Annotated in this window: 55 protein-coding genes (2 of these 55 cut by a window edge); 28 read left to right on the top strand and 27 right to left on the bottom strand. The window is 45.1% G+C overall.

Annotation, left to right across the window (positions count from 1 at the left end; all coding sequences use genetic code 11):
• Both H6F52_RS12490 and H6F52_RS12485 read right to left on the bottom strand, forming a co-directional pair.
• A protein-coding gene (locus tag H6F52_RS12490) for a DUF937 domain-containing protein (protein ID WP_190535041.1) crosses the window boundary here: on the bottom strand, positions 1-343 show its 5' portion. 179 nt of this gene lie to the left of the window's left edge; only the first 343 of its 522 coding nucleotides appear in the window; it begins with the start codon at positions 341-343; its stop codon lies beyond the left edge, outside the window.
• A 66-nt stretch (positions 344-409) separates the two neighbouring features.
• On the bottom strand, positions 410-2206 hold the full coding sequence (locus H6F52_RS12485; RefSeq protein WP_190535038.1) for an ATP-binding protein: 1797 nt from the start codon (positions 2204-2206) through the stop codon (positions 410-412).
• Positions 2207-2426: 220 nt separating this feature from the next.
• Between H6F52_RS12485 and H6F52_RS12480 the strand changes: the two genes are divergently transcribed.
• Together H6F52_RS12480 and H6F52_RS26120 are read left to right on the top strand one after the other, a co-directional pair.
• A complete protein-coding gene (locus tag H6F52_RS12480) occupies positions 2427-3980 on the top strand; it encodes a GTP-binding protein (RefSeq protein ID WP_190535035.1) in 1554 nt (517 codons plus the stop codon).
• A gap of 201 nt (positions 3981-4181) precedes the next feature.
• Positions 4182-4310 (top strand): hypothetical protein, encoded by a 129-nt coding sequence (locus H6F52_RS26120; protein WP_277877468.1) that lies wholly within the window; start codon positions 4182-4184, stop codon positions 4308-4310.
• A 423-nt stretch (positions 4311-4733) separates the two neighbouring features.
• On the opposite strand, the gene H6F52_RS12475 is transcribed toward H6F52_RS26120, so the two are convergent.
• From H6F52_RS12475 to H6F52_RS12465, 3 genes are all read right to left on the bottom strand, one after another.
• A complete protein-coding gene (locus H6F52_RS12475) occupies positions 4734-5291 on the bottom strand; it encodes a 2OG-Fe(II) oxygenase (RefSeq protein WP_190431592.1) in 558 nt (185 codons plus the stop codon).
• A gap of 79 nt (positions 5292-5370) precedes the next feature.
• Positions 5371-6312: a putative 2-dehydropantoate 2-reductase gene (locus H6F52_RS12470; protein WP_190535033.1), complete on the bottom strand. Its 942-nt coding sequence runs from the start codon at positions 6310-6312 to the stop codon at positions 5371-5373.
• Positions 6313-6318: 6 nt separating this feature from the next.
• The gene (locus tag H6F52_RS12465) at positions 6319-6495 is read right to left on the bottom strand and encodes a hypothetical protein (protein ID WP_190530435.1); all 177 of its coding nucleotides are present in this window, start codon (positions 6493-6495) and stop codon (positions 6319-6321) included.
• A 110-nt stretch (positions 6496-6605) separates the two neighbouring features.
• Here H6F52_RS12465 and H6F52_RS12460 point away from each other — a divergent pair, with 110 nt between their 5' ends.
• Together H6F52_RS12460 and H6F52_RS12455 are read left to right on the top strand one after the other, a co-directional pair.
• Positions 6606-7586 carry an ABC transporter ATP-binding protein gene (locus H6F52_RS12460; RefSeq protein ID WP_190535030.1) on the top strand — a complete coding sequence of 327 codons (981 nt, stop codon included), beginning with the start codon at positions 6606-6608 and terminating at the stop codon, positions 7584-7586.
• A 190-nt stretch (positions 7587-7776) separates the two neighbouring features.
• Positions 7777-8193, top strand: a complete 417-nt coding sequence (locus tag H6F52_RS12455; RefSeq protein ID WP_190410504.1) for a fasciclin domain-containing protein — start codon at positions 7777-7779, stop codon at positions 8191-8193.
• Between the two features lie 316 nt (positions 8194-8509).
• On the opposite strand, the gene H6F52_RS12450 is transcribed toward H6F52_RS12455, so the two are convergent.
• Together H6F52_RS12450 and H6F52_RS12445 are read right to left on the bottom strand one after the other, a co-directional pair.
• The gene (locus tag H6F52_RS12450; protein WP_190535027.1) at positions 8510-9970 is read right to left on the bottom strand and encodes a glycoside hydrolase family 13 protein; all 1461 of its coding nucleotides are present in this window, start codon (positions 9968-9970) and stop codon (positions 8510-8512) included.
• A gap of 141 nt (positions 9971-10111) precedes the next feature.
• Positions 10112-10507 carry a CU044_2847 family protein gene (locus H6F52_RS12445; RefSeq protein ID WP_190430805.1) on the bottom strand — a complete coding sequence of 132 codons (396 nt, stop codon included), beginning with the start codon at positions 10505-10507 and terminating at the stop codon, positions 10112-10114.
• Between the two features lie 143 nt (positions 10508-10650).
• Between H6F52_RS12445 and H6F52_RS12440 the strand changes: the two genes are divergently transcribed.
• The gene (locus H6F52_RS12440; RefSeq protein WP_190535024.1) at positions 10651-15150 is read left to right on the top strand and encodes a caspase family protein; all 4500 of its coding nucleotides are present in this window, start codon (positions 10651-10653) and stop codon (positions 15148-15150) included.
• Positions 15151-15186: 36 nt separating this feature from the next.
• On the opposite strand, the gene H6F52_RS12435 is transcribed toward H6F52_RS12440, so the two are convergent.
• Positions 15187-15768, bottom strand: a complete 582-nt coding sequence (locus tag H6F52_RS12435; RefSeq protein WP_190535021.1) for a hypothetical protein — start codon at positions 15766-15768, stop codon at positions 15187-15189.
• 680 nt (positions 15769-16448) lie between these two features.
• Here H6F52_RS12435 and H6F52_RS12430 point away from each other — a divergent pair.
• Positions 16449-16847 (top strand): response regulator transcription factor, encoded by a 399-nt coding sequence (locus tag H6F52_RS12430; RefSeq protein ID WP_190535018.1) that lies wholly within the window; start codon positions 16449-16451, stop codon positions 16845-16847.
• 75 nt (positions 16848-16922) lie between these two features.
• On the opposite strand, the gene H6F52_RS12425 is transcribed toward H6F52_RS12430, so the two are convergent.
• Positions 16923-17105, bottom strand: coding sequence for a hypothetical protein (locus tag H6F52_RS12425; RefSeq protein ID WP_190410508.1), 183 nt, complete (start codon positions 17103-17105; stop codon positions 16923-16925).
• 42 nt (positions 17106-17147) lie between these two features.
• Positions 17148-17408: a hypothetical protein gene (locus tag H6F52_RS12420; protein ID WP_190428356.1), complete on the bottom strand. Its 261-nt coding sequence runs from the start codon at positions 17406-17408 to the stop codon at positions 17148-17150.
• Positions 17409-17708: 300 nt separating this feature from the next.
• Between H6F52_RS12420 and H6F52_RS12415 the strand changes: the two genes are divergently transcribed.
• Positions 17709-18254 (top strand): DUF2854 domain-containing protein, encoded by a 546-nt coding sequence (locus H6F52_RS12415; RefSeq protein WP_190410510.1) that lies wholly within the window; start codon positions 17709-17711, stop codon positions 18252-18254.
• A gap of 25 nt (positions 18255-18279) precedes the next feature.
• On the opposite strand, the gene H6F52_RS12410 is transcribed toward H6F52_RS12415, so the two are convergent.
• Together H6F52_RS12410 and H6F52_RS12405 are read right to left on the bottom strand one after the other, a co-directional pair.
• Entirely contained in the window at positions 18280-18537 is a 258-nt protein-coding gene (locus H6F52_RS12410) for a chlororespiratory reduction protein 7 (RefSeq protein ID WP_190410511.1), read from the bottom strand.
• Positions 18538-18813: 276 nt separating this feature from the next.
• Positions 18814-19326 (bottom strand): Hsp20/alpha crystallin family protein, encoded by a 513-nt coding sequence (locus H6F52_RS12405; protein WP_190535015.1) that lies wholly within the window; start codon positions 19324-19326, stop codon positions 18814-18816.
• A 31-nt stretch (positions 19327-19357) separates the two neighbouring features.
• Here H6F52_RS12405 and H6F52_RS12400 point away from each other — a divergent pair, with 31 nt between their 5' ends.
• Entirely contained in the window at positions 19358-19531 is a 174-nt protein-coding gene (locus tag H6F52_RS12400; RefSeq protein WP_190535014.1) for a hypothetical protein, read from the top strand.
• A gap of 53 nt (positions 19532-19584) precedes the next feature.
• On the opposite strand, the gene H6F52_RS12395 is transcribed toward H6F52_RS12400, so the two are convergent.
• A complete protein-coding gene (locus H6F52_RS12395; RefSeq protein WP_190535012.1) occupies positions 19585-20118 on the bottom strand; it encodes an Hsp20/alpha crystallin family protein in 534 nt (177 codons plus the stop codon).
• Positions 20119-20422: 304 nt separating this feature from the next.
• Between H6F52_RS12395 and psaC the strand changes: the two genes are divergently transcribed.
• Together psaC and glmS are read left to right on the top strand one after the other, a co-directional pair.
• Positions 20423-20671 (top strand): photosystem I iron-sulfur center protein PsaC, encoded by a 249-nt coding sequence (gene psaC / locus H6F52_RS12390; RefSeq protein WP_089128523.1) that lies wholly within the window; start codon positions 20423-20425, stop codon positions 20669-20671.
• A gap of 183 nt (positions 20672-20854) precedes the next feature.
• Positions 20855-23008: a glutamine--fructose-6-phosphate transaminase (isomerizing) gene (glmS, locus tag H6F52_RS12380; RefSeq protein WP_242033931.1), complete on the top strand. Its 2154-nt coding sequence runs from the start codon at positions 20855-20857 to the stop codon at positions 23006-23008.
• 88 nt (positions 23009-23096) lie between these two features.
• Here glmS and H6F52_RS12375 read toward each other — a convergent pair whose 3' ends face one another.
• Positions 23097-25703 carry a type I restriction enzyme HsdR N-terminal domain-containing protein gene (locus tag H6F52_RS12375; protein WP_190535010.1) on the bottom strand — a complete coding sequence of 869 codons (2607 nt, stop codon included), beginning with the start codon at positions 25701-25703 and terminating at the stop codon, positions 23097-23099.
• A gap of 95 nt (positions 25704-25798) precedes the next feature.
• Between H6F52_RS12375 and H6F52_RS12370 the strand changes: the two genes are divergently transcribed.
• Complete coding sequence (locus tag H6F52_RS12370; protein ID WP_190535007.1) at positions 25799-26608, top strand: methyltransferase domain-containing protein; 810 nt, start codon at positions 25799-25801, stop codon at positions 26606-26608.
• A gap of 35 nt (positions 26609-26643) precedes the next feature.
• Here H6F52_RS12370 and dxr read toward each other — a convergent pair whose 3' ends face one another.
• Positions 26644-27840: a 1-deoxy-D-xylulose-5-phosphate reductoisomerase gene (dxr, locus tag H6F52_RS12365; RefSeq protein WP_190535312.1), complete on the bottom strand. Its 1197-nt coding sequence runs from the start codon at positions 27838-27840 to the stop codon at positions 26644-26646.
• A gap of 176 nt (positions 27841-28016) precedes the next feature.
• Between dxr and H6F52_RS12360 the strand changes: the two genes are divergently transcribed.
• The 4 genes from H6F52_RS12360 to H6F52_RS12345 all read left to right on the top strand — a co-directional run bounded on the left by H6F52_RS12360 (position 28017) and on the right by H6F52_RS12345 (position 32874).
• Complete coding sequence (locus H6F52_RS12360) at positions 28017-29306, top strand: mannosyltransferase family protein (RefSeq protein ID WP_199300530.1); 1290 nt, start codon at positions 28017-28019, stop codon at positions 29304-29306.
• 338 nt (positions 29307-29644) lie between these two features.
• Entirely contained in the window at positions 29645-30625 is a 981-nt protein-coding gene (locus tag H6F52_RS12355) for a methyltransferase domain-containing protein (RefSeq protein ID WP_190535004.1), read from the top strand.
• A gap of 134 nt (positions 30626-30759) precedes the next feature.
• On the top strand, positions 30760-32163 hold the full coding sequence (locus H6F52_RS12350; RefSeq protein ID WP_242033930.1) for a DUF2079 domain-containing protein: 1404 nt from the start codon (positions 30760-30762) through the stop codon (positions 32161-32163).
• Between the two features lie 30 nt (positions 32164-32193).
• Positions 32194-32874, top strand: coding sequence for an acetoacetate decarboxylase family protein (locus H6F52_RS12345; RefSeq protein WP_190535001.1), 681 nt, complete (start codon positions 32194-32196; stop codon positions 32872-32874).
• Between the two features lie 269 nt (positions 32875-33143).
• On the opposite strand, the gene H6F52_RS12340 is transcribed toward H6F52_RS12345, so the two are convergent.
• The gene (locus tag H6F52_RS12340) at positions 33144-33623 is read right to left on the bottom strand and encodes an orange carotenoid protein N-terminal domain-containing protein (protein WP_190410531.1); all 480 of its coding nucleotides are present in this window, start codon (positions 33621-33623) and stop codon (positions 33144-33146) included.
• 236 nt (positions 33624-33859) lie between these two features.
• On the opposite strand from H6F52_RS12340, the gene H6F52_RS12335 reads away from it, so the two are divergent.
• Entirely contained in the window at positions 33860-34051 is a 192-nt protein-coding gene (locus H6F52_RS12335; protein ID WP_190429010.1) for a hypothetical protein, read from the top strand.
• Positions 34052-34063: 12 nt separating this feature from the next.
• Here the strand turns inward: H6F52_RS12335 and H6F52_RS12330 are convergent, their stop codons facing one another.
• Positions 34064-35503: a 1-acyl-sn-glycerol-3-phosphate acyltransferase gene (locus H6F52_RS12330; protein WP_190534998.1), complete on the bottom strand. Its 1440-nt coding sequence runs from the start codon at positions 35501-35503 to the stop codon at positions 34064-34066.
• A gap of 78 nt (positions 35504-35581) precedes the next feature.
• On the opposite strand from H6F52_RS12330, the gene H6F52_RS12325 reads away from it, so the two are divergent.
• The 3 genes from H6F52_RS12325 (at position 35582) to H6F52_RS12315 (ending at position 39121) form a co-directional block, all read left to right on the top strand.
• Entirely contained in the window at positions 35582-37390 is a 1809-nt protein-coding gene (locus tag H6F52_RS12325; protein ID WP_190534996.1) for a proline--tRNA ligase, read from the top strand.
• Between the two features lie 184 nt (positions 37391-37574).
• Positions 37575-38393: a DUF2993 domain-containing protein gene (locus H6F52_RS12320; protein WP_190534994.1), complete on the top strand. Its 819-nt coding sequence runs from the start codon at positions 37575-37577 to the stop codon at positions 38391-38393.
• 89 nt (positions 38394-38482) lie between these two features.
• A complete protein-coding gene (locus tag H6F52_RS12315; protein WP_190534993.1) occupies positions 38483-39121 on the top strand; it encodes a GerMN domain-containing protein in 639 nt (212 codons plus the stop codon).
• Between the two features lie 8 nt (positions 39122-39129).
• On the opposite strand, the gene H6F52_RS12310 is transcribed toward H6F52_RS12315, so the two are convergent.
• The 3 genes from H6F52_RS12310 to efp form a co-directional block, all read right to left on the bottom strand.
• Positions 39130-39483, bottom strand: coding sequence for a metalloregulator ArsR/SmtB family transcription factor (locus H6F52_RS12310; RefSeq protein ID WP_190410537.1), 354 nt, complete (start codon positions 39481-39483; stop codon positions 39130-39132).
• 327 nt (positions 39484-39810) lie between these two features.
• Complete coding sequence (accB, locus tag H6F52_RS12305) at positions 39811-40329, bottom strand: acetyl-CoA carboxylase biotin carboxyl carrier protein (RefSeq protein WP_190534991.1); 519 nt, start codon at positions 40327-40329, stop codon at positions 39811-39813.
• A 145-nt stretch (positions 40330-40474) separates the two neighbouring features.
• Entirely contained in the window at positions 40475-41032 is a 558-nt protein-coding gene (gene efp, locus H6F52_RS12300; RefSeq protein ID WP_190410539.1) for an elongation factor P, read from the bottom strand.
• Between the two features lie 195 nt (positions 41033-41227).
• Between efp and H6F52_RS12295 the strand changes: the two genes are divergently transcribed.
• Complete coding sequence (locus H6F52_RS12295) at positions 41228-42364, top strand: peptidylprolyl isomerase (RefSeq protein WP_190534987.1); 1137 nt, start codon at positions 41228-41230, stop codon at positions 42362-42364.
• Positions 42365-42463: 99 nt separating this feature from the next.
• On the top strand, positions 42464-42775 hold the full coding sequence (locus H6F52_RS12290) for a hypothetical protein (RefSeq protein WP_190534983.1): 312 nt from the start codon (positions 42464-42466) through the stop codon (positions 42773-42775).
• 352 nt (positions 42776-43127) lie between these two features.
• Here H6F52_RS12290 and H6F52_RS12285 read toward each other — a convergent pair whose 3' ends face one another.
• The 4 genes from H6F52_RS12285 to tyrS form a co-directional block, all read right to left on the bottom strand.
• Positions 43128-43982: an exosortase-dependent surface protein XDP2 gene (locus H6F52_RS12285; protein ID WP_190534980.1), complete on the bottom strand. Its 855-nt coding sequence runs from the start codon at positions 43980-43982 to the stop codon at positions 43128-43130.
• A gap of 604 nt (positions 43983-44586) precedes the next feature.
• Positions 44587-45210, bottom strand: a complete 624-nt coding sequence (locus tag H6F52_RS12280) for a hypothetical protein (RefSeq protein ID WP_199300529.1) — start codon at positions 45208-45210, stop codon at positions 44587-44589.
• Positions 45207-45959 (bottom strand): orotidine-5'-phosphate decarboxylase, encoded by a 753-nt coding sequence (gene pyrF, locus H6F52_RS12275; RefSeq protein WP_190534977.1) that lies wholly within the window; start codon positions 45957-45959, stop codon positions 45207-45209. Before pyrF ends, H6F52_RS12280 begins: the two co-directional genes overlap by 4 nt.
• A 67-nt stretch (positions 45960-46026) precedes the next feature.
• A complete protein-coding gene (gene tyrS, locus H6F52_RS12270) occupies positions 46027-47235 on the bottom strand; it encodes a tyrosine--tRNA ligase (protein ID WP_190534975.1) in 1209 nt (402 codons plus the stop codon).
• A gap of 324 nt (positions 47236-47559) precedes the next feature.
• Between tyrS and H6F52_RS12265 the strand changes: the two genes are divergently transcribed.
• Positions 47560-49479 carry a PBP1A family penicillin-binding protein gene (locus tag H6F52_RS12265; protein ID WP_190436664.1) on the top strand — a complete coding sequence of 640 codons (1920 nt, stop codon included), beginning with the start codon at positions 47560-47562 and terminating at the stop codon, positions 49477-49479.
• Between the two features lie 43 nt (positions 49480-49522).
• On the opposite strand, the gene H6F52_RS12260 is transcribed toward H6F52_RS12265, so the two are convergent.
• On the bottom strand, positions 49523-49846 hold the full coding sequence (locus H6F52_RS12260; RefSeq protein ID WP_190410546.1) for a DUF1825 family protein: 324 nt from the start codon (positions 49844-49846) through the stop codon (positions 49523-49525).
• Positions 49847-49953: 107 nt separating this feature from the next.
• Complete coding sequence (locus H6F52_RS12255; RefSeq protein WP_190534971.1) at positions 49954-50250, bottom strand: hypothetical protein; 297 nt, start codon at positions 50248-50250, stop codon at positions 49954-49956.
• 276 nt (positions 50251-50526) lie between these two features.
• Between H6F52_RS12255 and H6F52_RS12250 the strand changes: the two genes are divergently transcribed.
• Together H6F52_RS12250 and H6F52_RS12245 are read left to right on the top strand one after the other, a co-directional pair.
• The gene (locus H6F52_RS12250; protein ID WP_190534968.1) at positions 50527-50910 is read left to right on the top strand and encodes an NINE protein; all 384 of its coding nucleotides are present in this window, start codon (positions 50527-50529) and stop codon (positions 50908-50910) included.
• Between the two features lie 31 nt (positions 50911-50941).
• Positions 50942-51490: a ComEA family DNA-binding protein gene (locus H6F52_RS12245; RefSeq protein ID WP_190410547.1), complete on the top strand. Its 549-nt coding sequence runs from the start codon at positions 50942-50944 to the stop codon at positions 51488-51490.
• A 76-nt stretch (positions 51491-51566) separates the two neighbouring features.
• On the opposite strand, the gene lepB is transcribed toward H6F52_RS12245, so the two are convergent.
• A complete protein-coding gene (gene lepB / locus H6F52_RS12240) occupies positions 51567-52091 on the bottom strand; it encodes a signal peptidase I (RefSeq protein ID WP_347275843.1) in 525 nt (174 codons plus the stop codon).
• 589 nt (positions 52092-52680) lie between these two features.
• On the opposite strand from lepB, the gene H6F52_RS12235 reads away from it, so the two are divergent.
• The 4 genes from H6F52_RS12235 to H6F52_RS12220 form a co-directional block, all read left to right on the top strand.
• Positions 52681-53580, top strand: coding sequence for an XDD3 family exosortase-dependent surface protein (locus H6F52_RS12235; RefSeq protein ID WP_199300528.1), 900 nt, complete (start codon positions 52681-52683; stop codon positions 53578-53580).
• 99 nt (positions 53581-53679) lie between these two features.
• Positions 53680-55149, top strand: a complete 1470-nt coding sequence (locus tag H6F52_RS12230) for an S-layer homology domain-containing protein (protein ID WP_190534966.1) — start codon at positions 53680-53682, stop codon at positions 55147-55149.
• Positions 55150-55461: 312 nt separating this feature from the next.
• Positions 55462-56508: an SGNH/GDSL hydrolase family protein gene (locus H6F52_RS12225; protein ID WP_190534963.1), complete on the top strand. Its 1047-nt coding sequence runs from the start codon at positions 55462-55464 to the stop codon at positions 56506-56508.
• A gap of 808 nt (positions 56509-57316) precedes the next feature.
• On the top strand, positions 57317-57671 hold the 5' portion of the coding sequence (locus tag H6F52_RS12220) for an SGNH/GDSL hydrolase family protein (protein ID WP_190534960.1). The gene runs 770 nt beyond the window's last position; only the first 355 of its 1125 coding nucleotides appear in the window; it begins with the start codon at positions 57317-57319; its stop codon lies beyond the right edge, outside the window.

Below are 57671 nucleotides of genomic sequence, written 5' to 3'. Positions count from 1 at the left end.
TCATCGCCGGATTCAAGCCGGTTCTTTGAGCAATGACTTGCACGATTTGTGGCACTTGAGAAAAACCAAAAAGCGCATCAACGGCTTGAGGATTGGGAGAAGTGCCGCCATATTGATTGACAAGGGCTTGCGCTTGTTGAGGGCCTTCGGTAGCTTGCTTCTGTTGTAGAGCAGAGCGCACGTAGTTACCTACAAGGGACATTGTAGATTGCACTGCTGACGGGTCGGCACCATAATTATTGCCTACCTGCTGCACGGTGCCAAAAATATTATCCATCTGTCCGGGAGTCGCTTCCCGATCTGGACTGTCTAAGGCATTGATAATTTGGTCAAAAAGCCCCATAACTCTTTCTACTCCGATAACTTGAACAAAATGTCTCACTTTTGGACTGTAGTTCGCCTCTAGCTATTAGCAGAGAATTTTTGTTGATATTGATGCGACACCGACTTGATGTTTGATCGGTAAAGCGATCGCTAACTCTGTCCCTTTACCAACTTCTGATTTGCAGCTAAAATTACCGCCATGTTTCTCTACGATAATCTGATGGCTGATTGATAGACCCAAGCCCGTACCAATGCCTCTCGGCTTCGTGGTAAAAAAGGCATCAAATATTTTCTCTTGATGTTCTGGTGAAATGCCAGAACCATTGTCAGCAATCCGCACCCCAACGGTATCCTTGTTTAGGCGTTCTGTAGAAATCACGATTTCTCCAGGCTCTTTTGCCTCTTCTAGAGCATCAATCGCATTGCTGAGTAAATTCATAAATACCTGATAAAGCAAGCCGGTGTAACCTTCAATAGCTGGGATATCGCCGTAGTTTTGAATAATATTGATATTATTTTTAATCCGATTGTTCAAAATCAGCAGGGTACTATCAAGACAGGCGTGCAAATCTACAGAATTCGGTTGTGGATCATCGAGGCGAGAGAAATCTTTTAAACTTAGAACAATTTGTCGAACTCGGTCAGAACCGACTTTCATCGATTGCAGAACTTTAGGCAGGTCTTGTTTAAGAAAATCGATATCAATTTCCTCTGCTTGAGTTTGAATCGTTTCAGGCGGATTGGGAATTTCAGCTTGATAAGTTTCTAGTAATGCGAGAAGTTCTTTAACGTAGTCACCAGCATAAGCCAAGTTGCCATAGATGAAGTTGACCGGATTATTGATTTCATGGGCGACTCCGGCAAGCATTCGCCCCAAGCTAGACATTTTCTCACTTTGAATTAGCCGCAACTCGCTGTCTGCTTTTTGTTCTTGCAAAAGATGCCCCACCTGGAGGATGAGCTGATTGAGGGAGGTTGCCAACATTCCCACTTCATCTTCAGTTGTAATCGGCACTTGCAAGCCAAAATTAGATTCTTGAGTTGCCCGCTGTGCTACATCAGTTGCAGCTTTCAGGGGACGGACGATGGCGCGAGAAGTGTAGATGGCTAAAAGGATAGCGATCGCAATTGACAATAAAATACTTGCAACAATAATTTTAAATCGGATTGTTTCCGCAGCAATCAAAGCCAGTTCTGCCTGCTTAACATCCTGGTAAGATCCCTGAATAACTCCAGTTAAGTCGTCTGAGAGACCATCAAAATTTAGCGCTACAGAACCATTCGTAAAATTTAAAAGTAGTTTTTGTGCTTCCTGAATTTTATCTGGCTTTAAATGAGACAGCTCAATTTGCTGTACTAATTCATCAACCTGATGAAAATAGATTTCTGGTACGTTTTCGTAAGTTTTTAGAAAACTGGGTATTCCATCAGCGTGTACATGAGCCGCTGCCTCGCGTTGATAAACGGCGCTGTTTGTATAAGATTTGATTTGAGACAATATCCGCTTAATTTCAGCAGTATGTTCCAGAAAATGAGAGTATTCGTCCCAAAACAATTCCGGATTTTCTGCTAGCGGAATCAATTGTTGTTGGTGCGTACGTGCCTGTAGTACGCCATTTTGCAAGCGATGGAGAAGGTTGAGTTCTTGGTTGCTATATTCATGCAACTTCGTAGCTCGTTGCTGATAGTAATCTCCAATCATAAATCCGGCAGCCGTTCCCAAAACGGCAATGCCTAGGGTTAGCCCATATCCATAACTAATTTTTTGGCTAACGCTGAAACGATCAGTGACCCGGCTGAGCCAGCCTGTGATACTGACTGGGTGAGGGAACGCACTGCCTAAGCGTATCTGAGGCTTCCTGACGTTTGGCTCAGAGATCATCGATCTATCCGGTGGAGGATAATTTTAAAAGCTAGTTTGTATTATAATTTACTGTTTTTTAAAATTACTCAGAAAGACGCTTTGTTTTAATTATCTAGCCGAGAAAAAATCACGGCAACAGGCTCTACTTTATTCGTGGAAGCATCTCTTGCCTGTTGCTGATAGCAGACAATGATAGGGAGATTAAGATTAGAAGCATCTCCTTACCACAATCCCGTTCATGCCCCTGTCGCGCTTATTAACGCTGATCGTTGGCCTCAGTGTAATTCTGGGGCTGATGCTGTGGCTGATTAATTCTCTCTATCGGCTGTATATTCAGATTTCTTTTACGGCACCTTTACTGGGAAATCTGCTGCTTTTGTTGCTGATTGTCCTACTGGGGGTGCTAATCGGTGGATTTATCTACTATGTGATGATTCTTCAGGGGACTGCAAAAGGTTCGCGGCAACGCCGCAGATTGCCGAAAGTCCCGGAAGCGAAGACAGAGGCGGCTTCAGAAACCCTCAAAGCAGTGCGGCAGCAAGTGGCACAGATTCAGGATGAGGTGTCGCGGCAGGCATTACTTGAGCGATCGCGCGAAATCGAAGCAAATTTAGCGCGTGGGGAACTGTTAGTCGTCGTATTTGGCACGGGTTCCGCTGGTAAGACTTCTCTGGTGAATGCCCTGATTGGGCGCATGGTAGGACGGGTAGACGCGCCAATGGGAACGACGGAGGTAGGGGAAACTTACGTTCTCAAGTTGAAAGGATTAAATCGGCAAATTTTGATTACCGATACGCCCGGAATTTTAGAAGCAGGGGTAGCAGGAACCCAGCGAGAACAACTAGCACGGCAATTGGCAACTGAAGCAGATTTGTTGTTATTTGTCGTAGATAATGACTTGCGGCAGTCCGAGTATAACCCGTTGCGAACCTTGGCAGAGATTGGCAAGCGATCGCTGCTGATCCTCAACAAAACCGATCTTTATACAGACACCGATAAGGAAACAATTCTGGCGCGTCTGCGGGAACGAGTGAGGGGATTTATCGCTACCGCCGATGTGGTTGCGATCGCTGCCAATCCCCAGCTTGCCGAATTGGAGAGTGGCGAAACCTTCCAACCCGAACCCGATGTGATGCCGTTAATTCGCCGCATGGCAGTGGTTCTCAGAGCCGAAGGGGAAGACTTAGTGGCTGACAACATCCTACTGCAATCTCAGAGACTGGGAGACGAAGCTCGACGCCTGCTGGATGCTCAGCGCAGACGCCAAGCGGAGAAGGTGGTAGAACGTTTTCAGTGGATTGGGGCGGGTGTCATCACCGTGACACCCCTACCAGTGGTGGATTTGCTAGCAACCGCCGCTGTAAATGCCCAAATGGTTGTAGAAATTGGCAGAATTTACGGTTGTGAACTGAATATGGATCGAGGGCGCGAATTAGCGCTTTCTTTAGGGAAAACTCTCGCGAGTTTGGGAATTGTCCAAGGAGCAATTGAGTTGCTTTCTAGAGTCCTCCAACTGAGTGTCGCCGCCTATCCTATTGGTAAGGTGATTCAAGGCGTTACCGCCGCTTATTTGACTCGAATTGCTGGGAAGAGTTTTATTGAATACTTCCGTCACGATCAAGATTGGGGCGATGGCGGAATCACAGAAGTTGTGCAGCGACAGTTTCAGCTAAATCGCCGGGATGAGTTTATCAAGACATTTGTGCAAGAAGCGATCGCGCGAGTCGTCAAACCTTTAGCAGAAGCGAAAGAACCGCAAGAGGAACGCCAATCAGATCCGCCTCAACAATAGTAGCGTTCGCGAAGCGATATTCCTTCATTGGTAACACCCAGAAATATACCAGTTCTGGGTTACAGATTAAGGGTGCGCTTGCAAATTCTCTTGATCTACAAATAAATTTTATCTGCCAACCTGAAATTTATCCGGATATAGCAATTCTTGAGTTGATTAATAAGGTTAACAAGACAGCTTGCTTAACTTGGAGAAATTTCTATGGAATTAACGATTGCCGCAATTGCCTTCACCTGGATATTTTTCGCCTTTAGCGGAAGAACCTTATCCGACAAAAAAGGATCTGACAAAAAACCCGAATATATCGCCAAAATCTACAAAAATGACTAAAGAAAGAGAAGCTCACTTTTTCACTTTCTTTCATGGCTCATAAAATGACGATTTTTCAGATGCTCAACAAATTTTAAATTGCTGTTTTAAATTCATCGTCATAGCAATTGGAGACTGGGAACACAAAACTTCCCAATCTCCTTTTTTATTTCTTATCGTCCAAGCTAAACAATGCAAATTCTAAAAGCTTCCTACTGGGTGAATTAAAGATACGAGATATGCAGACTTTTTTTCAATTGTTTTTCTGAGGAAAACCCAGTACAGGGTTAGCAAAGACAATAACATAAAAAGTTACACATGGGGTATAAATAAATGGGGGAATAGCAGTTTTATCTTACAACTATTTACCAGAAGAATAAAGAATAATTAAATGAAATTGTGTAGAGCGATCGCCCTTTTTTAAAAGTCAACTTCCCCCGATTTTTATTGGCTCGCATACGTGTACATCACGTCTGAACGCAGTACATACTTTCGACCTTGGATTACGGGTGCGCCTTCATGTTTTATTTCGTGGATAAAGAACAGCGCCATACCGATTTGAGGAACTATAGAGACGTTGGGTGAAAAAAACAGAGTTTCGCCTCCCTCAAAGTCTTCGCTCAGATAAATCATAAAAGTTAAACGGCTATGGTCGCCGTTTGTTCGCCAATAACTACCATCGTGATGTGGTGCGAAGCGCTGACCCGGATCGTATCGGTAGAACCGCAAGCGCTCATTAAGTCCCATTGCACACCAGTTACCGATTCTGGGGACATAAGTTTCCACACGATGCCATAAATTTGCTGCAAGTTCTTCATCATCCAAAATCACCCGATCGTTATTTCGGATTGATGGAGCCATTATGTATTCATCCTGTCCTACGGTGAGACCAGCCGGAGTATAGCCTATGTTTTCGGTTAAGGCGATATACTCGGCACACTCTGCTTTTGATAGAACGTTTGGGACGGTAAAAATCGGATTTTCTAAAGGCGCTTTTTTCATGACTAATTATTATTTAAGGTTTTTTTTCAGGGTGTCAGGTATATTTAAGTCATGAAAAATCGGATGCCAAAAGAACATACTATTTGTGGCGATTTCTAGCGTCCAAAAATTTTAGCTGCTGGTAAAGCATCGCAATTTTCGGCAAATCAACACCTGCTGCTTGTGCAGTTTGTAGCGGATTGCCGAACATTGTTTCTACTTCTAGAGGACGCCCTTCGTCATAGTCTATTTTCATGCTGGTGCGGTACGGCTTCATCTTTGCCGTGTGATCGAGCATCTTTTCGACAAAGCTATCAGGAATCCTCCGACCAAAGGCAGATGCACCTGCCAGCACTTCACCCATTAACTGCTCGACTAATAATCGCGTGTGAAGATCGCTCATCAGCTCATCTGTTGTGGCGTCAAGAACCACAGAAAGCCCGTTATATGGGATATTCCACACCAATTTCTGCCAACGAGCAAACAGCAAGTCTTCAGCAAGTTGGATAGGGATGTCAGCACTTTCAAAGTCGCTGGCAATCTGACGCATTCGCTCGGTAATCCCGGCGGGTTGGTAATCGGGGGTATATTCGCCGAGTGTAATCGCCTTATAGTCTAGGTGGCGGATGTGTCCTGGCCCCACTTTATTAGAGCAGAGAAAGCACAAGCCTCCCATCACCCGTTCCGAACCAACAATTTTGGCGACTTTCTCTTCAACGCCTAGACCATTTTGCAGTACCAAGACGACGCCACCATCCTTGATCGCAAATGGCAGCATTTCTGGTAGCAGGTGGTTTTGCGTCGTTTTCAGCGCCACAACCACCACATCGCAAGGTGGCATTTTGTTAGCGTCAGGGTAGGCGTTAACGTGGGGGAGGGTAAAATCCCCGTCTGGGGACTCAATGACTAAACCCTGTTGACAGACTTGTTCGTAGTCGCTGTGCAACAGGAAGTGGACATTCAGCCCCGCTCGTTGTAGTTTAGCTCCGTAGTAGCCCCCCAGCGCTCCTGTTCCGAGGATGGCGTAACTCCGATTAGACATTGCTCTCTATAAAAGCTGAATCGCGGATATTTGGGCAACTTGCACTACTGGCGGCAGTTGACTTGTGGGCGCGGGTATCATTTCACCCCGGAAGTCTAGTAACTGAACCAGCAGCAGATAGGCGATCGCTAAAATTATAGAAATTGCCCCAGTGATAATTGCAACTATTTTTGAGCGTTCCATCAGTTTCCTCGTAACATTACTATTCCATTTTCTATCTTGAACTGACACGAAAGTCCGCAAAATAGGGAATCAATAATATTGTAGAGAATGCGATCGCTTGCCGAACTAATATGAATTCTGTTGAAGATAAGTCAGGGGAACCGATTACAGTTTACCGTCAGTCGGTAGTGCAGACTTTTGAACTGCGAAAGGTTTATCGAACCGGATTTTGGCTGAACAAAAAAATCGAATCTCTCAAAAGCTGTACCCTGTCAGTGTTTCAGGGGGAAACGTTTGGCTTGTTAGGGCCGAATGGTGCTGGAAAAACGACGCTATTAAAGACGCTCTTGGGGATTGTCCGTCCTACAGGTGGACGAGGGGTACTTCTGGGAAAACCCTTGGGCGATCGCGAAGTTAAACAACGCATCGGTTATCTGCCGGAAAACGCCTATTTCTATGACTTTCTCACCGGCTGGGAGTTCTTGCAATTTACTGCTGGATTATTTCAAATCCCGAAATCAGTGCAGCGTCAACGCATTCCCCAATTACTGGAATTAGTCGGATTGGCTCAATCTGCTGCCCGTAAAAAGCAGATGCGTCAGTATTCTAAAGGGATGCTGCAACGGGTGGGCATGGCTCAAGCGCTGATTAACGATCCAGAACTGGTATTTCTGGATGAGCCGATGTCAGGTCTTGACCCAATGGGGCGTTACCAGATGCGAGAGATTATTCTATCGCTCAAAAAGCAGGGAAAGACCATTTTCTTTAATAGCCATATTTTGGCGGAAGTGGAGCAGATATGCGATCGCGTCGCTATCCTCGCCCAAGGTGAGCTGATTTGCGTCGGCTCCCTCGATGAACTCCTTGGCATCGCCGAATCCTACCATGTCAGAGGTAAAGGCGGAAACCTGGAGGTTCTCAAACGATGGATACCCAATTTAGCATTTGAGCATAATGGCTGGCACGGACACTTACAAGGCGAACCCCAAGAGTTTCTGGCTAGTCTCCGTCTGATGGATGCCCATTTGACGACAATGAACCTATCCCGTCCTTCTCTAGAAGACTTTTTTATTCAGCAGCTACAACAACGTGGGATTCGTTCCAGTAGTTGAGTTATGTAACGGGGTTGGGGTATCTGATGAGTGGCTGCACGCTAGCGAAATGAGATAAAATGGGTAGCGGTGCTAACCTAATAGCGATCGCGCCTTCAATACTTTTGCCTTCAATACTTTTGAAGGATGCACTGCAAGTCTTATAGCGAGTATCTCTAAACAGGACACTCACTTAAAATCATCAAAACACATGGCTGACCTTTTAGAAACTGCCACTAATGAAGGATCTTTCAAAACTCTGGTTAATGCTCTTGAGGCTGCTGGTCTGTTTGAGATTCTCAAGAGTCCAGGACCCTATACTGTCTTTGCTCCAACTGACGAAGCATTTGCCAAAATTCCAGAGGATACACTGGCTTCTTGGATGGACAACATCCCCAAGCTGAAGCAAATTTTAATGTATCACGTCCTGTTTGGGGATGTTAGAACTGATAACTTCGTCGAGATAGATTCCGCTGAGACAGTTGAGGGCGGCATTCTGGGGATTGATAGCACCGACGACGGTTTTAAAGTGAATGATGCGAAGGTGCTAAAAACAGATATCCTTACCGATAACGGCGTCATCCATGTCATTGATTCAGTACTTACACCGACGATAATGTCTAAATAGGCACTAATTTCTGCTGCTGACTTCTGTCTTCAGACAGAATTTATTGACCAAAAACTGGGTAATGGTAAGACAAAAGCAAATTTGGAGTCAGTGCGATCTAAACGACATCGTAAAAATTTAAAATTCGATTTGCTGACATAAAAAAGGAGGCACCTTTGCAAAGGTGCCTCCTTTTGATTTGGGCGATCGCCAAGGAATGTGGATTAAATAATTGGTCAAATTCACATTCTGTAAGGACATGGCACAAACACACCCCTACGCAGGCAATTAAAGGTTAATCAATCCACCCTTCTTCGCAAACATTCGCGAAATTCGTTTAACCCAGGATGCATCCACTACGCGCTGGCAAATGCAAGGACAGATGGTTGGATTCTCCCTCACCGCTCCATGACACCTCGGCAGTGCCATACAATTGCTGATTAGGCTTGGATTGTAGCCCCGTCACCTCAAAACTCACATGATCTGCCGGTGCCGTCCCCACGTTAATGGCAACAATCAGTTCCTCATCTCCCAATTTCCGAGCAAAGACGTAAACGGTTCCTTCCGCAAACAGAACGTGGTAAGAACCTGTACGCAAGGCAGGATATTGGTGACGCAGGGCGATGAGTTGCTTGTGATAATCTAGAACATCACGCTCCCAGTGAGCTTCTATCGGAAAACCCCGACGCGAATCCGGATCGAGTTTTCCCGGTAATCCCACTTCATCACCATAGTAGATGCTAGGCGCACCGGGATAAGTCAATAGCAGCAATGTTGCTAGTTGAACACTCTCCTTATCACCGCCTGCAATAGAAATCAGTCGCGCCGTATCGTGGCTAGCTAGCAAATTCAACTGAGTCAGTTGAATATCCCACGGATAAAATTCCAACAATTGCTGGATTTTTTCGGCATACTCTGGTGCAAAGAGGGGCGGGTAGGGATGGTAAGAGCGATCTTTCACTTGGTCAATGTCTACGCGATCGCCTGCGGCAAAAGCAATCGTCGGCGCAGCAAATAAATAGTTCATCACCCCGTCAAACTGAGTTCCATCCAGCCACTCGCGGGAATCTCCCCAGACTTCCCCCACAATATAAGCTTCTGAGTTGAGGGCTTTCACGCGATCGCGAAATTCCTGCCAAAATCCTTGAGCCTTAATCTCAAACGGCACATCCAAGCGCCAGCCATCAATGCCGAATTTAATCCAATATTCGGCAATCTCCATAATATATTCCCGCACTTCCGGATTTTCATGGTTGAACACTGGCAGCGCCCGATTTCCGTCCCAGCCCTCATAATTCGCCGGAAAATCGCCGTTATACGCCGATAAAGGCCAGCCTTCAATCTTGAACCAATCCACCCAAGGCGAATGGGGGCCATTTTCCAGAACATCGTGGAAAAAGAAAAATCCCCGACTAGAGTGATTAAACACTCCATCCAGCACAACCTTAATATCCCGTTCGTGGGCAGCTTCCAGCAACTCCCGAAAAGCGCCATTTCCCCCCAGCATCGGATCGACCTGATAATAGTCGTGAGTGTGATAACGGTGATTACTAGCCGATTGAAAGATGGGGGTAAAGTAAATCGCATTAATCCCTACATCCTGCAAGTAATCCAGCTGTTCCATCACCCCCCACAAATCACCGCCCTTGTACCCTTGAAGCGTCGGTATTTCGTGCCAATCTTCCCATCGGGTATCCTTCAAAAGCCGCTTGTGAGAATGCTTCGTTTTAGCGAAGCGATCCGGAAAAATCTGGTAAAAAACCGCGTGCTTAACCCAATCCGGTGTCTGTATCTGCATGAATAACTCCCTCTCCACAACCAACACGGTACAAAGGCTGGCAGCTTTCGGGTTCTACCCTCTGGGTGAAACTCAGGGATGATTTAGCCCAGATTGGAAGTTTTCAAGAAAAGTGAGGTTTTTGTTTTCAATCGTTGTGCTTTAGGATACTGAATTTTGCGGCGGCGAACCCGGTTTTGATTTATCGGGAAACTTACACTTGACTTCGATTTCTAAGTTGCTCTCAGCCTTCCCTTCAGTAATATAAGGGATACCTGCTGAACCACCCAGTTTCATGCCAAATTTCAGTGTCACTTCCTCAATCTCAGCGGCACCGAAGTCTTTAAAAGCACTGATGGCATAAGTTGCGTAGCCCCGAATCATTTGCCGCGCTTGCTGCATTTTGATGACAGCGTCTTCTCGGAAGCCCATTGATTGGTTGGGATCGTAATCTTCGGGTGCTGTTGCAGGGGGCATGATGGGACTAGATTTTGTCTCAACGTATATTTCGTATTTTTGACCATCCTCTTCTATAAGCAGACGTTGCACTTCTGACATGGGCTGTCTCTTTGTAAGTTTTCGTGTGTTTTTTGTAAAGTTAAAGCCAGTTTCGGTCTTGCTAAGCTATCCTGGTGTCTCAATTAACATCGTCTTTCAGGGTGCCTGTCAACTAATTCAATATTTTGAAACCAGGTTGCTAAATGGCTCGATACGCCCTTGTTATTGGAATTTCTGAATATCAAAGCTCAAACTTATCACGCCTCCCCAAGACAGTAACCGATGCAGAGGCTGTAGGACAGCTACTCAAGCAATACGGCGACTTCCAGATTGTCAAACGACTGCCTGAGCGTTGGAATCAACAGCAGAATGACTATGAGATCGGGACAAAGGCGGTAACTGGTAACGAACTGGGGCAAGCTTTAAGAACGTTTCTGCTGGAGCAGGCATATAGAAGCGATGCGCTAATCTACTTCAGCGGACACGGGATTACAGTATCGGATAATCTGGGGCAAACCAAAGGGTATTTGGCAACTTCAGATTGCGTGCTGGAGACGGATGGGAAGCGTATTGTTGGGCAACAACATGGAATTGCCTTAGATAGTCTCAATGAGCTGATTCGAGCTGCCGAACTCAGTAGTTTAGTTTTGCTACTCGATTGCTGTCATGGTGGCTATTTTCTGGAACGCCAGCTAGTAGAACAAACGCTTACTGCATTTAGCTCCCAAAAAGATTACTACATAATTACAGCCTGTAGAACCTTCGAGCAAGCGTGGGCGATGCACGATGAAAAGCACGATGTCTTTACAGGAGCCGTTCTCGACGGGTTGGCGTTAGAGAATGCCGGAAAAGATGGAAGTGTCAGTGGCGATCGCTTGTTCGATCGCATCAGCACACAACTCAAAGGTAAAAGGCAGGAACCGATCCGCATGGGCTGGGGTAAGTCAATTACGATAGTAAATTATCCCCTAACTGAAAATACTCCATCTGCTACTTTTACTTTTAATCGAGAAAATCCATATCAGGGACTACAAGCTTTTGAGCTAGGGAAAGAAAAATATTTTTTCGGGCGTGAACTAGCTATCCGCGCACTGGTAGACAGACTCAATAATGGTAGATTTCTCTCGGTTATCGGTCGATCGGGTTGTGGCAAGTCCTCTGTAGTGAAAGCGGGATTGTTGCCGAAACTCCAAAGCAATTACCTCCCCGGTAGCAGTCAGTGGGAAATCGAGATTTTTACTCCTGGCATCGATCCTCTGGGAAAACTGACAGAAATCCTGGTGCGGCGACATCAGAAAATCAAGCCGTTTGTCCTCTTTATCGACCAATTTGAAGAGGTATTTACCCTCTGCAATGACGAAGCAGAGCGACAATCTTTCATGCGGTTAATGGCGGATGAAGCAACGGCTTCCGACCGAATCACCAAGGTGATTGTCGCAATTCGGGGAGATTTTCTCGACCGATGCGCTGCCTATCCAGAAGCAGCAAATTTAATTAATCGCACTCAACCAACAACTTACGTTGTTGAGCCTCTGTCTCGTTCAGAAATAGAGGAGACAATTGAAAAACCCGCAGAGCTTCATGGTGTCGAATTTGAGCCTGGATTAGTATCGCAAATTGCAGAAGATGTGGAAAATCAACCAGGAGCATTACCCTTGTTGCAATATGCGCTTTCTGAGTTGTGGCGAAAATTTTGCGAACCGGATTCTCCCTCTGGACAACCGCTTTTGGCTTGGAAAGACTATGAGGAGATTGGCGGAGTCAAAGGCGCATTGGATAACCGAGCAACTATTCTATACCGGAGTTTTATTCCAGAAAATCAAGCTTTTGTGCGTCGCCTATTCATGACATTGGTGAAGTTAGGTGACAGCAACGAGGTAACGCGCCGTCGTGCCACTTGGGAAGAATTGAGCGCGATCGCAGATTCCCCCGAACAACTGAAACAAGTAGTACGACTGCTAGCCGACCAACAGCAACGTCTAATTATCACTGATGAAAACACCATAGAAGTTGCCCATGAAGCCCTATTATCGGAGTGGAAGTTACTACGCAGTTGGATTGAAGAAGACCGCGACAATATTCGCCTCAAGCAAAGTTTAGAAGATGATTGCCGCGAATGGCTTGAAAGGTTTAATAAATCTGATAATGCGCTGCTAACAGGTGCACGTCTGGCAGCAATTGAAGAGTGGGTGAACAATACTCAGCATAGACTCCCTCACCTAGAGGCAGCGTTTTTGAAGAAGAGCGTGGAAAAGCGCGAACAAGAAATACAAGAATTACGAAGAAGAACTAAAGAATTAAAAACAAAAGCACTTGCCTTAGCAATTTCTCTAGGATTCACAGTTATTTCCTTAGCAGGCATAATCACTGCATTTTTCACTGCTGAACAAGAACGCCAACTCACCGATGCTAGAAGGCTGAAAGGTTTAGCAGAGAATACCTTAGACAAAGACCCTATGCAATCACTTCTGCTATCCCTTGAAATTGCTGGTAGAGGATTCAAAACCGAGGCAAGTTCTGTTTTATGGAAATCCCTGATTACTGCAAAGGAAGAAAAAATAATTTCAGTGCCCAGCACGGTTCTGTACGAAGGAATCTTTTTAGAAGATGGACAACAAGTTGTTACGGTAGGTTCAGACAAATTACCAAAAATTTGGAATTTAGATAAACCATCAAACCCAATAGTTCTAAAAGGTCATAACGAGCAGTTAATAGGTGTTAGCTATTCCAGAAAAAGCAAAAAGTTACTCACAATTAGTCAAGAAGATAAAGCTATAGTTTGGAACTTAACAAATATTTCTAACTTCATTAAATTACCTATTGCCTCTGGAAAGCTTTGGCACGGTGCTTTATCAGATGATGGAACTAAAGTCATAACGGTGGGGCGGGATGGCATGGCAATAGTTTGGAAGTTTTCTAGAAATAAATACGAACCTATATGGAAACTTGAGCAACTACACCAAGATAATCCTAATGAACCGAATTCTAAATTTATTGTATATAGCGGCTTTTTTCCAAACAATAATAATAAAATTTTTTTGATTACTGCGGATGGTAAATTACGTTTTATAGATTTAATCAATCAAAATAAAATTCAAGTTTTCCCGGAGAAAGTAACAAAATTCAGTTTTCATCATAAAAACACTAATAGAATAGTTACAGTAACTAAAGATAGAGTAGTTACTGTATGGGATATTAATCCTAATAAACTAATAACAAGATTTACAGCGCATAAAGCAGAAATATCAGATGTTCAGTTTGATCTTTATAATCCTAATCGTATTCTTACAGCAAGTTGGGATGGAACAGCTCAAGTATGGAATATTGCTCATCTCGAAAATCCTATAATACTTAGAGGTAATGGAGCAAAAGTTTTGTCAGCTAGGTTTGATTATAATAATCCTAATCGATTAATTACAGTTGGACAAGATGGCACTGCTCGGATCTGGAATATAGAACCACTTGAGAATCCTAAAATTTGGGATGCACACAAAGAGTATATATCCTCTGCAAGCTTTGATCCTTACCAAAGTCAAAGTAGCCGATTCTTAACTTCGAGTCATGATAAAACGGCGAAAGTTTATAATATAAATGAACCAGATAAGTTTATTACTTTGCCACATAATAGTAAGGTATTAAGCGCTAAGTTTGTTCCATACAACAGGAACCTTATAATAACAACAAGTGAAGATGGAAAAGCAAGAATTTGGAAAATCCAAGAATGGAATAGCAAGCCTGAGGTTTTATACACGCTAGAACACAAAGATGGAAATGCAATCAGGTTCGCCATTTTTGCACCTGACGGAAAAAAGTTTATTACAGTTAGTACTGAAAAAATTGCTCAGCTATGGACGTTTGATTCTTTAGGAAAACCCACAGAGCTAGGAAAACCTCTTCAACATGATGGCTCAGTTATTTATGCAGAATTTTCAAAAGATAGCTCTTTAGTTTTAACAGCTAATGTTGATAAAAACTTACGAGTTTGGGATTTAAAAAAATTTCCAAGACAACTTACTACTTTTCCTCATTATGACATAGTAGGCTATGGAGAATTTGACCCAAATGACTCAGACAAAATTTTAACATCTAGCAATGATGGTATTGCAAGATTATGGAGCATTAAGTCTCCAAATAAACCAATTCGTGAATACAAAGAACATTCAGGTCCAATTATACAGAGTAAATTTAATAAAAATTCTAAACAAATCCTAACAGTCAGTTCTGATGGTACAGCTATAGTTTGGGATAGGCATTCTAAAAACTATATTAAGCTGAAGGGTCATGAATCAACTGTTCAGTACGGAGCTTTTGCTCCGAACAATAATAACCAAGTACTTACTACTAGTGAAGATGGGACAGCACGTCTTTGGGATCTTAATGATCCTGCTCATCCTATTATTCTTTCAGGTCATAATAAAGCTGTTTGGTATGGTGACTTTGGTTTTATGAATCAAAAAATGCAAATATTAACATCCGGTGAAGATGGAAAAGTAATAGTATACCTGGTTGAACCTTGGGATAAAATTGTAATTTCAGCTTTAAGAAAAGCCAGCAGATGTTTATCTAATCAAGAAAAAAATAAATTTTTAATTACTCAAACAGAAGCTGTTCCTATTACCTCACTGCGTAAGCTTTTACCAAATTTAAAACTTGATACAAGTTATCCGCTTTATAAGCAACCGGAATGTTTATCTACTAAATAAAAAATTACAGTTTTTCGATGAATCTCAAATCATTACCTAATTCGGCGATGAGCCACTCGGTCTAGTTCCTGGAGGGGAAGGAATTGAGCTATATGGTAAAATCTTATCTATAGTTTTTACTGTTAATTCTAAACTACTCTCATTTGATAAAGCTGCTAAAGAGCTTCCATCTAGAAGAGAGTTTTGGACAATAAAAGATAAGGGAAATCTAACAAATGTTGGCTGATAGATAGCTTGATCTGATATTGAGGATTGAATTTGAGGATTAACGATTTGCAAGACACCAGGGAAATCTGTCTCAAATTCTACAAGAGATTGATAAAATTTCTTTTGAGCAAGTTGAAAATTTTTTCTAATATATTTTAGTTGTTCATCAATACTATTGGATAACTCAGATTGTTCCGAAGCAAGGCTTAGCCTAAATGCTATTTCCCAAATCTGATTCTGTGCAAAGTGAGCAGTCTTAATTATCTGCAAGCCTTTATCTTGAAAAATTTTTTCTCGCTTGGGATATTGTAAAAAAAGTCGTTTAATTGCACTAACAGCATCTTCTGCCGACCAGTATAATGCTGTTAGTCGTCTATCTAACTCTACGTTTATTTCGGTTTGGCTAGACATACTGATCGCTTACTTGTTAAACAAAAGTTTTGAATAGTTCACTCACATGTAGATAATAATTTAATTATTTAATAGTGTCATTGTAAGTTTAATAAAATTAACAAAATAAATTTATGTAAGGATTTAGAACACAATTACGCATAAGTAAGCTTAAGTTAATAACTTAAAATCCTGTATTGTTTATATTAACCTTAAAAAAATATGCTGTGGTTCCTCTCAACCTTTTGTAAATTGACGGTACAGTTTCGATATTAGACTTGAGATTTAACTTGAAGTTAGATTTTTTGAAAAGATACTTAAACCATTATCTTTGCTAAACACTCCCATCCTTATATGCTAACAAAGCTATGCCGTTGGCAAGCGCGATCGCTCTTTTAGTCTATCCCTCTGGGTGGAGAGGACAGCCTGAAAAGGTATTGGTATACTTGGGGGTGAATGGCTGAAACTCAAGAGCGATCGCGTTAGAAAGTCAAACGCGAAATTGGTGGCTGTTCAATTGGTTTAAACATATAAAAACTAAACTTCCAGATTTCTTTATAAATATTTAAACTTTAGAAAATTATCTACTTTAGTTTGGAGGTAAAATGAGTATTTCTTGCAGTAGTTCGCTCGGATGGTAGAGGGACATTTGTATCCTATGCCCCTAAACTAGAACCGTCAGATGATATAGTTATCCTCTTATGTTGTCCTGTCAGCACCCCCTTCTTCGTGTTCTTGTTGTTGATGACCACGAGCTGACTCGTTTTAGCCTGAAATTAGCATTCCAGAGTCAGGCGAATATCGAGTTAGTTGGATTGGCTACTAACGGTCAAGAAGCCATTGAGATGGTCGAGCGTCACCACCCTGATGTGATTATTCTCGATCTACAAATGCCAGTTTTAGACGGTTTGAGCGCATCTACCCAGATCAAGCACATCGATCCGCACGCTCAGATTATTGCCTATTCCTCAGTCGAAGACCCGCAGATTGAGGTGATGAGCCAAACCGCCAGAATTGATGCTTTCTGTAAAAAAGATACCGCTACTCAAGAGCTGATTGCTCTAGTCAAGCAGCTTGGGCAGCGGGCAGTCAGTCATTAGAAAGGGGCGCAAGTAGCGATTGGTGTCCTTGCCGTAGCCTCTTGGCTAGAGTTCAGCTCGGCAAGGCGTTAGTTTCTAGTTGGCATCTGCCTCTGGGAAGGTGCGCCGAAATTCATCAATCAGGTCGTCAATTTCTTCGAGCGCCTGATTTACATCAATTCGTAGAGTTCCCAGGTTTGGTTCCTCCAGAAGCCTTACCAGTGACTCACGCTTGAGTTCAATCTGGCTAATCCATTGCTTGAGTGTTTGTGGGTCCATTGTTTGCTTCCTCGCTTGATTCTTTATTTACAATAATTAATCCTAGCGAAGGAAAGGAGGACGTTTCGGATCGGTAGGCTTATTTTTAATCACTTCAGAAATAAACCGCTTCAGCGCCTTCTCCCGATTTTTCATAAAAGCCGACCAAAATCCTGGTTGAAACTCATCCATTGTTTTGGCTAAAGCCCAAACATCTACAGCCAAGATGTTATAAAGCGTTTCATCTTCCTGCTTCAGCGTTTTGAGTTGATCCAGGATGGCTTTACTCTTTTTTGTAGCCCCGGAATTGTCTTCTTGAATCATTTTATTATCTCAGTTATGAATTGATGGCGGCGGACAACAGCGACTTATTTTGATAATAGGGGTTCCTTTTGTAAACGCCCTGAGTTCTGAATTACCGTTGGTTGATGGGCTACTTTACAGACTCTGCACTCATTCGTCAAGGGCTATCAAATTAGCGAGACTTCTTCAGCTTCGTGCTTCCCAATCGCGACCCAAAGCAAGGCACATAGTTTTAACAAAAACCTCACCCATACTAGAGATGTTACCCAGTGCCAAGGATAATAAAGCTGAAGAGATTGTCAATTGGGTATCCTAATTAAAATGTTACGTCAAACTTCTTTGGGAACGTTGGGTTTAAGTGTCGGTGGCGTTTTATTTCTGGCGGGACTGGTTGCTTACGTTACCGACAACCCGACGCTGAATCTAGCCGGATTCTTCTATGGGGTTCCCCTGTTGCTGGGAGGGCTTGCCCTCAAAGCCTCAGAACTTACGCCCGTACCATTCACCAAACCTACTTCCAAGGACATACTGGCACTCCGAGAACAGCAAGCAACCGCAACTCAAAACCAAATTCGTCTAGATGTCACCCGCTATCGCTACGGTCAAGATGCTCATCTCGATAGCTCTTTGAGCAGCTTGGGGCTGAGTCCAACCGATGAAGAAAGACCTGTGCTAACAGGATTACACGAAACTGCGATCGATGGGGCTTACGCTTTAGTGTTGGAATTTGAGTCGCCGCTCTTCCCTCTAGAGGTTTGGCAACAGAAGCGGGAGAAAATAGAAGGGTTTTTTGGCCCTGGTGTGCGCGTAACCGTGACTCAACCAGCTGAACAACGTGTTGATGTGGCGCTAATTGCTACACCCTAAACGTAGGGGCGGAGGAACTCCGCTCTTATTTTTCTAAACGCACGACATACCACTGTAAAAATTGTCCTGGCCCCATATCTAATTCGCAGGACGTTTCTAGCAGGTATTCAGCTTGAGCTTCTACTGAAGGAAATTTTTGCAAATCTGGCGGTAGGTTATCTTGACGAGTTGCCAAAATTGCCTTCAGTTTTTCTAACATTTCTGCGGGAGTGAGGAATTGCTCTGGTTGGTTGGGTTCCAGAACAACGAAGGCATCTTGCCGATACATCAAGGAATCTGGCATTTTAAGTTTTTTCCCAAAGAAGGCATCTTGCACAAGTGTATCGTCCTTGACGATAGCTAAAAAGATGACATTGTCCAATTAGGAGATGGTTTTTTCTAGAGGCAACTTACTGAGGGATTGTCTCTAAAATAAATAGTTTTTCAAGGTGCAACGCCAAAAAAATAGCCGCTGAGTGGAGGGTAGGATTCTACTGAAGACCACTCAGCGGTTAGATAACTAAATTAGGCTATTGTTTCTTACCCAGCCTCAAGACCCTTCAGGAGGGCAAGGGCAAGATTAGTTCACGCTAGCGTGGTTGGCTTCAGGCGTTGACTGACTGGTCAATTCTGGAGTCGTATTGGTGCTACCTAAATTCAGTTTGACGACGGTACGCCGCGCTTCTGTGACTTTCGGCAGGGTTAATGTCAGGATGCCATTCTGGAAGTCAGCCTTGGCTTGGTCGTTCTGAATGAGCACTGGTAGAGGAATCACCCGCTGGAAGCTACCATAGCGGAACTCGGAGCGGAAGAAGCCTTTTTCTTCGTTCTTCTTCTCAAAGCGATGTTCGCCGCTAATGGCGATCGCTTCACGAGTGATTTGGACATCAATGTCCTTGCCTTCTACGCCTGGAATTTCAGCCCGCAGGATCAGATGGTCTTCAGTGTCTTGGAGTTCAATGGCAGGCTTCCAAGTTGTGCTGTACTGGCGAGAAGCTACGCGATCGCTTCCGGCAAGTTCATCAAACATTTGATCCATTTGACGACGTAGAGTTTCCATTTCTTGGAAGGGTTGCCAACGAATCAGTGCCATAAAACAGTTACCTCCAATTTGCAGTGACTAAATGCTTGAATTGAAATTTGTTCAATGGGATGAAGCTTTTAGTTCCCACGTTTTTATAATGTCAAAACAGTCTGGTTACGTCAGTGAGGAAAACCGAATTGCCTTTTGGGGGATTTTCCCGACTTCTGGAAGAAGGCGAAAAATAACCGCTGAGTTGCTGATGCTCAGCGGTTGAGTGGTTAAACTAAGAAGTTTTCGCGGCTACGGATTAACCGAAAATTATCTGGATTAATCCCAGACGCTAGCCGGTTCAGCACTCTCAGTTGCTTCGGGCTTCTTCACATCAGAAACGGGTGCGTCAGTGACTTCTGGAGCCGCACTGGTGCTATCTGCTAGATTGAGCTTGACTACGCGATCGCGAACTGACGTTACTTTGGGCAGCGTCAGCATCAAGACGCCATCCTTAAATACAGACTGGACGCGATCGTTGTGAATCGCAACAGGCAGAGAAATTACTCGCTGAAAGTTTCCGTAGCGGAACTCAGAACGGAGGTAACCGCCTTCTTGTTCTTTCTTTTCGTAGCGGCGTTCGCCTGTAATCACAACCGCTTCACGAGAAATGCGGATATCGAGGTCTTTAGCTTCGATGCCAGGAATTTGTGCCCGCAGGATTAGGCTGTCCTCTGTATCTTGCAGCTCAATCGCAGGCTTCCAGGTGATTGGAGCATCCCGATTAACGCTTGCCAGTTCGTCAAACATTCGATCCATTTGACGGCGCAGGGTTTCCATTTCTTGAAAAGGTTGCCAACGAATCAGTGTCATAGTCGATTCCCAAGGGTTAAAACTTCTCTGTGTCGAACGCTGGAATTGAATTTTGTTCAACTGAGTTAAGCCTTTCGTTCACACTTCTTTATGATGTCGGAGGCACCCCAGCTTTGCCGGTGAGGCAAACCGCCTTGAGACAGAGGGATTTCCCCGCCTCTGTCGGAAAGTCGCAATTAGGGGCAATCTATTACAGAGTTTGAAGTTCTGTGGCCTTTTGCAGAGGCGTCTATGCGCCTGCGGTAAACTAAGCCTTGATTCTAGTGTCATTAGTAGAGAACACTCAGAAAGGAGCCGTTTTTCGATGTCTCATACCGTTAAAATCTATGACACCTGCATTGGATGCACCCAATGCGTTCGCGCTTGCCCAACGGACGTCCTAGAGATGGTTCCCTGGGATGGCTGTAAAGCCCAACAGATTGCCTCATCTCCTCGGACTGAAGATTGTGTAGGTTGCAAGCGGTGCGAAACTGCCTGTCCTACCGACTTTTTGAGCATCCGAGTTTATTTGAGCAATGCTGAAACTACTCGCAGCATGGGCTTGGCATACTAACAAGCTGGCTTGAAAACACTTTTTATCATTCCGATTCCAAGGCATTGAGGGGGCAAATTGCTCCCTCTTTTTTACGGAATCAGAGCGCGATCGCCCGTAACCAATACAATGTTGTTGACCTTGACGTTCCTGGGATAGCCCAGTAGCTTTTTAGTTTAAGTGTGAACAGGAGTGTTGTGATATATGTGCGGAATCGTTGGCTATATTGGCACTCAAGCGGCGACAGAGATTTTGCTGGCAGGCTTGGAAAAACTGGAGTATCGGGGCTACGATTCTGCCGGTATCGCCACAGTCTTGGAAGGTGATATCCATTGCGTGCGGGCAAAGGGCAAACTCTACAACCTGCGCGAAAAGCTACAACGAGAAGTTAATCCGGCGACGATTGGCATTGGACACACCCGTTGGGCGACTCACGGCAAGCCAGAAGAATACAACGCCCATCCCCACACAGATACGGCGAAGCGAATCGCGGTAGTCCAAAACGGGATTATTGAAAATTATCGGGAATTGCGAGAAGAACTCAAAGCCAAGGGACACGAGTTTCGCTCAGAGACGGATACCGAGGTGATTCCCCACTTAATCGCCGAATTAATGGCACAGCAAGCGCAGCAAGCAGCGGCGACCGCTCAACCGTTTCCGTTTTTAGAGGCGGTGCGGCAGGCGGTGACGAAAACTGGGACGGACACGGAGTTGATTCCCCAGTTAATCGCTGAACTAATGGCACAGCAAGTACATAACTCAGCTTCTACACCTCAACAGTTTCCGTTTTTAGAGGCAGTGCGGCAAGCAGTAACGAAGGCGGGGACAGATACAGAGGCAATCCCGCAATTAATGGCTGAAGTGATGACACAGCAGGTACACAACTCAGCGGCGACAAGTCAGCATTCTTCCTTTTTAGAAGCGGTACGGCAGGCAGTGAATAAACTGGAGGGAGCGTTTGCGATCGCGGTTATCTGTGCCGACTATCCCGATGAATTGATTGTGGCACGGCAACAAGCTCCCCTCACCATTGGTTTCGGTCAAGGAGAATTTTTCTGTGCCTCTGATACCCCGGCACTGGTTCCCCACACTCGGGCCGTCCTGACGCTGGAAAATGGTGAATTGGCAAGAATGACTCCGATTGGCGTTGAGGTGTACAATTTTGCAGCCGATAGGCTGAAGAAAAGTCCCCGGACGCTGAGTTGGAATCCCGTACAGGTGGAAAAACAGGGATTCAAACACTTTATGCTCAAGGAAATTTATGAGCAACCGGGAGTGGTTCGCGCTTGTTTAGAAGCTTACCTAAACGCAGACTGGAACGCCGACTCTGGTCAATCTCCAATCAAACTGAATTTACCCGCGTCACTCTACGAAAATTTAGAACACGTTCAAATTCTTGCTTGCGGTACCAGTTGGCACGCCGGACTGGTAGGTAAATACCTGCTGGAACAGTTAGCGGGAATTCCGACCATCGTGCAGTACGCCTCTGAGTTTCGCTATGCACCCGCGCCTCTCACTGCGAATACGCTGACCATTGGCGTAACCCAATCTGGAGAAACAGCGGATACGCTGGCGGCTTTGGCAATGGAATCCCAGCGTCGTGCCACTCAGCCGTCCCAATTTCAGACGCGATTGCTGGGGATTACCAATCGTCCAGAAAGCACTTTGGGGACGATGGTGCCCCAGATTATCGAAACCCATGCCGGAATTGAAATTGGAGTGGCGGCGACGAAAACTTTTGTTGCCCAGCTGATGGCGTTTTACTGTTTGGCGCTAGATTTAGCTTATCGGCGTCAGACGGTATCGGCAATTCGGTTAGAGCAAATTTTAATTGGCTTACGACAGTTGCCAGCGCAGATTGAACTGATTTTAGAAAGTCAGGAGCGTTATATTGAGCATCTGACTCACGATTTTGCCGAAACAAAAGATTTTATTTTTTTAGGACGGGGGATTAATTTCCCGATTGCCTTGGAAGGGGCGCTGAAACTGAAAGAAATCAGCTATATCCACGCCGAAGGTTATCCGGCTGGAGAGATGAAACACGGCCCGATTGCATTGTTGGATGCGAAAGTGCCCGTAGTAGCGATCGCCATGCCGGGGACTGTCTACGAAAAAGTCCTCTCGAATGCCCAGGAAGCGAAGGCGCGGGATTCCCGCTTGATTGGCGTGACGCCGATGAATGACCCAGAAGCAGCGGAAACATTTGATGATTTGTTGCCCGTTCCTGCTGTGGAAGAGTTACTTTCTCCCATCCTTACAGTCATTCCGTTGCAACTGTTGGCTTATCACATTGCGGCGCTTCGCGGCTTAGATGTAGATCAGCCTCGGAATTTGGCGAAATCGGTAACAGTTGAATAAGCGACTATAGCAATCCTTTTGGGTGTTGTACAGCAGCAAGTTCTTCGTGCCTTGCTGCTGATGGAATAGTTGAAGCTAACCTGAGTCCTCAAGCATTTCCATTAGGCTCCAAATCATCAAGTGGTAGACTCAGTTGAACTATATTTTCATCAAACACACTTTGACTTGAATAAGGCCTATTCTCAGATGCATTCTCATAAACTTTTTCATCTGGTGCAATTGAATTTAAGAACTCTAAAAGCTTTTTTCCACATTCTTCTTGCCAATAGAACTTGATTATTGGCATACAAAGTTTATACATTTCCTCATGCTCCGCAATATGCTCTTCAGGTGCGGAGTTGAGTAGGTATTCTAGATGTCCTGGACACATCGAACCGTAATATATTTCACCAATACTATCTAAGGCTAGGTCTAGACCACCTATGTAATCCTTTGCGATTTCATATCCTACTTTGTATAAGCCAATTTTATAAGTTAATGTCTGAAACAATAGCTTAGGTTCAATATAGCCAAGAGCTTTCGCAGCTCCAATTCTGACAGTAGATGAGTAATGTTGCATTAAATGACTTAGAATATCTGTTATCTCTGAGCCTTCATCTGAACTAGCTTCCCAATGCAGTTGCCTCAGAGCATCAAGAATAATTTGCCCTACATTACCTAAACTTAAAGAATATTCTTCATCAACTTCTAATAAATCGACAACTAAGTTTCTTAAGTCTTGTACGTCAGCAAGAATCGAAGCTAGCCAGTCTTCATCGTAAGCTAGCTTTGTTATCAATTTAGCAGTTTCTGCTCTAACAAGCTTACTAGAGTCATTTGCACTTTTTTTAATAATATCTGTCAACACTTTGTCAGTGAACCGAGTTAAATTACTATGTATTAATGACAGGATAGCTCTTTTTATAAGAGGGTCACACTGTTCATGAAAAATTTGTGCAGTAAACTCAAGATAAATAAAATTTTGTGGTTGTTTTAAAAACCAGTGTATAGCATCAATTTCAACTGAATTGCAAACTGAAGTGGCAAGCTTAGACATAAAAACATTGAATTCATGGGGTGACTTTTTGAACCAATTTCTCATCCAGCAAGCGATGACAAAATCTCTCTCTCGACCATAGTAAAAGTCTAATCCTGGCACATTTTTTTCAGTATATACTTTAGACAGTAGTGCTGCTTCAAACAAGCCTTTCGGTAACTCGCTGGCAGTGGGAATATTCCATCGTTTTCTGGCTAAGACTTGACTAACTGGAGCATCATGTACAACCATTTCATCCGCAAGCTCTGATAGAAGTGAGATGGCAACATCTTCGCTTAAATCTACAGCACGAGATATTTTGGAAAATATACTCTTTTCTAGTAGCGAAGGTTCATCGAGAGATTCGGGCAAGGACTTTTCAGTGAAAAGCTCCATTCCAATCCTAAGTAGGAAGGGATCGTTTACCTGTTGATGTGAATGAGGTACTTGAACTTTATAAATATTTGAATAGGTGTCATAAGCTCTTTTAATTTCTCCAGGGTTGTACTTCCTAATCTCCATTACACTAGAGTTGCTATACTCTAACTTTTCTGGGCTAATCTCAAGTAGTGGAACTGAACCACTATTAAGCAAAGCGGATTCAGCTATATGAGAGGGATTGCCTACTTTATCTAGTAACAAGCGACGTGCCGCTACGTCAGTTAAACTGATAATTATTTGAATCTCATCGCAAGAGAGCCTTGCACTACTAGAATCGATTGTTTGTGCTGACTCTTGGCTAGCTTCATTCCAACCATCAATGAAGATATTAAGACTTTGATTAGTGCGTCGAAGAATGTGAGTTAACTTATTAACTATTTGATGAGATGCACTACTATCTTTGAAAATCCAACCAAAGTCTTCGTTGATTTCATCAACTAAACTTCCTTGCATTCCAATAGCTGGATAGAAGAGACAAGGAACTCCTTGCTCAAGTCTTTTCTCTACGGCATGACAAATAAAGTTTGTTTTACCAACTTGTGGTGAACCAAATAAAACTAAAGTTTGACGCTTTTCCTCATCTATAAGGTGATTTAGCTGCCTTTTTGCATCCTCTCGTTCTATATACAAACTAGGAATATACTTCTTGCCACTAAACGGATCATCACTTCGCAAAAGCCGCATTCGATAACTAACCTGAGTCCGGCAAAACTCAAGTAAGTTTTCTGAAGAAAGAGAAACAAATGTCTCTAATGCCTCTGTTCGCAGGTCAATATCATTAACATTGACTCGGAAACCATTCTGTACATGAGGATGATTCGTGGGGACTTGAGTATCCCTAATTAATTCGCCAGAGATGCTGTCATAGATTCGGGTTTCATGACCGTTGGTTAAGACTACAAACGGGGCAATCCCTCCATTTCGTAAGAGACGAGCGTAGGAAATACCTTGCTCCTTAGCATCATCGTTTAGAATTTCATTGGGTGCTTTGACTTCGACTATCAGCAAATTGCGTCCATCACAGCTACGCACCAAAACATCTGCACGAGGTCTACGCACTGACGAACGAATAGGTGCATTCTCCCCTACCCTATAAGCGTTTCTACCAAGCCGTAACTCGAAGGAAAACTCAACAGAAATACTCTCAGCAGTAAAACCGTGATCGGCTAACCAAGTAGCTACGACCCTTGTCCTAATGTCCTCTTCCGAAAATTGAGGTGGGTGGCTGTTGGATGTCATACCTTGCGTTGTCTGAGCCTTTAAGGGTGATTGAGGTTTGTGGCTTGAACTTCACATTCGGTTATACTCGCATAAATTACCAATTTCATTAAATTATGAATATTTATAAGCAACAGGTAATTGAATTTTATAATTCTAGAACTACCTACGATTTCGAGGAAGGGACTCGCCATCCACTTGAAGCCAATATCCTACTGGAATTCGTCCCAATTCAGAAGGGAGATAAAATTCTTGATGTTGCCACTGGAACGGGTTTAGTAGCGATCCCCGCTGCTCAGAAAGTAGGTTCGGAAGGCTATGTCATTGGCATAGATATGTCTCCGGGAATGCTCCATCAAGCTAGAGTTAAAGTTGAAACAGCTTGCTTAAAAAATATCGAGTTAATTGAGGCAGATGCAGAATTAATCAACTTTAATGATGGTAGTTTTGACGCTATTTTTTGCTGTGAGGCAATTGTACTTTTTACTGATATTCCTGGTATTTTGCAAAAGTGGTATCGCTTCCTGAAAACAGGAGGATTTGTAGCATTTACGTGTCCTCCCGAAACAGCTTATTTAGGAGATGTTTACAGGACTATCTGCGCTAGAGTGTTGGGCATATCGCTGCCACACATCCTCGAAACACTCGGTACTCCAGAAAAGTGTCGTAATTTGCTACAACAAGCAGGTTTTAGAGATATCCAAATCAAAATTGAGCCTTCTGGACGGTATCGCCATCTAAGAGATGAGGAATTATCCTGGAAGGGAATGAATTTAAGTTTGAAAGGCAATCCGCTGCTGGCAAAACTATCACCGGAACAATTAGAGCAGTTCCAAGTTGAGTACAGAGCAGAAATTGATAAACTAACAACCGAGCGAGGAGTCTGGGAAGATACTACAAAATTCTTCGTTCGGGGTAGAAAATGAGTTAGTGAGTTATTAAAGGAAGACTAAAAAATTCCCTAACGCACGACTGCGGCACTACTACCTTTGTGCAGATGCTGACTCACCTCAAGTGCTTCCTGTCTTGCCCATTGGTCGGCGGAAATGATGTCATCGAGAGTAGGAATTGAGCGATTTTGGGAAGTAAAGCGATCGCAAACTGATTCGATGCAACGGGGAATATCCAAAAATTGAATTTTTTCTTCTAAAAATAGCGCCACTGCCTGTTCGTTCGCCGCATTCAAAACAGCAGGCATCGAACCGCCTGCACGACCCGCAGCATAAGCCAATTGCATACACGGATACTTGTCGTGGTCGGGTTCCTTGAAAGTGAGATTTCCTGCTTTTACTAAATCTAGCGGTTCCCAGTCGGTATAGATTCGCTCAGGCCAGGATAACGCATAAAGTAGCGGTAAACGCATATCAGGCCAACCCAATTGAGCTAAGACTGACGTATCTTGCAACTCAATCAGCGAGTGAATAATGCTTTGGGGATGGATGACAATCTCGATGCCATCGTAATCCATGCCAAAGAGGAAGTGCGCCTCAATCACTTCCAGCCCCTTATTCATCAACGTAGCGGAGTCAATGGTGATTTTGCGACCCATCGACCAATTGGGATGCTTCAGGGCGTCTGCAACCGTGACTGAGGCTAATTTCTCGACCGGCAAATCTCGGAAGGAACCGCCAGAAGCCGTGAGCAGAATCCGTCGCAAGCCGCCTTTGGGGACGCCTTGGAGACACTGAAAAATTGCAGAATGCTCAGAGTCCGCTGGCAACAGCTTCACGCTGTGTTTCTCTACCAGCGGCAGCACTACGGGGGCACCCGCAATCAAAGTTTCCTTATTCGCTAAAGCAATATCTTTCCCGGCTTCAATCGCGGCAATGGTCGGCAATAACCCCGCACAGCCAACAATTCCGGTGACGACCGTTTCTGCATTGCCGTAGCGGGCGACTTCAACGACCCCAGTTTCCCCACTTAACAAGATTGGTTGGGGGTCGAGGTCTGCGATCGCCTCTTTCAGTTCAGACAATTTGTCTTCTTGACAGATAGCGGCAATTTCCGGTCGGAACTGCCGAATCTGTGCGGCAAGCATTGGCACGTTGCGTCCTGCTGCCAACCCCACGATTCTGAACTTTTCCGGGTTTTGAGCCACAATATCTAGCGTCTGAGTCCCGATAGAGCCAGTGGAGCCAAGGAGAGTAATCGCTTTCACAATCATTTAAGGATTCAGGGGCAATTCCACTATAAATTGCTTGGGGTTCATCCTTAACATCTCATCTGAGCGGATTGATAAAGATCGGGGTATTATTACTGACCATAAGCCCTCAATAGGTGGGCTGGGTGAGTGTTAATCAATAGGATTGGGAAGATCAACTGAGTGGGGCATCTATGCAAAAATACGCTGCAACTGTGGAAACCACTGCTGTTGAAAAAAAGGAGATATGGGCGAATGGGTTCGTCTTTGCAACGGCAATGTGGCTAAGCAGCCGACTCATCATTGCGATCGCAATGATGGCGATCGCGCCTGCACTTCCAAGTCCCTCAGGGGTTATGCCTACATCTGGCTGGGGAGTTTTTGAGGGCTGGGATAGCATTCATTATCGAGCGATCGCTGTCTCTGGTTACGAATACGCGAATGACGGACAAGGACATAATGTTGCTTTTTTCCCCGTTTTCCCTTTACTCATCCGGGGAGTGATGACCCTCGGCTTGCCGTTTGAAGTCGCAGGCACGCTCGTAAATAATTTGGCATTATTAGGAGCGATCGCCCTTGTATACTTTTGGGTCGAAGAACGTCATGGTAGAAGTGCTGCACAGTGGGCAAGTGCCGTATTAGCTTGGTGTCCGTTTTCCCTCTTTGGAACCGTAATTTACACGGAAGGGCTATTTTTATTCTTCAGCACTGCGGCTTTACGAGCCTTTGATAAACGCCAATATGCCTGGTTATCCCTATGCGGTGCATTAGCAACTGCCACCCGTCCCACCGGAATCGCCCTCATCCCCGCCTTTCTGATTGCAGCGTGGAAAGAACGCAGACCCCTCATCGCCTACGTTGCCAGTCTAGCGACTGCGGGAGGGTTGCTTCTATTTAGTTTGTATTGCTGGATTCGATTTGCAGACCCTTTGGCGTTTATTCAAGCACAGCGAGGATGGCGACCTTCAGTTGGTTTCGATTGGCAGGGTTGGTGGAAAATGCTGATGCAAATTTCGATTGGTACAGCGAATTGGAAGTATGGCGGGATTAAAGATCCTTGGCATCCGCTACTGTTTTTAATCCTTGTCGGCTGTGCCTATTTGCTGTGGCGATTCCGCCAAAAATTAGGTTCGGTTAAAGTCGGATACGGCTTTTGTGTTTTATGGTTAATTTTGTGGTTACAAGCAGGCGATCCGTTGATTAATACGGTTTCGTTAGTAGGGGGTGGCTACTTGTTATGGCACTTCCAAAATCAACTCAGTTTAGTGACCGTAATTTATGGCTTTTGCGGCTTGGGGTTAATTTTGTCCTCCGGAGGAACTTGGTCGATTGGGCGGATTGCTTACGGCATTGTGTCACTTGCGATCGCGCTTGGCTTATTACTTTCCCGTCACCCGCGTTGGGGATATGCCACGATCGGCTTCTTTACCGTCTTACTTATTCCGCTATCGATTCGATTTGCCCAACACCTTTGGGCAGGATAAGAAAAAACCAAAAGGCAAAAAGAGGGGTGAAATCTTCGCCCTTACAAATGCGATCGTCCAGCTATTAAGTTTCCCTAAAATGCTGTAATTTTTGCACTATCAAAATCAAATCAACTTTCACTAAACCAAGTTTTACAAGAACCACGACCAGTATGCTAAATTCACAATAAACTAATCCGATGGCTTTATATAGCAATCCTGAAAATTTGCGACCTTCTATAGAGATGCGATTAATCGCGTCTCTATTAAGGCGAATATTAGCGTACAACTCAAATAAAGTTGCTATATATCTCTAATTTTCATTCTAAATTATTTTCGATTAATATTTGATTCAAAATATGGAAAACTCATTACAAAACAAAAAGCTTCTAGCGTTTAAAGTTTTTAGGTATGTAATATTTTATCCCTTCGACTTACTTTTAATTTCAATTTTTTTAATGGTTAATTCCTTATATCAGCTAACTAAAATCAAAGTAAATAATGAAAACTATATAATTAACCTTTATAAATATTTGATTAATTCACCTCCTTTAGATGAAGAAGTTCAATTTTATTTAAAAAAGCTAGATTCCGGTGAAATAACACGGACATCATTAGTCTTTTCATTTTTGATGATTCCTGCTGAAACTGAAAGAAAGTTATTCAAAACGAATGGAATTCTTTCCCACCATTTAGCGCGTTTAACCCTTGTCCGAGAACACCTTCCTCCTGCTAAGGTCATATTGGATCTTGGGGGTGCTGCTGGTCATCTCATAGAAGGAAGCTTACTAGCGATGGGGTATCCTTCTATTCCCGATCGAGTCCACATTATTGATTTGCCTCCTGAACAAAGAATGTTCGGTTCCGCTATCCTACCTACAAATGAAGTAACAACGCTTCAAGGCACTAAAGTAACCTATTATTATCAATCCATGACGGATTTATCTAAATTTGAGAATGAAACAATTGATCTAGTTTGGTCAGGACAGAGTATTGAACACATTACAGAAAACGAAGCGGAAAAAGTATATATGGAGGTTCATCGTGTCCTCAAACCGGCAGGCTATTTTTGTTTAGATACTCCCAATCGAAAACTTACTCGTTTACAAGTTAGAATGGGCTTTGTTCATCCGGAACATAAAATAGAATACTGCCCAGAAGATTTAATTAACGACATAGAAAAATTTGGATTTAAAGTCGTAGATAAAAAGGCTGTCTCCCCGATGCCTTTTAGTTTAAGAACGGGAAGATTTAGTCGCCTAGAACTGATTGATGCAGTTGGACTGAGTGAATCTCCTGATGAAGGATATTCTTTTTATTTAAAGTGTCAAAAGATTTAGCGTCTAACTAAGGATATTATTTCTATTTAAAATGTCAAAAAATTCAGCTTTTCACTTTTAGATTGGGTTTAGATTAGGACGTAAAGTAACCAGCAATCGCTAATTCTCTGCGTTCTCTGCGGGAAAAATATCTTATGAAACAAACACGAATCAAGCCGAGTGCCCTGTCATTGATGATTGGCACAAGTGCCGTAATATTATTCGCGTGCAGTAGCCTACGACACTCCATGTTTCAATCGGGGGCTTATGACTTGGGAATTTATGACCAAGTGGTTTATTTAATGAGTCAGGGACAGCCACCAATTTCTTCGATTCTTGGCTTTCATCACATGGGAAACCATGCTGCTTGGGCAGTTTATCTATTGTCTTTCCTGTACAAAATTTATCCCAATGTTCATTGGTTGTTAGTAGTACAAGCCATCGCTTTGTCTTTAGGTGCTTTACCAATGTGGCACCTAGCACGTCAAGCGGGGTTGAAAGAATCGCAAGCAATCACAATATCAGCAGTCTACTTGCTTTACCCGCTAATTTTTAATGCAAATTTATTTGAATTCCACCCAGAAGTGATGGCAGTTCCCGCTTTTTTAGCAGCGGTATGGTGTGCTAGGCAAAATCGAATTGGGTGGTTTTGTGTCAGTATTATTTTTATTTTGGGGTATAAAGCTGTTTTATCCCTTACTGTCACAGCAATGGGGATTTGGCTGCTGATGTTTGAGAAGCGGCGTTTATGTGGTGCATTTGCTCTTTCTGCTGGTATCGCTTGGTTCCTAATTGCAACTCAGCTAATTATTCCATCTTTCAGCGGTAGCGAAGTAGCTGCCGTTTCACGTTACAGCTATCTCGGTAACTCAGTTCTAGATATTGCTAGAAATCTCCTGTTTAAGCCTGAGTTGATATTGGGAAGAATTTTCTCATTTAAGACACTCGAATATCTGGCACTGTTGGTTTTTCCAGTAATTTGGGGACTTTCTCCCCGACACATGACTCCTCTAGTAAGTGCGATTCCCGCGTTGGCGTTAAACATTCTTTCCGACAAACCACACCAACGGGATTTACTCCACCAATATTCTTTGCCAATTCTGCCTTTTTTGATGCTGGCTGTCATTTCCAGCCTTGCCGCAAATCGAAGTTGGTTGCGAGACAAACGGGCAATAATCGTATGGTCGATAGTGGCTTTCTTAGCATTAGGAAAGTATGGCTATTTTTGGTCGAAATATCAAAATTCTGTTGATACTTGGCAAGCAGCGCGAGAAGCGATCGCTCAAGTTCAAACGAAAGGCGGTGTGTTAACCACCAATCGGATTGCACCTCATTTAACTCACCGCCAGACGATCAAATTAGTGGACGATCTGAGTCCGCTCCCTGCCGATCTATCTCCTTTTGAGTATATATTGCTCAATGTGCGTTATCCAGGCGGTGCTGGCGGGACTGGTAGCCAAGAGTTCGCTGCCAAGCTGGCAAATCAACTAAAAAATACCCCAGGATTTCAATTAACCTATCAACGTGATGATGTTTATTTGTTTAGGAAAAAGTCTTAATAAAAATGAATATGATTGTAGGAGTTGAAAATGTCATATCCACAAGCACCTTGGACACTCCAGGGTTACGCGCTACAAACCCTGCATTTGATAGATGTTGAGCGAGCGCGTCCCTTCATCCCTCCAGAGTTAGAAATCGTCTCAGTTTTTCCTGGAAAAACCCTAGGCGGGGTTTATCTTTCCTACTACGGATCGGGTTCCGTGTTGGAGTATAGCGAGTTAATTGTTATCCCAGCGATGGTCAAATATGAAGACAAGTTCGGCGGTTGGGTGTCCCACATCTATGTAGATAATGCGGATTCTGTTGCTGGTGGGAGAAGAATCTGGGGTTTACCGAAGGAACTTGCTGAGTTTACCTGGGAAAAAGGCGATCGCGCTGGTGTCACTGTCCGTCAAGGCGATCGGTTACTATGCAGTCTCAGCTACACAGACGCCTTATTGCCCATCTCTACATGGTGGCGGCAGCCATTAATCGGAACTGCGTTTAGTAGCCAAAATTACGATTTGCTTTTCTTCAAAAGTCAGCTTGAATCTCAACTAAAGGCAATGAGTGGCAAGCTAGAAATCCCAGCAGAAAGCCCTTTTTCCCAGTTAAACTTAGGTCAGCCTTTACTAACTGTTTACTGCGACGAGATGAATTTAGTAGTCGGTGCGCCAGAAGCAGTAGGCACAACAGTAACAGCCAGGGAAGTTGAATTTAGCTACCCTTAAAAACTAAACTTCTTGCGAAACTTGCTGTAGCTCACACATTACAACTTGGAGCTACACAAACGAATCAGCCTCTCGGAATTCATCTGGGCTAAAATTCCAAAGTCTCAAAGCTTCAAGTCCATCAAAATGGACTTGAGCTGTTACCCCGGAATTTGAATTTCGAGTAGGCTACCGGATTTGTGCAAAATATCAGTAAAAAAACCCGCTAATTGCTTAACAACATAGCGGGGGTATAAAGGAGGAATTCAACAGGAAATTAAATATTCTTTCTAGATGTCAGAACCCCCAGCAGCCTCAGCACCCATCGGTAGCACCGCACCGCGTAGAAAATCGATTTGGTGCTGGAAGTCCATTCCTTCAATTTTCGCTAGCAAGTCTTTTCCAGCTTGGGAAAGTTCATAGTTAGGAGGCATCGGAATGATGGTACCACTATCCATTCCTTGCGCTAAAAAGTACCAAAACGCTAGTTTGGTTTCTGGACTCAGAGAACCATATTCGCGGCTAATTTGTGTATTCGCTTTAGAAGCAATGTCACGCTGAACTTGCAGCTGTTCTTCATGGGATAGTTCCTTAACTTGATTGAACAATCCCTGAGCAATCTCAGAACCAGAAGCACCTGGAGCGGCTGGTGTAACAGATTTACCCATCTTGGTGTACACAAACCACAGCACGGCAAGCTGCTGGTCTACATCCATGCCTTGAAAAGCTTGTTTACCTTGATCGTATGCGTGTAAAGTGCCTGATGTCATACTTAACCCTCCGGAAAATTAATAATTGCTTTGTCTCTTTTGTTCAAGAAACAGGTTTTCACTTACTTAAAGAAAATTAACGAATAAATCATGAAAGTTTAACCCCGCTAGAGACAGATATGATCCCCATTAGAAATCCATCAATAAGATGGCAAAGATATCACAAGATTTCTAACTAAAGGAAGACGTAAGCAGAGAAGTCGTCATTCGCTATTAAGTAGCCGGATGGAATAAACTTGGAGATTTTCGCAGGTTGGGGAAACACCAGGAAACTCAACGCTGAAATTCTTTTTCAGCATTTATTGCAAAAATTAATTGGGTTTGTCCTGAGTACAGCCGTTATGAATAATTTGGATGAAATTATTACTCGCGATCCGCAAGATTTTATAAATGTCATCCTGCGGATTTTCACGAGCCAACTTATTTAAAAACTGGGGATTTCATCCAGCCGAAGCAATCAAACCTTCCATCGCGTGTTGCAAATCTTTAGTTAAATCAGTTACTGCAACTCTCGCACCGTGCCGATTTGCTTGATAGACTGGGTAGCGTTCTGAAACCGAGATGGGTTGCCCTACACTCATCTCTACCCGTTGCTTACCTAATCGAGGACGCTGGAAGGGATTGCTGCCTTTAATTCGAGTTACCATATCCCATAAAAGTAAGGTAGTTTCGGCAAAACGCTCTACGGTTGGTTTTTCTAGAACATATTGTCCAGTTACGGCTACAAAAGTTTCTACCAACCGCATATGCCATATCCGAAGGCTGGCTTCCTCAGCAATTCGATTCGCCAATCCGCGTTCTAGGGGAGACAGCGCTTTAATATTCTTCAGGTCTTCTCGATAGATATAATTCCAGCCAGCCGCCTCTAGACGACGACAACGGTCAATTACGCTTCCCTTGGATGGCAGGTTAAAATACTCCTCTGCCACTGTTAGGGCCACATTCAGTAGTGCTTGAAGTCGAATCGCCAAAGCTTCATTCGCATTGTTCTGTGACGCTTCCACAGTCGGCAAAGTTTGATGATAAAACCGGGTGTAAAACTCCTCCATTACAGACAGTAAATGTTCGCCTAGACGACACAGCCGCTGGTAGAGAGAAGCTTGAAAAGGTTGCAGGTTAGCCGATGGATTTAAACTTTCACCCTGTAATTCGCCTTTCAATTCACCCTTCAACTTTCCTTCTGGCAAACCGCTCGCTACTTCCAATTCGCCTAAAAGCTTTTCTATCTCTTTCCAGGGAGCTTCGACGTAACGGTATTTAATTCCGACTGGCACAATTAAAACTTGCTCCCCTCGTCCAGCCTTCTGCAAATCTTCAGCACACCAAAAGCCTAATTGTGCGATTCCGGGTTCTAGAGGGCTGATAATCTCATTGTGACCATTGGTGGCTCCTTCTGGGGAAGCGGTTATCGGAAACCGAGCATTGGCAAACAGGTCACGAGCCGAACGCAATCCCGTCCAGTCTGCCTTACCGCGATGGATAGGGGTACCACCTAAGCGAGAATAGAGCCAGCCCATGTGCGCTCCCGCCCATAAAGGAATCCCTCGGTCATAAAGAAAGTGGGCATGAATCGGGTTTTGTAGTGAGATACCCTTTTCTCGTGCCAGCCGCGGTACTAATTTCCAAAGCAGATAGCTCATGCACAGCGGATCTTCAACTCTGGGATGGCGAAATGCCATCATAAAGCGGATCTTCCCATCCTGAAATTGGCGATATAAATCGACTAAAATCTCAACGTTTTCTGCTTGAATTTGGGTAATCGCTGTTTGGGAACGTATGCAGCCAGGTAGCACTTGTTGGGCGGCTCGTAAAACCAGGGGGTTGAGCGCCGGTGGAATAAATTCTAGAGGAGGCTGAGCCGCACTCATTAAATCGGGCAAAGTGGTTTTCTTGTGAACTTGTGGACATTCTAGACTTAACTGAGATATCGATTATCCAATCTGTAGAGGGAACCAGCGATGCGACTGTCACAAATGTTTTTTGTCACTCTGCGGGAAGAACCGGCGGAAGCGGAAATCCCCAGCCATAAATTACTGCTCCGTGCAGGCTACATTCGTCGCATCGGGAGCGGTATCTACGCCTATTTACCCTTCATGTGGCGGGTGTTGCAAAAAATCTCTCAGATTGTACGGGAAGAGATGAATGCAACCGGCGCACAAGAGTGTCTACTCCCGCAACTACAACCCGCTGAATTGTGGCAGCAGTCGGGGCGCTGGGATACTTATACCAAAGCTGAAGGGATCATGTTCGCCCTGACAGACCGCCGAGAGCAGGAACTGGGGCTGGGGCCAACGCATGAGGAAGTGATTACAGCGATCGCTCGTGATATGATTCGCTCCTACCGCCAGTTGCCTCTGCACCTCTACCAAATTCAAACTAAGTTTCGGGATGAAATTCGCCCCAGATTTGGTTTGATGCGAGGACGGGAATTCATCATGAAGGATGGCTATTCGTTCCACGTCGATGAAGAAAGCTTGAAAAAAACTTATCAGGATATGCACCATGCTTACAGCAAGATGTTAAGCCGGACGGGTTTAGCTTTCCGTGCTGTAGAAGCTGATTCCGGTGCGATTGGAGGGTCTGGTTCTCAAGAATTTATGGTGTTGGCTGAAGCCGGGGAAGATGAAGTTCTCTACACCGAAGATGGCAAGTACGCCGCCAATGTGGAAAAAGCGGTTTCTTTACCTGCTGACATCGAACCATCTCCGTTTAACACTTATGAGAAGCGGAAGACGCCGGACGCCGATACCATTGATAAACTCTGTCGATTCCTCAAGTGTTCGCCGACTCAAGTGGTGAAAAACGTCCTCTACCAGGCAGTTTATGACAACGGCTTGACGGTGCTGGTACTGATTAGTATCCGGGGCGACCAAGAAGTTAATGAGGTAAAGTTGCACAACGCTCTGACAAAATTGGCACCGGAATACCAAGCCAAAACGGTGCTATCTGTAGAGGTTCCAGCGGCAGCGCTTCAGCAACTGTGGGCGACGAGACCCCTACCTTTGGGCTATATCGCTCCCGACATTGCAGATGATTACATCTGTTCGGCGAAAAATTTAGCTCCCCGGTTTTTGCGGTTTGTCGATAAAACTGCGGTCGAGCTAAAAAACTTCGTCACAGGTTCTAACGACTTGGAATACCATGTTGTCGGTGCTAATTGGGGCGAGCAGTTTAAGTTACCAGAAGGGGTCGTAGATATCCGCAAGGCACGACCGGGCGATCGCGCAACTCACGATCCCGCTCAAACACTCCGTACTGCCCGTGGCATTGAAGTGGGGCACATTTTCCAGCTAGGTAACAAGTATTCTCAAGCAATGGGAGCCACTTACACCAGCGAACAAGGTGAGGAAATTCCCCTAATAATGGGTTGTTATGGTCTGGGTGTTTCGCGGTTAGCGCAGGCAGCCGTAGAACAATCTTATGACAAAGATGGAATTATCTGGCCTGTTGCGATCGCGCCCTATCACGTCATCATCTCAGTTCCCAACACCAGCGACGCCCAACAAGTGGAAGTTGCTGAAAAACTATACACCCAGTTGAATCAAGCGGGAATCGAAACTCTTTTAGATGATCGCGATGAACGAGCGGGAGTAAAGTTCAAAGATGCCGATTTAATCGGGATACCCTATCGCATCGTAACCGGGCGATCGCTCAATAGCGGTAAAGTGGAAGTTGTCGAACGGGCGACTCGCAAATCCCAGGAAATTCCTGTGGAGGAAGTCGCGACCACTTTAAAGCAGCGGATTGATGCTGCTTTAAATCAATAACAATTCACCCCAAAGGCACAAAGACACAAAGTTCTCATTCTGTGTCTTTGTGCCTTTACGCTTCAAAAAACCCTTGGATGATATTTGATGCCAATGCGCTTTTATAACTCCTAAAAACTTTGCGTCTGTGCGCGAAATTTCAGAAAATCGCGTCATTGTGCGCCAGAAAATTTAAGCGAGAACTATGGAATTTATAGCAATTTTTCTATCTGGTTTGCTTGCTCTCGTTTCCCCCGCAAATTTAGCCATCGACCGCATCGCTGAAAATGCCATTCGTTCCCAGTTTGATAAAGTGGAGCAGTTGCAAGTCCGCGTTGACAATGCTCCAAATTTCCAAATTGTGCAAGGAAAAGTTGAGCGAGTGCGGATTGGTGGGCGAGGGTTGTGGGTAACGCCAGAATTCCGGATTGCAGAGCTGGAAATGGAAACCGACCCCATTAACCTGGATGTGGCGCGTCTCCGGCAGAAGAGAGTGCGACCGACCGAATTGTTGAAGGAACCTTTACAAGCTGGGGTGCGTTTGGTGATTACCCAGCAAGATATTAATCAAGCTTTACAGTCACCCGCCGTTAGCGCTCAATTGCGTAAACTGGGAAGCCGCATTCTTGGCAGCAACGCTGATATGCTGGTTCAGCGCTATGAGTTTGTCAATCCTCAAGTGGAATTTCTGGGAGATAACCGGCTGCGTTTCCAGTTGGAATTGCAGGAGCCGGGAAATGCAGATAAACTGGTTGTCTCGGTGGAATCAGGGCTGGGTATCGTGGCTGAGCATCAGTTGCAATTAATCGAGCCAAATGTCTTAGTCAATGGGATGCCAGTGCCGCCCCTCTTGCTTGCGTCCTTCGTGTCCGGTCTCAATAGCCGCTTAGATCTCCGCACCTTGGAAGATAGAGGGATTGCTGCCCGACTCCTAAAATTAGATTTAAATCAGGAACAACTAGAGTTAGCTGCATTTGTCAGAGTAGAAAAGCCAGACACCGCTTCTGCATCTACGCCGCGTTAGAATTATCCGGAGCAGCGCTCGTCTTCACTGTATTCCTCAACAAAACCTCCTCACCAGCATCCAAATAAATTTTAAGGAGGGAAATTGATATGAAAATTCAACAACCAGGCCGTCGAATCGGGATTGGCATCGCCGTTAGTGTTTTGGCGATGGCTTTGGCGGCTTGTAGCCCAGGGGAGCAACAGGCAGCAAATACAGACTCTTCACCAACACCATCAGCTACGGCTATCCAACCGACTACTTCGCCTCAGGCGTCTGTACAGCCGTCTGTGCAGCCGTCCGCTCAGCAACTATCCAGTCAGAAGACGGTTCAGGTCTACTGGCTAAAGAGTAGTGGTAGCAAGATTGAGGTGGTGCCCGCTCCGGTCAAAATACAGGCAGGAGTTAAGTCTGAGAACATTCTAGAAGGTGCGTTCAATCGTTTGTTGGCAGGCCCGAACGATCCGGCTTACAGCAGCACGATTCCCAAGGGAACGCAGCTACGAAATCTGGATGTTCGGGAGGATGGTGTTCACGTAGATTTGTCCCAAGAATTTACTGCTGGTGGCGGTAGTGCCTCGATGACAGGTCGCGTGGCGCAAATCCTCTATACAGCCACCAGTATCAATCCCAATACCAATGTTTGGATTGATGTAGAGGGAAAAAGGTTAGAAGTTTTGGGCGGTGAAGGATTGGAACTCAATCAGCCTCTGACTCGCCAAAACTTTGAGAAAAATTTTGATTTATAGGGCTTTGTTTACTTTCTCGCGCTTAAGCTAAAGTCACGGAAGTGACGGGCTTGCTGTTCAATCCGAGCGGCAAGGCGATCGCAAACTAAGTTACATAATTCAAAAATCAACTCATCTTCCACTTTGTAATAAGCCGATGTCCCTTCGCTGCGGCGACTCAGGATACCGGCTTGCAGCATCACTTTTAAATGCTTAGAAACGTTAGCCTGACTGGTTTGTGTTGCCTCAACCAATTCTTGTACGCATTTCTCGTCGTCGCGCAGGAAGTTCAAAATCCGCAACCGCATTGGTTCGCTCAAGATGCTGAAATACTCTGCAAGTTGTTGTACAACTTCTGGTGGTACAGACAAAGCTTGTCGCATGAGACTAACCAGAAATGATAGTTCATCCTGATTATATATGATGTTTTTTGGTTAATAACTATTTAGTAATTGTTAAATTTCTTTTGTTGATTAATATTGTAAATCGGGTAACTTTAGATACGATTTCTTAAAGGAAACTTCGTAGAATTAAATAATGGAAATATGCGTATTTAGCAAAATTAATCGATATTTCCATTATTTAGAAGGAATTTTTTAGACAATTAAATTATACAAAAAAGCTTACTCCAAAAATAGAAAAATTTTGGAAATAAACTTTTTGGACGATTCATGGCAGATGCCTCCGCGCAACGTTTACAAACGCTAAAGTTATTCGGGGTTAATCCGCATCAGCGGTTGACCATACTCAACAGGTTCGCCGTTTTGAACCAAAACTTCTATCACCGTACCGGACACCTCGGCTTCAATTTCATTCATCAGCTTCATTGCCTCAATGATGCAGACGGTTTGTCCGGTACGGATGCGATCGCCCACTTCCACAAATGGAGAATCATCCGGTGAGGGAGCGCGATAAAACGTCCCCACCATCGGTGATTTGACATCTTCGAGTCTTCTATCAATGGGAGAACCAGCAGCGGTCGGCGGGGCAGTTCGTGGCACCGCCTCTAAGTTCGGGCTGGACGGCATGGACGGAGATGCCTGGGAGGGGGGAGCCGAGACTTCGGGACTCCCACTCCCTGCCAGGGCGGGTGGCAAGACCGGCAAACCCCCGCGCGGATCTTTCCGCACGGTGAGTTCAAAATCAGCGCTTTTGAGTGTCAACTCTGTAATATCGGTTTGCGCGATCGCTGCCAGCAGTTCACGGAGATCGTTGAAGTCTATGGACATGAGAAAAAGGATGTCAGTAGTCAGGGATTAATCGTTGCTTGGTAGAGACAAGGGTAAATCTCGTCTCAAGGTCAGTGTCAGTTGTTGGTTGTTGGTTGTTTCTTCTGTACCGCTGACCCCTGACCACTGACTAAAAACTTTTGCATTATTCTCGACCCAGGTAGGTATCGGTACGGGTATCAATCTTGATCCGCTCTCCGACCGTGATAAACAGGGGAACCATCACCTGGGCACCTGTTTCCACGATTGCGGGTTTCGATCCGCCAGTGGCGGTATCGCCTTTGAGACCGGGATCGGTTTGCGTCACTTCCAGCACTACGGAGTTGGGCAGTTCCACTTCCATGATCTGCTCGCCCCAGCTGATGACGTTCACCTCCATTCCTTCCTTAAGGTACTTTACGCGATCGCCAATCTGAACCGCATTCAGGCTTGCTTCTTCATAGGTTTCCATGTCCATAAACACGAACTGGTCGCCTTCTTTGTAGGTATGCTGCATCGTGCGCTTTTCCAGATTTGCCTGGGGCACCGTTTCTGCGGCTCGGAAGGTTCGTTCCACAACGGAGCCTGACTGCACATTTTTTAGCTTAGTGCGGACAAACGCAGCTCCTTTCCCTGGCTTAACGTGGAGAAATTCTACTACCCGCCACACAGCTCCATCTAATTCAATGGTGACGCCAGTTCTAAAGTCGTTACTCGAAATCATGAATCTTTATCTAGGGGAGAACAATCGGCACCTCATTTTACCGCGAGCGGAGGTTCTTCCTATTACTCGTAGATCGATCGGCTGCGTCTAATGTCGCTGGGTCGGGACACCCGTGTGGCAAGATTAAAAATGGAGTTTTTGGTAAGCGTGAAAGCTTCAACCGCAGTCGGGAAAGCAGCATGCAGGAATTAATTTATGCTTGATTCAAACCGTTCCACGCTCGATTGGTTCAAACGCTTGGCTTTAACAGGCGTCTTAGTAGTGCTGATGATGACACTCTCAGCAGGACTCAGCGCTGCTTGGTGGGATTCTGGCAAAACTGCCCGTGATAGTGGATTGCCATCGGGAAATGCCATCACAGATGGTAAAGCTTTGTTACGGTATGCCCTACCCATTGACAATCAAGCAGTGCGGGAAATGCAAGCCGATTTAGAAGATATTTCCATACAACTGCGAAGTAAGCGTTGGAGTGCGATCGCCAGCGATGTTAGCAAGGCATCTCGAATTTTAAGCGATCGCTCCTCCGACTTGCTCGCGGGCGTCTCTCCGTCGCAAAAATCTCAAGCAGAAGCCCTAATTGTGAAGATGGAAGAACAATTCGGGAAGCTTCGAGAAACCGTGGAAGCCAAAGATAAAGACCAAACTCAGGCGGAACGGGGCAACGTTCTCGATCTCGTGGGTCAACTAGAAGAGCTAATGGTGCCGGGATTCCCCTTCGAGGTGCCCTCAGCGTACAGTAATCTGCCTCAACTCAAGGGACGCGCCACTATAGAAATGACAACTGAGAAAGGCCCCCTGACCCTAGTAGTAGACGGTTACAGTGCGCCCGTAACTGCGGGTAACTTTGTAGATTTAGTCCAGCGTGGTTTCTATGACGGGCTAGAATTCGTCCGCGCCGAAGACTCCTACGTGCTGCAAGTGGGAGATCCTCCCGGCCCAGATCAGGGGTTTATTGACCCAGAAACCGGCAAATACCGGGCGGTTCCGTTAGAAGTGCTGGCGAGAGGGGACAAAGAACCCACCTATGGCATCACCTTAGAAGACGCGGGGCGTTACCTCGACCTACCCGTGCTTCCTTTCTCAGCTTACGGTGCCTTAGCAATGGCTCGTCCGGAAACAGAACCCAACGGAGGTTCTTCTCAGTTCTTTTTCTTCCTGTTTGAGCCAGAACTAACCCCAGCCGGTCGTAACCTGTTGGATGGGAGATATTCAGTTTTTGGCTATTTAACGAAAGGCAAAGAAGTTCTGGAAAAACTCGATGCAGGCGACAAGATTGTCTCGGCTAAAGTAATCCAGGGCGTGGAGAATTTAGTTCCGCCGCAAACCGCATAAACATCACACGACGATAAAGAGCTATTAATAGGGTGGGTGGGACAGCAATGCCAGCATTGCGCGATCGCCCACCCTCTCTGCTATAAAATTAGGAAATTTATGGCAATTATTGAAGTAATTTTTGTCATCACTGTCAGTGTGATGGCGGGTTTTTTGGTTTACAGTGCCTCCCAGCAACGACAGCAGCAGATGCAACTAGAAAATGCTTTTTATCAATTGCTGGAAGCTCAAAATAGTTGTATTTCGCTCATTCAATTGACAGCAGCAGCAAGAGTAGATGTCCCATTAGCGAAGGAATACCTGGATCGTCAGGTGCAGATGTTTGGGGTGCTGCCAGAAGTAGATGCTGATGGAGATACCTTTTACCGCTTTCCTAAGCTGAAGCGGGATTCGGCTTCAGACAAGAATTAGCGTGAAGTGAGGAAATAGAGCGATAGCGAAGCGCTGACTTGTCAGTTCGCGTTTTTGTGTGGAGTAGATAAGGAGCAATTTTATTCCCTTTGCTCTCTTATTTTCTGGTAAATCAGCTTTAAGTTTTTGCACCTCTATAGTAAGCCTATAAGAGTGGTAAGATTCAAGCGGTTCAGATACCCGGCTTCTCCCTCGAAGTCTGGTATTTTGCCTTCAGGAGCAATAATAGTAGGTGTAGCTCCAGACGAATTCTAGTATCAGTGACAAAAAATGAAAGCTAGAAGTGTTATCCACTTTCTAGCCCTTTTTTCATTCCCACTCAGCCTTTATGAACGCAAATTTTCTCTAAAAACTAGCTAGATTTGCTGCTTCCACGCCGACGAATTGTTATCAACGATCCAACTACTAATCCCAAGCCAGCAAGCGTGGCTGGTTCAGGAACTTTTTGTTCTCTAGCCATTACTTTAAAGTCTGGGCCATCGTAACTCGCGTCTGCTGTAACTCGGATACCTGCTAGAGAAGTAATTCCTAATTGCGCTAAGCTAACTCCCCAAGAACCAACCTCTTGACTTCCACTAATTTCCATTGTGTCAATGCTATAACCTGCGGCAAACTGATCGGTTCGTTTGAGTTTTAGAAAATTACCAATGAGGTTGCCAGCTTTGTCAATTGCTTGAATACCTAGATCGCTGTTTTTGCCTCGTTCCCAGAAAAAGAGGTTGTCTAATCCTGTCTTATCTGCACGAACTAGGTTATTGAAGAAAAGGTTGATACTAAAGGAACCTTTATCCTCAGTATCAATAATGTTGTTGAGGTTTTGGTTACCTAGATAAGTAGCAATATCAGTATTGGTTGGGTTCTTAATTCCAGATACTTCAACACCGTTTGGCTTACTCGCTTTATCGCCTTTCTCTGTGCTAGCAGCCCCCGTATTATTGTTGTAACCACCGGCTTCTGGATTGGCAGTTTCTCCCTTCTTGCCTGTGAGAGTAATAGCAGTATTGGAGATTATTTTAGCCTCTTTAACCAGATTAAAACTATCAATTGTGACTTTATTCTGAGTAATCGACTGAAGCCAAATATCTGCCTCAGAGTTACTTTTTTGGCTAACGTTGGTTTGGAAGCTTGCAGCTTGCGCTGAACTAGAAATCGTGAAGGCTGTTCCAACGGCTAAGCATAGAAAAGTTGATGTACGCTGAAAATTCATTCTTTTAATCCTCTGGTAGGTGCTCATGTAGAAACGTTGTTGAAAGGTATTAGTTGAAGGTTTTCAGTGACAGATTCTCCCAATCCACAGCAACTCGTTAAGCCAAACTTTAGCGATGTAGGTTTAAGCTAAAACTTTAGTCATTTAGCTAAAGTTTTGCTTTTCTGCTATTTCATCTAAATTAAACTGCCAATTTTCTCAAATAATTTAGTTCTTTTAGCTAAATCCTTGATAAATCGGCACTATTTCATCCTAAGAGTAAAGATTAATTAAGTCATCCTTGAAGCTACGGAAATTAAAATTAGAATGCTTCTTGCTGTGCGTAAAATTTCGGATACCTTGAAAATGTTGTTAGAGATACAGAAGTTTTATTAAAGGGAAGTACGTATAAAAGTAAGACTTTAGATAGATAACGATCGCACTTTCAAAAGCTACAATTACGCACTCAAGTAAAAACTTGTAGATAATGATGAAATTACTGAGAAAAAATTACTGAGACGCATTAGAAATTAACCATCATTTAAGTAAAAGATGGATGAATTCCCGTTGAAGTTACGGAAGTGTCAAAAAAATGCTCGCTTCTTATGCGTGAGAGTTCGGAGATTTAGAGCGATCGCACTTTTCCCACCCGGCAATCTTGCAACCAATTCCGAACTGCCTGACCAATGATGCCATTACTGCTATCGCGCGGCGGTGTAGGGGGTCGTCCTCCCGGAGAAGGGCCAGTACGGGAAAACATGAGTGCTAGGCTCCAACCACTGTCAGTTTGAGCCAGAAATAGCCAGTGATACTGCTGTAATTCAATTGCCTTGCCAGCCGTATATTGTCGCTCCAAGGTGGTAATGAATAGCTGCTTGGGGGCTGCGGCCAGTTCGGCTGGAGTCGTTGGGGTATATTGACCGGGACCCAGGCTAAGCGGCTCAAATTCCGGGCGTCCAGCGATAATCACCGAACTAGAAGAAATATCAACTTTTCTGCTGCGGCGTCGAGCACGTTGATTGACCCGATTCGCATAACTGGGTAAATCGCGCAGGAGTAGAAGTGTGAGGTTTTCTAAATTATTGGGGCAAGCAGAAAGCTGCCGGGGCAGAGAAACCCTGTTACTGTTGAGTGCAGGGGCGGACTTTCCTTGTCCCGGTTGAGTGCTGAATGCAGCGAACAGCGAACAGCCAGAAATCAGAAGTAACTGCCTAATTTCTAACAACTGACGCTTTCGACCTGAGTTCATGAAACCCCTGTTAGCTCGTCACAAATTCTTGCCCAAGCCGCAACAGGGTCAGAGGCGGCGGTAATCGGACGTCCAATTACCAAGTAATCAGCGCCTGCTTGGAAAGCTTGGGTGGGGGTGAGCGATCGCTTCTGATCTCCCGCTTCTGCCCAAGAGGGGCGCACACCCGGACACACCAGCAGAAAATCATCGCCGCAAGTCTGCCGCAGCTGGTCTGCCTCTTGGGGGGAACAAACTGCCCCAGCCAGCCCTGCTTCTTTGGCTAGCAGCGCCATCTGTAAGGCATACTCTGGCAGTTCTAGCGGTATTTTTAGTTCAAAGGCTAGCTGGCGTGAGGTGAGACTGGTCAGCAGCGTAATCGCAATTAAATTGGGGGGTGTCACCCCTACCTCCTGTGCGCCCTCCTGTGCCGCTGCTACTGCCCCCTGCAAGGCACCGCGACCGGCAGTTGCATGAATTGTCACTAAATCCACCCCGTAGCGGGCAGCGGCGCGACAAGCCCCAACAACCGTGTTGGGGATATCGTGAAACTTCAGATCCAGAAAAATTCGCTTTTGCCGGTCTTTGAGCGCCGTTAAGATTTCCGGCCCACTGCTAACAAATAGCTCTAACCCCACCTTCCAGAATGACACTTGGGGCAATTGATCGACGAGAGCGATCGCGGCTTCCTTTGTCGGCACATCCAGCGGCACGATGATGCGCTCTGTGACTGACTTAGGGGATTTTAGGCGAGTAGGATTTGGGTTCACGGGTAGGAGTAAGGCTGAAAAAATCGACTTGGCAATCAGAGTGAATTTTTCAATTCACTCGATCACCTTAGCTTACAAGGCGGACAAATCGCTTTTTCCCCACACTCAGGATGCGTCCGGTTAGTTGTTCGGGCGTGTCAAAGACGAGATCGATCGTGTCAACGCGATCGCCATCTAGTCGCACGCCACCCTCTTGTATTCGCTGCCGTGCTTCCGAACTACTTTTACACAGACCGCTGGCACTGACAATGTAGAAAAACTTAGCCGGAAATTGCACGCTCGAAAGCGAAAATTCCGGTACATCGTCAGTTTTTCCCTTCCTCGCTTCCTCAGCGGCTTGCTGACCGTGGTACTGCTTCACAATCTCGAAGGCAAGTTCTTGCTGGCGATCGCGCGGAGTTTCTGGCAACCGATCCAAAGGCAGATCCGTCAGGAGTTCAAAATACTGCTCCAACAGCTCATCTGGAATCTTTTCCAGCTTCTGATACATCGGAGTCGAGCGTTCCGATAGCCCCACATAATTGCCCAGAGACTTCGACATTTTCTGGACGCCATCTGTCCCGATCAAAATCGGCATCAACACCCCAAACTGAGGCTTCTGACCAAAATGCCGCTGTAAATCTCGCCCCACGGCAATATTAAATTTCTGATCGGTTCCTCCCAACTCCACATCCGCTTCTACCGCTACAGAATCATAACCCTGCATTAATGGGTAGAGAAACTCATGCAGATAAATCGGATTTTCTTGTTCAAAACGGAGAGCAAACCCCTCCTTCGCCAGCATCTGTCCCACCGTCATCGTGGCGAGTAATTCCTGAATTTTTGCCAAATCCAGTTTGCCCAGCCACTCCGAGTTGTAACGAATTTCCAACCGTCCCGGCGTATCGAAATCCAGGATTGGACGCACCTGATCCAGATACGTCTGGGAATTTTGAGCCACTTCCTCCGCCGTCAGCTGGCGGCGTACCTCAGACTTCCCCGTTGGATCGCCAATCCGAGCCGTAAAATCCCCCAGAATTAGAACAGCCGTGTGACCAGCATCCTGAAGCGATCGCAACTTTCGCATGGGGATAGTATGACCGAGATGAATCTCTGCACCTGTCGGATCGATCCCATACTTCACCCGCAAAGGTCGGTCAGTCTGCGCTAACCGTTGAACCAAATTCTCCGCCGGGTCAGAAGAATCAGGCTGATTGGGAAAAATTTCGCTGACGCCGCGATAGAGCCAACTGAGGGCTTCTGGAGGCGTTTTTGCCGATGATACACTAGCGGTCATGCTTTGCCAAAACTCAATCGGGTATGGTAACTAATCACTATATTTGTATTTAATGCAAGTTCAAGGCAAATCAGATTAGTATAATTTGCAAAAATTGTTAAAATCTCCATGCCCGATTTCAAAATTTTAGGAACAGGCTGCACTTATGCTGCTATAGCAGATCAGTTTTCTCCCCGGTCTAACCTCCCGATCGCATTCCCGGACAGATTTTAAAATCGTCCCTCCGGCTGCCCCTGGAAAGTCTTTGTAATTTCAATCAGCAAAGCCCTATCCAGTCGCACAACATCCAAGTCCCACATTTTTTAGTGAGGAAGTGAAATCCCCGTGTCGTCTAGCACTATTCAAGACAAACACCCGCGAGAGCCAGTCCCACCGATTTTTAAGTTCATGCAGGGAGTCGGGAAAGCAACGGGCGGAACCCTCCTCGGCATCACCATGCTTACCAGTTCGGTAGCTGCTGGTGGACTGGTTGGATTAGCAATTAGCTTCCGTAACCTCCCAGATGTGCGCGTTCTCCGCAGCTATGCGCCTACTGAAACTTCTTACATCTACGATGTTAAGGGCAAGCACCTCACCAGTCTCCACGGCGAAGCCAATCGCGAAATCGTCCCCCTTGACCAAATTTCTCCTGAACTGAAGCGGGCGGTTCTCGCAATTGAAGATAGCCACTTTTACTTCCACCAAGGCATCAACCCCAACAGCGTTGGTCGTGCTGTCCGAGCAAACTGGCAGAAGGGTTCGGTTGTTGAGGGCGGCTCGACGATCACCATGCAGTTGGTGAAAAACCTATTTCTCTCTCGCAAGCGTACCTTTAGCCGCAAAATTGCTGAAGCTGTGCTGGCAATTCGTTTGGAGCAAATCTTTAAGAAAGACCAAATTTTAGAAATGTACCTCAATCAGGTGTATTGGGGTCACAACAATTACGGTGCCCAAACCGCATCTGAAAGCTACTTCGGCAAAAAAGCTGCTGACCTCAACTTGGCAGAGGCGTCAATGTTGGCAGGGATGATTCAGGCTCCAGAAGACTACAGCCCTTTCACCAACTACAAGCTCGCCAAACAGCGACAAGCGCAGGTGTTGGGTCGGATGAAAGAGTTGGGGTGGATTACAGCCCAAGAGGAAGCAGCCGCCCGCAAGCTAACTATTAAAAAGGGCCAGCTGACTTCTTGGCAAACCAGCGAACTGCCTTACATCACAGATGCAGTCGTGGCTGAGTTGAAAGAGCGCTTTGGCCCGGATGCAGTGCTAAAAGGGGGAATGCGAGTCCAAACTACCATCGACTACAAATTCCAGCGGATGGCGGAACAAAAGGTCAGTCGTTGGCATAGAAGACTTCAGGGTTGGGGAGTTTATAACAACCAAATTGCTCTAGTGGCAGTCGATCCTCGGACGCATTTTGTGAAAGCCTTGGTTGGCGGGGTTAATTACAAAAAAAGTAAGTTTAATCGGGCAACCCAATCGCTACGCCAGCCAGGATCTGCCTTTAAACCATTTGTTTACTATACGGCGTTCGCGACTGGGAAATATTCGCCCTATTCCACGGTCTACGATTCGCCAGTCAGCTATCGAGATGGAGGGGGCTATTACTCTCCTAGAAACTACGGCGGCGGCTACTCCGGTGCGATGAGCATTCGCCAAGCCCTCGTCGTCTCTGCGAATGTGCCTGCGGTGAAAATCGGACGGTCTGTGGGGCTGGATAAGGTAATTGAAACCTTGCGGACGATTGGCTTTAAGAGTCCAATTGAGCCGGTGATTTCCTTGCCTCTGGGAGCGATTGGTGTGACGCCGTTGGAAATGGCTGGCGGCTATGCCACGTTTGCCAGTAATGGCTGGCATTCTGACACCACGCTGATTGTCCGGGTAACAGACAGCCGAGGCAATGTGTTGCTCGATAACACTCCTAAACCCCGTCTGGTGTTAGACCCGTGGGCGACTGCATCTCTGACTCAAGTGCTGCAAGGGGTGATCAGTGGCGGTACGGGGAAAGCTGCACAGATAGGTCGTCCGGCGGCTGGTAAGACGGGTACGACTTCTTTAGAGAAAGATGTTTGGTTTGTGGGCTATGTCCCGCAGATGTCAACGGCTGTTTGGATTGGCAAGGATAACAACCGCAGCTTAGGCGGTGGTGTTACAGGGGGCCAGTACGCCGCTCCGATTTGGCGCGATTTTATGTCAACGGCTATGTCTGGCGAACCCGTGCAATACTTCCCATCGCCTTCCAAATTTGAGAGACCCCGCTCATAATTTGAGATTTTGGATTTTGGATTCAATCCAAAATCCAAAATCTTTAGGGTTGCTTGGACAGTTCGGATTTCATCCGCTCTAGGGTGAGGTTCATTTGGTCAAACATTTGAGCTGGAGTGATGCCAAATTGACCAAGCTGGGTATGTAGCTGCTGTACTGTCATTTGAGCCATGAAGTCATCAGATAGCTCGAAACGCTTCATAAAGACGCGATAGCGATCCATCATGGCTTCCATTTGCTCAATGAAAATCTTTTTTCCTTCGAGATCGAATTTGCCATAGTGGCTTCCCAGTTGGATCAGGGATTGATAATCTTCAAATAGCTGCTTGGCTTCTTGCTGAACAATTTCTGAATCAAAAAATCCCATAGCCTTTTCTTTTTCCCGTTAATGGGCTTCCCCGCCAAGGAGAAGTTTACTGCTTTGAGTATCATTTTAGTGCAGCCCAATGTTTCCGTTATATTCGGTTTTCCGTATTAACGGCGATCGCGCTCTAAATCCTCGATCGCTTTTTCCCAATACCATTCCTCCGATTTACCCGGATGCCTCTGTTTTACCCGCTCCACTAGCCGCATCGCAGCTGCCCTATCCCCACTCAACAGTCTCAGCAGCTTGTTTTGTAGCTTAATGGTGGGTTGGCGACGCTGATGCTTACTTTGCTTAACGGATGATTGTTTAGCTGAAGATTGTAAGTTGCGAAACTGCCAGAAAAAAATAGCTAGCAGCAAAATCAAGCCGAGTAAGATAGCAATACCGATTGTCCAAGATGGCATCTTATCACCTGCCTACCATTGACAAGCTTTTAGTAAAGCATATCCAGTTTTTGACTAATCATCAGCGCCCAGCATCTGCAAGCCTTCTCAAGGGAGAAAATCAATATTATGGAAGAAGACAATTGCTTCCATCGCAAGTATGGTCTCGATAGGAAAATTCTCTGCTTTCCCTAAGCTTTTTTGCGGAAAATTTGGCAGTAAAATTTGGCAGCAGCTTCAGGAAGCAGGAAATCAGTCTGCAAGCAAGAGCCAAGGGGTCATGGAGTGGTGCGGTTCATGTTAACAAAGGCAAAAAATCGAAAAGTTGCAGCTATCTTGGCGTTGGTGGGGGCAGTGATACCCGTTGCTGGATTCCACAAGTTTTATATGGGACAGCCGGTATGGGGTCTGGCTTATTTGCTCTTGTCGTGGGGGACACCGATTCCTCGGATTGCTAGCGCGATTGAAGGGTTTTGGTATTTAGTGCAAGATGGGGATGAGTTTGACCGGAATTTTAATCTGGGCGTGGAACCGGCTGCCTCCTCCGTCGGCGTCGATCCCGATCGGGTGGGTGCGATCGCAGATGCATTGCGCCAACTGGACAGCTTGCGGGAAGAGGGACTGATCTCAGAATACGAATTTGAGCAAAAGCGCCGTCAATGGCTCGATCGCATCGCTTGACATTTATGGCACTTTTTGATGGCACTGGTTTATGGCACTTTTTGAATGGCTACCACCCGCAGCTCGATTAAATCCGAATTTGCAGTCAATTCGGGGCAGGATTTTGAACGATCCCTACTACCGCCTGCAATCCACTCAAGAAATTGCGATCGCAGCGGAACTTGGTATCAAGATTGATGCAAATCAGGCAAGTGTAGACGATTGGCTGAGATTACCAGGGTTATCAATTCATCAAGCGCGATCGCTCGTTTCCCTCGCTCGATCTGGGGTTCAATTTTTCTGCATCGAGGATATTGCAGCAGCACTAGGAATGCCACCCGCTCGGCTAAAACCTCTAGAGGCAGTGATTAGATTTTGTTACTACGACGACTCTAGTTTGGCAACGCCGCAACTCATCAACCCGAATACAGCGTCTGTCGAAGAACTGATGCAGATTCCATTGATTGACGCGGTTCTCGCCGTAACAGTAGTGCAAAATCGTCTCGTTGCGGGGTCGTACCGCAACCTAGTTGATTTCCAGCAACGGCTATCGCTTCCTGGAAATCTAACTGCCCAATTAATGCATTATTTGCGATTTTGAATAACTTATCGAGAAAAGTGATGAGTTTTCAGCCTTGGATTGAAAACAGATAAAACTCATCACTCAAAACTTTGACTTAAGTGCGGCTAATCCGGCTAAGAGGCCAGAAGCGGAAGAAGGCGCGACCAATGATATTCTTCTGGGGTAAGAAGCCCCAAACGTGGGAGTCGTTGCTGTTATTACGGTTATCTCCCATGACTAATACCTGGTCTTCAGGCACCAGCGCTGGTCCCCACTGATATTCTGGGGGTTCTGCGATGTAGTCTTCCTGGAGGGGCGAGTCGTCCACGTAGACCTTACCATTTTGAACTTTAACGACGTGACCCGGTGTGCCAATCACTCGTTTAATAAAGGCTTGGTCTTTCGCATAGCCCTGAATTTGCAATTTTTGGGGAGGGTCAAAAACTACGATGTCGCCTGGGTGGGGTGCCCGAAAGCGATAAGAGATTTTTTCCACTACCAAGCGATCGCCCACTTGCAAGGTCGGCAGCATAGAATCAGAGGGAATATAGCGGGGTTCGGCAACAAAGGTTCGGATAAAAAGGGCTAAACATAGGGCAATCAATAGAATTTGCAGGTTTTCTCTTAATTGTTCCCATATTCCCCCTCCTGCTGCCTTTTTTTCTTTATGTCCCCCGGAATCTACGCCTTTGGGTTGCCCCTGTTTTGTCTTCTCAGCAACAACTGCCCCAGTTTGATTGACTCCGTCCTGGGAAGAAGCATCTGCCTGAATCTCAGACGGAAGTCCCAGTTGGGTCGAGTTTGAGGTAGCAAATTGTGGAGATTCGTTGACGGCTGCTAAATCCTTTTCCTCAGATGCCATAGAAGTTTCAACTAAAAATATCTGGCGTTGTTAGCCACAGAGATAGTCTGGTTTATTTCAGCTCTCAGCCAAGATACCACGCGACCTCTGGTTTAGATCCATTGGATTTAAGCAGGCTGTAATATTTCTCAATTTTTCAAAATTCTTCTTGTTCTTATTTAACTAGATTTACTGAGTCTAAAAAGCAAGCTTTATACTTTATAAAAAGATACTGATTTATATATACACTTTTATAAAATTTTTTCGTTCTTGGGGTTTTGACAAAAACTCAAAGTTCCGAGAAATTATCTAGAGACAATCAATAAAGTTATTGTTACAAATTAAGGAAAGACATAAAATTAGGGCAAACAAAAGGAGTTTTCATAATATGAAATTGCGTAATATTGCAACCTTAATGGCTGGTGCTACGGCGACTCTATGCTTTATTTCTATGGCTGGACAGCAGGCTAACGCGGGAACAATACACAAAGATTGGAACTATAGCATTGATGCCTTTAATGATGGCTCTGGTGGAGCGGGTTATGAAATTAAAGGGATGGCAATCAAGGAAACCAGTGACAGCATTTTTGTAGCTCTAACTGGTGGTACGCCCTTGACAGGAACTTACGCGAGTGGCGCTGCTGACCAAAACATTGGTTGGGGAGATTTATTCTTCAATTTCACTGATAAAACTTTTAAAGCTGCCAGTGATGCAAACAGTTTGTTTGGGATTCGCTTTGCTGGGACTAACGACTCAATGGTTTCCAGCACTGGCGTCTACAAAAATGTCCAAGCCGCTAGCGTTACTGGAACGAACAACGGATATAGCAGTTTGAAGCAATACTATGATTCTGGATGGGATCGGGAGAATACTAAAGGCACGGATTTTACTACTAAAGCTGATGCTTATGCATACTTCGGTCAAGGTTCTATTCTCAATGTAATTGGCTCAGGTACAAAAGTGGGTGACATTACCATGCTCACCGCCTCTGCATTGAGTGCCGCCGGACTTGATTTTAGTCACTTTTTGGCAAGTGGAGATCAAACCATTGGGTTCCAGTTGAACAAGTCTCTTCTTGGCTTTGGAGACTACGTTGCTAATATGTTTCTTGAGTGTGGCAATGATGGCGTCGCACTTGCTGGAGCAATTTTGCCACCAGCGCCAGTTGTTGAAGTAACTCACCAGGTACCAGAGCCTACTGGAATTGCGGGTATGGCTTTAGTTGCTCTAGCCTTTGTAGGCAGTCAACTGCATAAGCGTTTTCAGGGGAAAGTGACGCTAGAGTGAGACTCTTAGAAAAATATTATGGCTATTGAAAGCAACTAACAGGAACTTAATCAGGAACTGGAAACTGTCTTCACTATCTGCGCTAGCGTAGGAAGGAAGATGTGTTCTCCAGTTTTTGCTGTGTTATTTTCTAAACGTCCTATTATACTTACCGGATTTATTGGTTGCCTGCTGATTTCCTTAAGCGCTTGCGCCAATAGTCCCAACAGTGAAGCACTAGAGCGATCGCTCGCAGCAGACCCTAAACTTAAGGACAATCCGGCTGCGTTTGGGTTGCCATCTCAAAATAACTCTCGGAACGAAACGCTTGTTGCACTCCCCTCTGATTTCCCATCGGAGATTCCCGTCTATCCAGAGGCTCAGCTGCAAGAAGTCACGCCATCAACATCCGATCCCAATCAAGGACAGACCCTTCGTTGGACGACTTCTGACCCCAGCAACTCTGTCCAAACCTTTTACCAGAAGGAATTTCAATCGAATAACTGGGAAGTTTTGAGTCAGCCAACTGAGACTACTGAGACTGAGGAGGGTGCTGTTCCCCCAACCGATATCTTAGTGGCTCGCCAGAATAACCTGAAAGTTACCGTCTCCATCCAGTCAGGTTCGGGTAGTAATAGTTTTATCTCAACACCCTCACCGACTCCAGCGACTGCTGCTAATAGTCCAGCGAGTAGTGCAGCTAGTACTACACAATTTACGATTCAGTATGTCCGCGACGGCAGCGCAGCAGCAGCACCGTCATCGAGTAACTCAGAGGTCGCCAGTCAGCCAACGACTGAGGCAACAACAGACAAGCCGGGGTCTCCTTCTCAACCCTCTGTATTTACAGATATCAACAAAGCACCCCAAGAATTACGTCAGTACGTAGAAAACCTGGCAGCATTGGGGGTACTTTCGCTCAACTCTGGTGGTTCCAAGAGTAACTCAGCCGCAGGCGAACAGTTTGAGCCAAATAAAACCATCACCCGCCGCCAGTATGCGCGTTGGCTGGTGGCTGCGAATAATCAGATTTATGCCAATAGTCCGGGGAAGCAAATCCGTTTAGCATCAACAGATGTCCAACCAGCTTTCCAGGATATTCCCCGCAGCGACCCTGATTTTCCAGCCATTCAAGGTTTAGCAGAGGCGGGTTTAATTCCCAGTCGGTTGACGGGTGATGCTACCGCTGTGTTGTTTCGCCCCGATGCACCGCTTACCCGCGAAAACTTGATTCTCTGGAAAGTGCCCCTAGATACCCGCCAGACTTTGCCCACCGCTTCGGTTGATGCGGTGAAGCAAACGTGGGGATTTCAGGATGCAGGCAAAACTGAGCCGAAGGCGTTGCGGGCGGTATTAGCCGATTTTCAAAATGGCGAATTGGCAAATATCCGGCGGGTTTTTGGGTATACAACGCTGTTCCAGCCGAAAAAACCCGTGACGAGGGCTGAGGCGGCGGCGGCTGTCTGGTACTTTGGCGCTGAAGGTGAAGGGGTATCTGCTCAAGATGCATTGCAGAGCCAGCGTCAACAGAGCCAGCCATCAGCGACATCTACGCCGGAGCCTTCACCGTCAAGTTCTGCGAATCAATAGCTTGACAATCAAAAGCAGTCAATGAAGCGATCGCAATTAGGCAAAGCCTTTGCTGGAGGTAAGCGATCGCTTCGAGTATTCTTTGGAATACAACAGCTCCCCCTTGAGAAGCGTAAGTGGAGGCAGCTTCAGTATCTATATAAAAAACTCTTAAAAAAATAAATTATAATACCACCGCCTTGAGTTTTCACTGAATTTATCCTTAAATTCACAGAAACTTCACACTATTTTGGGAGAAGGTTGTAATAACTTTATACAAAAGTTTATACAGTTGAGAAAAATGTAGCAGAAAATACGGAGAAAGAGATCACCATGAAAAAACAAATTCTAGCCACAGGATTTGTTCTTTTTTCTTTCCTATTGCCACTTAAGGCAGTAGCGGCATCCTTTGATAGAATTTACGTCTTTGGTGACAGCCTCTCCGATACTGGAAATGTTTTCAATCTAACGGGAGGATCTTCTCCCAAAGCTCCACCCTACTATCAGGGACGCTTTTCTAATGGCCCGATTTGGGTAGATGCTCTGGCAAATAAGTTGGGATTAGCTCCGGCTCTGGCCACTGCGGGAGCCGGAGCTAACTCTAGCGACGGTATTAACTTCGCTTTCGGTGGTGCTACCTCAGGAACCAATAACGTCGCTGGTCCGTTACCGGGATTGCAAACGGAGATCGATTGGTTTAAGAGTGGTTTGGCGAAAACCAAGCAGTCTGCTGACTCAGAAGCTCTATATATAGTATGGGCTGGTGGTAATGATTACCTCGGCGGTAAGGTTACAGATCCAACTGAGCCTGTCAAGAATATATCGGCAGCGGTAACATCGCTTTTCAACGTCGGCGCTCGAAATTTCCTTGTAGCTAACTTACCAGATTTGGGAAAGGCTCCTGTCGGTCTTAGTGGCGGTATTGCCGTGTCCAACGGTCTCAACCAGTTGACCGGATTGCATAACTTGGGCTTGAGCCAGACTCTTGCTGGTTTGAGCAAGTCATTAACCGGAATCAACCTCAAATCTCTCGATGTCAATTCTTTATTTAACAATGTCATCACAAATAAAGAGACATTTGGTTTCACAAATGTGACTGACTCTTGCCTAACCAACTACGAGGGTCCCCAAGATTCCACCTACGATATATGCGATAACCCAGACAGTTATTTGTTCTGGGACAACATCCATCCCACAGCCGCTGGTCATAAGCTAGTGGCAGACTTAGCATTTGCAGCGCTGACACCCGCATCCGAACCTCAAAAAAGCGTTCCGGAACCGGCTTCTGCATTGGGTGTATTAGCAGTCGGTGCTTTAGGAGCAGGTTCGCTGAAGCGGCGCAAACCGAAAAAAGCCAGCTCAATAAAGACTGAAGTATAAAGGATGAGGACTCAAGGATGAAGGCGTTCCTGTTAAAGCCAAATTCACCGTTCATCCTTGATGTTTTACACTTGATACTTTTTAGATTTTAGGGACTTCTGGCCTCAAATGATAGATTTTCTAAGTTGAATAAGTCTATCAATAATTTACACAATTAGTATTGGTTTTAAGCGAGTGCTGATAGGTCTTTAACTCACGGCAAGTGTTAGATACTTGAATAGGAAAATTATTTAGTGAAGATAATTGGCAGAAGAAGGAAATTATACAATGTTTCTCATCTCCAAGCAGATAGAGCGGTTGAGGTATCGATGATTTGAATTAATTTAACGAGTTTTAAAGGGACGAGGAATCATTCTAATAATTCTAATAATTGATAAAACAAGTGACCGCAAAAAAAAGGACGAGATGGATGATATATAGCCAGTCTTGCAGTGGAAAATTAGGCAATATTGAAAAGAGATTGTGGCAGTCACATCTGATGGAGTAATTGACATAATTCTCCTACCGTTGGCATTTGAAGCCTATAAAAATTGCAGAATTTCTCCAAGCTGGATATAGCTGGAGATAGATAGTTGAACTAACTGAAAATTGCCACTCATATAATTTAATTAAAAAATTACAAGTTTTGGGCGTTCCCACACCTCTACAAATGTAAAAATTCCTATTGTCTGCTACCTAGAAAGACAGAAGGATGATAGTAGAGAAATGTATCTTTAGAGGGAAAAGTTTTTAGCTGTCAAATAGCAATTTAGTAAAAGACTAACTGACAAATAAACTTATTCGCTAGCCTGACTACAGAAAAAACACAATGTCCTTCCAAAGAGTGTTTTCTAGCCTGAGGGCAGTATTTCTTGTGAGTGCGTTACCCCTCAGCGCGATCGCTGGGTTGCCAACAGCAGTAAAAGCAGCAAGCTTATCGCCTCAGAATTTTAATGAAATTTATGTTTTTGGTGACAGCCTTTCAGATGATGGAAATCTGTTTGATGCTACGAAAGGATATATTCCGCCAAGCCCGGTTTACTCTGATGGACGTTTTTCCAATGGTCCAGTTTGGGTAGACTATCTCGCCCAATATTTAGGATTAACTTCCAATTCAAATATTAATCTGGCTTACGGTGGTGCAACTACGGGAAACAGTAACGTCTTGAACGATATCGTTCCTA

The sequence above is a fragment of the Coleofasciculus sp. FACHB-542 genome (genome assembly GCF_014695825.1).
Classification (GTDB): Bacteria; Cyanobacteriota; Cyanobacteriia; order Cyanobacteriales; family FACHB-T130; genus FACHB-T130.
The sequence above is the reverse complement of the archived record's forward strand: the minus strand, read 5'-3'. Positions and strand labels throughout refer to the sequence as shown.

What these genes read in the sequence shown, in the direction of transcription:
- H6F52_RS12425 (WP_190410508.1), bottom strand. Translation starts at nt 17,105, where the DNA reads ATGGACCCACAAACACTCAAGCAATGGATTAGCCAGATTGAACTCAAG.
- H6F52_RS12415 (WP_190410510.1), top strand. Translation starts at nt 17,709, where the DNA reads ATGTTACGTCAAACTTCTTTGGGAACGTTGGGTTTAAGTGTCGGTGGC.
- H6F52_RS12350 (WP_242033930.1), top strand. Translation starts at nt 30,760, where the DNA reads ATGAAACAAACACGAATCAAGCCGAGTGCCCTGTCATTGATGATTGGC.
- H6F52_RS12485 (WP_190535038.1), bottom strand. Translation starts at nt 2,206, where the DNA reads ATGATCTCTGAGCCAAACGTCAGGAAGCCTCAGATACGCTTAGGCAGT.
- H6F52_RS12290 (WP_190534983.1), top strand. Translation starts at nt 42,464, where the DNA reads ATGGCAATTATTGAAGTAATTTTTGTCATCACTGTCAGTGTGATGGCG.
- H6F52_RS12230 (WP_190534966.1), top strand. Translation starts at nt 53,680, where the DNA reads ATGTGTTCTCCAGTTTTTGCTGTGTTATTTTCTAAACGTCCTATTATA.
- H6F52_RS12450 (WP_190535027.1), bottom strand. Translation starts at nt 9,970, where the DNA reads ATGCAGATACAGACACCGGATTGGGTTAAGCACGCGGTTTTTTACCAG.
- H6F52_RS12430 (WP_190535018.1), top strand. Translation starts at nt 16,449, where the DNA reads ATGTTGTCCTGTCAGCACCCCCTTCTTCGTGTTCTTGTTGTTGATGAC.
- psaC (WP_089128523.1), top strand. Translation starts at nt 20,423, where the DNA reads ATGTCTCATACCGTTAAAATCTATGACACCTGCATTGGATGCACCCAA.
- H6F52_RS12395 (WP_190535012.1), bottom strand. Translation starts at nt 20,118, where the DNA reads ATGACACTGATTCGTTGGCAACCTTTTCAAGAAATGGAAACCCTGCGC.
- H6F52_RS12360 (WP_199300530.1), top strand. Translation starts at nt 28,017, where the DNA reads ATGCAAAAATACGCTGCAACTGTGGAAACCACTGCTGTTGAAAAAAAG.
- H6F52_RS12355 (WP_190535004.1), top strand. Translation starts at nt 29,645, where the DNA reads ATGGAAAACTCATTACAAAACAAAAAGCTTCTAGCGTTTAAAGTTTTT.
- H6F52_RS12235 (WP_199300528.1), top strand. Translation starts at nt 52,681, where the DNA reads ATGAAATTGCGTAATATTGCAACCTTAATGGCTGGTGCTACGGCGACT.
- H6F52_RS12325 (WP_190534996.1), top strand. Translation starts at nt 35,582, where the DNA reads ATGCGACTGTCACAAATGTTTTTTGTCACTCTGCGGGAAGAACCGGCG.
- H6F52_RS12455 (WP_190410504.1), top strand. Translation starts at nt 7,777, where the DNA reads ATGGCTGACCTTTTAGAAACTGCCACTAATGAAGGATCTTTCAAAACT.
- H6F52_RS12315 (WP_190534993.1), top strand. Translation starts at nt 38,483, where the DNA reads ATGAAAATTCAACAACCAGGCCGTCGAATCGGGATTGGCATCGCCGTT.
- H6F52_RS12470 (WP_190535033.1), bottom strand. Translation starts at nt 6,312, where the DNA reads ATGTCTAATCGGAGTTACGCCATCCTCGGAACAGGAGCGCTGGGGGGC.
- H6F52_RS12400 (WP_190535014.1), top strand. Translation starts at nt 19,358, where the DNA reads ATGCTTGAATTGAAATTTGTTCAATGGGATGAAGCTTTTAGTTCCCAC.
- H6F52_RS12435 (WP_190535021.1), bottom strand. Translation starts at nt 15,768, where the DNA reads ATGTCTAGCCAAACCGAAATAAACGTAGAGTTAGATAGACGACTAACA.
- H6F52_RS12340 (WP_190410531.1), bottom strand. Translation starts at nt 33,623, where the DNA reads ATGACATCAGGCACTTTACACGCATACGATCAAGGTAAACAAGCTTTT.
- H6F52_RS12410 (WP_190410511.1), bottom strand. Translation starts at nt 18,537, where the DNA reads ATGCCAGATTCCTTGATGTATCGGCAAGATGCCTTCGTTGTTCTGGAA.
- H6F52_RS12370 (WP_190535007.1), top strand. Translation starts at nt 25,799, where the DNA reads ATGAATATTTATAAGCAACAGGTAATTGAATTTTATAATTCTAGAACT.
- H6F52_RS12420 (WP_190428356.1), bottom strand. Translation starts at nt 17,408, where the DNA reads ATGATTCAAGAAGACAATTCCGGGGCTACAAAAAAGAGTAAAGCCATC.
- H6F52_RS12375 (WP_190535010.1), bottom strand. Translation starts at nt 25,703, where the DNA reads ATGACATCCAACAGCCACCCACCTCAATTTTCGGAAGAGGACATTAGG.
- H6F52_RS12440 (WP_190535024.1), top strand. Translation starts at nt 10,651, where the DNA reads ATGGCTCGATACGCCCTTGTTATTGGAATTTCTGAATATCAAAGCTCA.
- H6F52_RS12255 (WP_190534971.1), bottom strand. Translation starts at nt 50,250, where the DNA reads ATGCCATCTTGGACAATCGGTATTGCTATCTTACTCGGCTTGATTTTG.
- H6F52_RS12465 (WP_190530435.1), bottom strand. Translation starts at nt 6,495, where the DNA reads ATGGAACGCTCAAAAATAGTTGCAATTATCACTGGGGCAATTTCTATA.
- H6F52_RS12460 (WP_190535030.1), top strand. Translation starts at nt 6,606, where the DNA reads ATGAATTCTGTTGAAGATAAGTCAGGGGAACCGATTACAGTTTACCGT.
- H6F52_RS12405 (WP_190535015.1), bottom strand. Translation starts at nt 19,326, where the DNA reads ATGGCACTGATTCGTTGGCAACCCTTCCAAGAAATGGAAACTCTACGT.
- H6F52_RS12445 (WP_190430805.1), bottom strand. Translation starts at nt 10,507, where the DNA reads ATGTCAGAAGTGCAACGTCTGCTTATAGAAGAGGATGGTCAAAAATAC.
- H6F52_RS12225 (WP_190534963.1), top strand. Translation starts at nt 55,462, where the DNA reads ATGAAAAAACAAATTCTAGCCACAGGATTTGTTCTTTTTTCTTTCCTA.
- H6F52_RS12260 (WP_190410546.1), bottom strand. Translation starts at nt 49,846, where the DNA reads ATGGGATTTTTTGATTCAGAAATTGTTCAGCAAGAAGCCAAGCAGCTA.
- H6F52_RS12285 (WP_190534980.1), bottom strand. Translation starts at nt 43,982, where the DNA reads ATGAATTTTCAGCGTACATCAACTTTTCTATGCTTAGCCGTTGGAACA.
- H6F52_RS12475 (WP_190431592.1), bottom strand. Translation starts at nt 5,291, where the DNA reads ATGAAAAAAGCGCCTTTAGAAAATCCGATTTTTACCGTCCCAAACGTT.
- H6F52_RS12345 (WP_190535001.1), top strand. Translation starts at nt 32,194, where the DNA reads ATGTCATATCCACAAGCACCTTGGACACTCCAGGGTTACGCGCTACAA.
- H6F52_RS12310 (WP_190410537.1), bottom strand. Translation starts at nt 39,483, where the DNA reads ATGCGACAAGCTTTGTCTGTACCACCAGAAGTTGTACAACAACTTGCA.
- glmS (WP_242033931.1), top strand. Translation starts at nt 20,855, where the DNA reads ATGTGCGGAATCGTTGGCTATATTGGCACTCAAGCGGCGACAGAGATT.
- H6F52_RS12245 (WP_190410547.1), top strand. Translation starts at nt 50,942, where the DNA reads ATGGCACTTTTTGAATGGCTACCACCCGCAGCTCGATTAAATCCGAAT.
- H6F52_RS12480 (WP_190535035.1), top strand. Translation starts at nt 2,427, where the DNA reads ATGCCCCTGTCGCGCTTATTAACGCTGATCGTTGGCCTCAGTGTAATT.
- H6F52_RS12250 (WP_190534968.1), top strand. Translation starts at nt 50,527, where the DNA reads ATGTTAACAAAGGCAAAAAATCGAAAAGTTGCAGCTATCTTGGCGTTG.
- tyrS (WP_190534975.1), bottom strand. Translation starts at nt 47,235, where the DNA reads ATGACCGCTAGTGTATCATCGGCAAAAACGCCTCCAGAAGCCCTCAGT.
- H6F52_RS12295 (WP_190534987.1), top strand. Translation starts at nt 41,228, where the DNA reads ATGCTTGATTCAAACCGTTCCACGCTCGATTGGTTCAAACGCTTGGCT.
- H6F52_RS12320 (WP_190534994.1), top strand. Translation starts at nt 37,575, where the DNA reads ATGGAATTTATAGCAATTTTTCTATCTGGTTTGCTTGCTCTCGTTTCC.
- accB (WP_190534991.1), bottom strand. Translation starts at nt 40,329, where the DNA reads ATGTCCATAGACTTCAACGATCTCCGTGAACTGCTGGCAGCGATCGCG.
- H6F52_RS26120 (WP_277877468.1), top strand. Translation starts at nt 4,182, where the DNA reads ATGGAATTAACGATTGCCGCAATTGCCTTCACCTGGATATTTTTCGCC.
- efp (WP_190410539.1), bottom strand. Translation starts at nt 41,032, where the DNA reads ATGATTTCGAGTAACGACTTTAGAACTGGCGTCACCATTGAATTAGAT.
- H6F52_RS12280 (WP_199300529.1), bottom strand. Translation starts at nt 45,210, where the DNA reads ATGAACTCAGGTCGAAAGCGTCAGTTGTTAGAAATTAGGCAGTTACTT.